Origin of the sequence: Microbacterium sp. Cr-K32 (genome assembly GCF_000708345.1) — a bacterium.
In the GTDB taxonomy this organism is placed as follows: domain Bacteria; phylum Actinomycetota; class Actinomycetes; order Actinomycetales; family Microbacteriaceae; genus Microbacterium; species Microbacterium maritypicum_A.
Genome location: NZ_JARD01000018.1, coordinates 222,966 through 276,892, shown reverse-complemented (window position 1 = coordinate 276,892; position 53,927 = coordinate 222,966). Strand labels below are relative to the sequence as shown.

At 65.3% G+C, this 53,927-nt stretch carries 61 protein-coding genes, 3 tRNA genes and 1 pseudogene (1 of these 65 only partly in view); 20 read left to right on the top strand and 45 right to left on the bottom strand.

The annotated features are described in order from the left end of the window. Positions 1-204: 204 nt before the first annotated feature. The 12 genes from GZ64_RS0109765 to GZ64_RS19860 all read right to left on the bottom strand — a co-directional run bounded on the left by GZ64_RS0109765 (position 205) and on the right by GZ64_RS19860 (position 10,510). Positions 205-867, bottom strand: a complete 663-nt coding sequence (locus GZ64_RS0109765) for a copper resistance CopC family protein (RefSeq protein ID WP_051667920.1) — start codon at positions 865-867, stop codon at positions 205-207. Next, the gene (locus GZ64_RS0109760; protein ID WP_136025419.1) at positions 864-2,690 is read right to left on the bottom strand and encodes a cytochrome c oxidase assembly protein; all 1,827 of its coding nucleotides are present in this window, start codon (positions 2,688-2,690) and stop codon (positions 864-866) included. Before GZ64_RS0109760 ends, GZ64_RS0109765 begins: the two co-directional genes overlap by 4 nt. Positions 2,691-2,764: 74 nt before the next feature. Beyond that, positions 2,765-3,268 (bottom strand): DUF3515 family protein, encoded by a 504-nt coding sequence (locus tag GZ64_RS0109755; protein WP_036331304.1) that lies wholly within the window; start codon positions 3,266-3,268, stop codon positions 2,765-2,767. Then, positions 3,265-4,788, bottom strand: coding sequence for an apolipoprotein N-acyltransferase (gene lnt, locus GZ64_RS0109750; protein WP_051667918.1), 1,524 nt, complete (start codon positions 4,786-4,788; stop codon positions 3,265-3,267). The genes GZ64_RS0109755 and lnt overlap by 4 nt, the downstream gene beginning before the upstream one ends. 70 nt (positions 4,789-4,858) lie before the next feature. Beyond that, positions 4,859-5,809 carry a cytochrome c oxidase assembly protein gene (locus GZ64_RS0109745; protein ID WP_029266234.1) on the bottom strand — a complete coding sequence of 317 codons (951 nt, stop codon included), beginning with the start codon at positions 5,807-5,809 and terminating at the stop codon, positions 4,859-4,861. Positions 5,810-5,834: 25 nt separating this feature from the next. After that, a complete protein-coding gene (locus GZ64_RS0109740; RefSeq protein WP_029266233.1) occupies positions 5,835-6,170 on the bottom strand; it encodes a DUF6804 family protein in 336 nt (111 codons plus the stop codon). Then, entirely contained in the window at positions 6,167-6,703 is a 537-nt protein-coding gene (locus GZ64_RS0109735; protein WP_029266232.1) for a signal peptidase II, read from the bottom strand. The genes GZ64_RS0109740 and GZ64_RS0109735 overlap by 4 nt, the downstream gene beginning before the upstream one ends. Further along, a complete protein-coding gene (locus GZ64_RS0109730; protein ID WP_029266231.1) occupies positions 6,696-7,388 on the bottom strand; it encodes a copper resistance CopC family protein in 693 nt (230 codons plus the stop codon). The genes GZ64_RS0109735 and GZ64_RS0109730 overlap by 8 nt, the downstream gene beginning before the upstream one ends. After that, positions 7,381-8,295, bottom strand: coding sequence for a cation diffusion facilitator family transporter (locus GZ64_RS0109725; RefSeq protein ID WP_029266230.1), 915 nt, complete (start codon positions 8,293-8,295; stop codon positions 7,381-7,383). Before GZ64_RS0109725 ends, GZ64_RS0109730 begins: the two co-directional genes overlap by 8 nt. Positions 8,296-8,305: 10 nt before the next feature. Continuing rightward, positions 8,306-9,295, bottom strand: coding sequence for a flavin-containing monooxygenase (locus tag GZ64_RS0109720; protein WP_029266228.1), 990 nt, complete (start codon positions 9,293-9,295; stop codon positions 8,306-8,308). Next, complete coding sequence (locus GZ64_RS0109715) at positions 9,295-9,960, bottom strand: DsbA family protein (RefSeq protein ID WP_029266226.1); 666 nt, start codon at positions 9,958-9,960, stop codon at positions 9,295-9,297. The genes GZ64_RS0109720 and GZ64_RS0109715 overlap by 1 nt, the downstream gene beginning before the upstream one ends. A gap of 79 nt (positions 9,961-10,039) precedes the next feature. Further along, entirely contained in the window at positions 10,040-10,510 is a 471-nt protein-coding gene (locus GZ64_RS19860) for a hypothetical protein (RefSeq protein WP_136025418.1), read from the bottom strand. 94 nt (positions 10,511-10,604) lie between these two features. Here GZ64_RS19860 and GZ64_RS19075 point away from each other — a divergent pair. The 6 genes and pseudogenes from GZ64_RS19075 (at position 10,605) to GZ64_RS0109685 (ending at position 15,326) form a co-directional block, all read left to right on the top strand. Beyond that, positions 10,605-11,013: pseudogene (locus GZ64_RS19075) on the top strand (arsenate reductase/protein-tyrosine-phosphatase family protein). 251 nt (positions 11,014-11,264) lie between these two features. Further along, positions 11,265-11,702, top strand: a complete 438-nt coding sequence (locus tag GZ64_RS0109705; RefSeq protein ID WP_136025417.1) for a hypothetical protein — start codon at positions 11,265-11,267, stop codon at positions 11,700-11,702. Beyond that, positions 11,702-12,088 (top strand): hypothetical protein, encoded by a 387-nt coding sequence (locus GZ64_RS0109700; RefSeq protein ID WP_029266222.1) that lies wholly within the window; start codon positions 11,702-11,704, stop codon positions 12,086-12,088. The genes GZ64_RS0109705 and GZ64_RS0109700 overlap by 1 nt, the downstream gene beginning before the upstream one ends. Positions 12,089-12,208: 120 nt before the next feature. Beyond that, entirely contained in the window at positions 12,209-12,544 is a 336-nt protein-coding gene (gene cmtR, locus GZ64_RS0109695; RefSeq protein ID WP_029266220.1) for a Cd(II)/Pb(II)-sensing metalloregulatory transcriptional regulator CmtR, read from the top strand. After that, the gene (locus GZ64_RS0109690; RefSeq protein ID WP_231479865.1) at positions 12,541-14,625 is read left to right on the top strand and encodes a heavy metal translocating P-type ATPase; all 2,085 of its coding nucleotides are present in this window, start codon (positions 12,541-12,543) and stop codon (positions 14,623-14,625) included. The genes cmtR and GZ64_RS0109690 overlap by 4 nt, the downstream gene beginning before the upstream one ends. Before the next feature lie 44 nt (positions 14,626-14,669). Then, entirely contained in the window at positions 14,670-15,326 is a 657-nt protein-coding gene (locus tag GZ64_RS0109685; RefSeq protein ID WP_029266216.1) for a DsbA family protein, read from the top strand. Positions 15,327-15,372: 46 nt separating this feature from the next. On the opposite strand, the gene GZ64_RS0109680 is transcribed toward GZ64_RS0109685, so the two are convergent. From GZ64_RS0109680 to GZ64_RS0109615, 12 genes are all read right to left on the bottom strand, one after another. After that, entirely contained in the window at positions 15,373-15,777 is a 405-nt protein-coding gene (locus GZ64_RS0109680) for an arsenate reductase ArsC (protein WP_029266214.1), read from the bottom strand. A 21-nt stretch (positions 15,778-15,798) separates the two neighbouring features. Then, positions 15,799-16,797 (bottom strand): metalloregulator ArsR/SmtB family transcription factor, encoded by a 999-nt coding sequence (locus GZ64_RS0109675; protein ID WP_029266212.1) that lies wholly within the window; start codon positions 16,795-16,797, stop codon positions 15,799-15,801. After that, positions 16,794-17,891, bottom strand: a complete 1,098-nt coding sequence (arsB, locus tag GZ64_RS0109670; RefSeq protein ID WP_029266210.1) for an ACR3 family arsenite efflux transporter — start codon at positions 17,889-17,891, stop codon at positions 16,794-16,796. The genes GZ64_RS0109675 and arsB overlap by 4 nt, the downstream gene beginning before the upstream one ends. After that, positions 17,888-18,214, bottom strand: coding sequence for a thioredoxin (gene trxA, locus GZ64_RS0109665; protein ID WP_029266209.1), 327 nt, complete (start codon positions 18,212-18,214; stop codon positions 17,888-17,890). The genes arsB and trxA overlap by 4 nt, the downstream gene beginning before the upstream one ends. Further along, complete coding sequence (trxB, locus tag GZ64_RS0109660; RefSeq protein WP_029266208.1) at positions 18,211-19,188, bottom strand: thioredoxin-disulfide reductase; 978 nt, start codon at positions 19,186-19,188, stop codon at positions 18,211-18,213. Before trxB ends, trxA begins: the two co-directional genes overlap by 4 nt. Positions 19,189-19,492: 304 nt before the next feature. Continuing rightward, on the bottom strand, positions 19,493-19,681 hold the full coding sequence (locus tag GZ64_RS20315) for a hypothetical protein (RefSeq protein ID WP_371511042.1): 189 nt from the start codon (positions 19,679-19,681) through the stop codon (positions 19,493-19,495). Between the two features lie 531 nt (positions 19,682-20,212). Further along, entirely contained in the window at positions 20,213-20,557 is a 345-nt protein-coding gene (locus GZ64_RS0109645) for a metal-sensitive transcriptional regulator (RefSeq protein ID WP_029266204.1), read from the bottom strand. A 23-nt stretch (positions 20,558-20,580) separates the two neighbouring features. Next, positions 20,581-22,824 (bottom strand): heavy metal translocating P-type ATPase, encoded by a 2,244-nt coding sequence (locus GZ64_RS0109640; protein ID WP_371511043.1) that lies wholly within the window; start codon positions 22,822-22,824, stop codon positions 20,581-20,583. Positions 22,825-22,897: 73 nt separating this feature from the next. Further along, positions 22,898-23,152 (bottom strand): YHS domain-containing protein, encoded by a 255-nt coding sequence (locus tag GZ64_RS0109630; protein ID WP_029266198.1) that lies wholly within the window; start codon positions 23,150-23,152, stop codon positions 22,898-22,900. A gap of 21 nt (positions 23,153-23,173) precedes the next feature. Then, a complete protein-coding gene (locus GZ64_RS0109625; protein WP_029266196.1) occupies positions 23,174-25,495 on the bottom strand; it encodes a heavy metal translocating P-type ATPase in 2,322 nt (773 codons plus the stop codon). A 45-nt stretch (positions 25,496-25,540) separates the two neighbouring features. Further along, positions 25,541-26,491 (bottom strand): hypothetical protein, encoded by a 951-nt coding sequence (locus GZ64_RS0109620; RefSeq protein WP_029266194.1) that lies wholly within the window; start codon positions 26,489-26,491, stop codon positions 25,541-25,543. Next, entirely contained in the window at positions 26,488-26,700 is a 213-nt protein-coding gene (locus GZ64_RS0109615; protein WP_029266192.1) for a heavy-metal-associated domain-containing protein, read from the bottom strand. Before GZ64_RS0109615 ends, GZ64_RS0109620 begins: the two co-directional genes overlap by 4 nt. Positions 26,701-26,825: 125 nt before the next feature. On the opposite strand from GZ64_RS0109615, the gene GZ64_RS0109610 reads away from it, so the two are divergent. From GZ64_RS0109610 to GZ64_RS0109575, 5 genes are all read left to right on the top strand, one after another. After that, the gene (locus GZ64_RS0109610) at positions 26,826-27,965 is read left to right on the top strand and encodes an FAD-dependent oxidoreductase (RefSeq protein WP_168441063.1); all 1,140 of its coding nucleotides are present in this window, start codon (positions 26,826-26,828) and stop codon (positions 27,963-27,965) included. A gap of 70 nt (positions 27,966-28,035) precedes the next feature. Beyond that, on the top strand, positions 28,036-28,482 hold the full coding sequence (locus tag GZ64_RS0109605) for a DUF6153 family protein (RefSeq protein ID WP_029266188.1): 447 nt from the start codon (positions 28,036-28,038) through the stop codon (positions 28,480-28,482). 94 nt (positions 28,483-28,576) lie between these two features. Continuing rightward, on the top strand, positions 28,577-29,185 hold the full coding sequence (locus GZ64_RS0109600; protein WP_029266186.1) for a DUF305 domain-containing protein: 609 nt from the start codon (positions 28,577-28,579) through the stop codon (positions 29,183-29,185). Positions 29,186-29,330: 145 nt separating this feature from the next. Then, complete coding sequence (locus GZ64_RS0109595) at positions 29,331-30,170, top strand: F510_1955 family glycosylhydrolase (RefSeq protein ID WP_029266184.1); 840 nt, start codon at positions 29,331-29,333, stop codon at positions 30,168-30,170. Between the two features lie 1,004 nt (positions 30,171-31,174). Continuing rightward, positions 31,175-31,615 carry a VOC family protein gene (locus GZ64_RS0109575; RefSeq protein ID WP_036331298.1) on the top strand — a complete coding sequence of 147 codons (441 nt, stop codon included), beginning with the start codon at positions 31,175-31,177 and terminating at the stop codon, positions 31,613-31,615. Here GZ64_RS0109575 and lspA read toward each other — a convergent pair whose 3' ends face one another. The 3 genes from lspA to GZ64_RS0109560 form a co-directional block, all read right to left on the bottom strand. After that, entirely contained in the window at positions 31,616-32,134 is a 519-nt protein-coding gene (gene lspA / locus GZ64_RS0109570; RefSeq protein ID WP_081859717.1) for a signal peptidase II, read from the bottom strand. It abuts the gene before it with no gap. Between the two features lie 109 nt (positions 32,135-32,243). After that, a complete protein-coding gene (locus GZ64_RS0109565) occupies positions 32,244-32,867 on the bottom strand; it encodes a hypothetical protein (RefSeq protein WP_051667916.1) in 624 nt (207 codons plus the stop codon). A gap of 12 nt (positions 32,868-32,879) precedes the next feature. Then, positions 32,880-34,748 carry an alkyl/aryl-sulfatase gene (locus tag GZ64_RS0109560; protein WP_036331343.1) on the bottom strand — a complete coding sequence of 623 codons (1,869 nt, stop codon included), beginning with the start codon at positions 34,746-34,748 and terminating at the stop codon, positions 32,880-32,882. A gap of 266 nt (positions 34,749-35,014) precedes the next feature. Here GZ64_RS0109560 and GZ64_RS0109555 point away from each other — a divergent pair, with 266 nt between their 5' ends. The 3 genes from GZ64_RS0109555 (at position 35,015) to GZ64_RS19070 (ending at position 36,883) form a co-directional block, all read left to right on the top strand. Then, a complete protein-coding gene (locus GZ64_RS0109555; RefSeq protein WP_029266173.1) occupies positions 35,015-35,656 on the top strand; it encodes a uracil-DNA glycosylase in 642 nt (213 codons plus the stop codon). A gap of 148 nt (positions 35,657-35,804) precedes the next feature. Beyond that, positions 35,805-36,293: a hypothetical protein gene (locus tag GZ64_RS0109550; RefSeq protein ID WP_029266170.1), complete on the top strand. Its 489-nt coding sequence runs from the start codon at positions 35,805-35,807 to the stop codon at positions 36,291-36,293. Between the two features lie 227 nt (positions 36,294-36,520). Beyond that, positions 36,521-36,883, top strand: a complete 363-nt coding sequence (locus GZ64_RS19070) for a DUF3224 domain-containing protein (RefSeq protein ID WP_102208381.1) — start codon at positions 36,521-36,523, stop codon at positions 36,881-36,883. A 57-nt stretch (positions 36,884-36,940) separates the two neighbouring features. Here GZ64_RS19070 and GZ64_RS19460 read toward each other — a convergent pair whose 3' ends face one another. The 5 genes from GZ64_RS19460 to GZ64_RS0109520 form a co-directional block, all read right to left on the bottom strand. Beyond that, the gene (locus GZ64_RS19460) at positions 36,941-38,080 is read right to left on the bottom strand and encodes a hypothetical protein (RefSeq protein ID WP_051667915.1); all 1,140 of its coding nucleotides are present in this window, start codon (positions 38,078-38,080) and stop codon (positions 36,941-36,943) included. Then, positions 38,062-38,667: a GIY-YIG nuclease family protein gene (locus tag GZ64_RS0109535; RefSeq protein WP_029266166.1), complete on the bottom strand. Its 606-nt coding sequence runs from the start codon at positions 38,665-38,667 to the stop codon at positions 38,062-38,064. Before GZ64_RS0109535 ends, GZ64_RS19460 begins: the two co-directional genes overlap by 19 nt. Then, entirely contained in the window at positions 38,664-38,861 is a 198-nt protein-coding gene (locus tag GZ64_RS0109530) for a hypothetical protein (protein WP_071327683.1), read from the bottom strand. Before GZ64_RS0109530 ends, GZ64_RS0109535 begins: the two co-directional genes overlap by 4 nt. A 79-nt stretch (positions 38,862-38,940) precedes the next feature. Next, a complete protein-coding gene (locus GZ64_RS0109525) occupies positions 38,941-39,591 on the bottom strand; it encodes a hypothetical protein (RefSeq protein WP_029266162.1) in 651 nt (216 codons plus the stop codon). Continuing rightward, entirely contained in the window at positions 39,588-39,833 is a 246-nt protein-coding gene (locus GZ64_RS0109520) for a hypothetical protein (protein WP_029266161.1), read from the bottom strand. Before GZ64_RS0109520 ends, GZ64_RS0109525 begins: the two co-directional genes overlap by 4 nt. 150 nt (positions 39,834-39,983) lie before the next feature. Between GZ64_RS0109520 and GZ64_RS0109515 the strand changes: the two genes are divergently transcribed. Next, complete coding sequence (locus tag GZ64_RS0109515) at positions 39,984-40,331, top strand: histone-like nucleoid-structuring protein Lsr2 (protein ID WP_029266159.1); 348 nt, start codon at positions 39,984-39,986, stop codon at positions 40,329-40,331. Between the two features lie 413 nt (positions 40,332-40,744). Here the strand turns inward: GZ64_RS0109515 and GZ64_RS0109505 are convergent, their stop codons facing one another. Then, positions 40,745-41,026, bottom strand: a complete 282-nt coding sequence (locus GZ64_RS0109505) for a hypothetical protein (protein WP_029266155.1) — start codon at positions 41,024-41,026, stop codon at positions 40,745-40,747. 29 nt (positions 41,027-41,055) lie between these two features. Here GZ64_RS0109505 and GZ64_RS19850 point away from each other — a divergent pair, with 29 nt between their 5' ends. Continuing rightward, the gene (locus GZ64_RS19850) at positions 41,056-41,199 is read left to right on the top strand and encodes a hypothetical protein (RefSeq protein ID WP_156040315.1); all 144 of its coding nucleotides are present in this window, start codon (positions 41,056-41,058) and stop codon (positions 41,197-41,199) included. A 5-nt stretch (positions 41,200-41,204) separates the two neighbouring features. Here the strand turns inward: GZ64_RS19850 and GZ64_RS0109495 are convergent, their stop codons facing one another. The 9 genes from GZ64_RS0109495 to GZ64_RS0109455 form a co-directional block, all read right to left on the bottom strand. After that, positions 41,205-41,504: a hypothetical protein gene (locus tag GZ64_RS0109495; protein WP_029266153.1), complete on the bottom strand. Its 300-nt coding sequence runs from the start codon at positions 41,502-41,504 to the stop codon at positions 41,205-41,207. Positions 41,505-41,524: 20 nt separating this feature from the next. Beyond that, entirely contained in the window at positions 41,525-42,235 is a 711-nt protein-coding gene (locus tag GZ64_RS0109490) for a hypothetical protein (protein WP_051667914.1), read from the bottom strand. Beyond that, positions 42,232-42,942, bottom strand: a complete 711-nt coding sequence (locus GZ64_RS19455) for a hypothetical protein (RefSeq protein WP_102207978.1) — start codon at positions 42,940-42,942, stop codon at positions 42,232-42,234. Before GZ64_RS19455 ends, GZ64_RS0109490 begins: the two co-directional genes overlap by 4 nt. Positions 42,943-43,513: 571 nt before the next feature. Then, positions 43,514-44,380, bottom strand: a complete 867-nt coding sequence (locus GZ64_RS19450; protein ID WP_051667912.1) for a metallophosphoesterase family protein — start codon at positions 44,378-44,380, stop codon at positions 43,514-43,516. 286 nt (positions 44,381-44,666) lie between these two features. Further along, a complete protein-coding gene (locus GZ64_RS0109475; protein WP_029266145.1) occupies positions 44,667-46,073 on the bottom strand; it encodes a relaxase/mobilization nuclease domain-containing protein in 1,407 nt (468 codons plus the stop codon). A 2-nt stretch (positions 46,074-46,075) separates the two neighbouring features. After that, a complete protein-coding gene (gene mobC, locus GZ64_RS0109470) occupies positions 46,076-46,594 on the bottom strand; it encodes a plasmid mobilization relaxosome protein MobC (RefSeq protein ID WP_029266142.1) in 519 nt (172 codons plus the stop codon). A 303-nt stretch (positions 46,595-46,897) separates the two neighbouring features. After that, complete coding sequence (locus tag GZ64_RS0109465; RefSeq protein WP_029266140.1) at positions 46,898-47,314, bottom strand: hypothetical protein; 417 nt, start codon at positions 47,312-47,314, stop codon at positions 46,898-46,900. 39 nt (positions 47,315-47,353) lie between these two features. Next, positions 47,354-49,174 (bottom strand): hypothetical protein, encoded by a 1,821-nt coding sequence (locus GZ64_RS0109460; protein WP_051667911.1) that lies wholly within the window; start codon positions 49,172-49,174, stop codon positions 47,354-47,356. Between the two features lie 464 nt (positions 49,175-49,638). Next, positions 49,639-49,833, bottom strand: a complete 195-nt coding sequence (locus tag GZ64_RS0109455) for a helix-turn-helix transcriptional regulator (RefSeq protein WP_029266136.1) — start codon at positions 49,831-49,833, stop codon at positions 49,639-49,641. A gap of 86 nt (positions 49,834-49,919) precedes the next feature. Between GZ64_RS0109455 and GZ64_RS0109450 the strand changes: the two genes are divergently transcribed. From GZ64_RS0109450 to GZ64_RS0109440, 3 genes are all read left to right on the top strand, one after another. Further along, the gene (locus GZ64_RS0109450; protein WP_081859715.1) at positions 49,920-50,666 is read left to right on the top strand and encodes a helix-turn-helix domain-containing protein; all 747 of its coding nucleotides are present in this window, start codon (positions 49,920-49,922) and stop codon (positions 50,664-50,666) included. A 14-nt stretch (positions 50,667-50,680) separates the two neighbouring features. Then, a complete protein-coding gene (locus tag GZ64_RS0109445; protein WP_062635495.1) occupies positions 50,681-51,811 on the top strand; it encodes a site-specific integrase in 1,131 nt (376 codons plus the stop codon). 90 nt (positions 51,812-51,901) lie between these two features. Continuing rightward, positions 51,902-52,849, top strand: a complete 948-nt coding sequence (locus GZ64_RS0109440) for a hypothetical protein (RefSeq protein ID WP_029266130.1) — start codon at positions 51,902-51,904, stop codon at positions 52,847-52,849. 168 nt (positions 52,850-53,017) lie between these two features. On the opposite strand, the gene GZ64_RS0109435 is transcribed toward GZ64_RS0109440, so the two are convergent. From GZ64_RS0109435 to GZ64_RS0109425, 3 genes are all read right to left on the bottom strand, one after another. Further along, positions 53,018-53,090, bottom strand: a tRNA-Phe gene (locus GZ64_RS0109435). Positions 53,091-53,159: 69 nt separating this feature from the next. After that, positions 53,160-53,233 (bottom strand) — tRNA-Asp (locus tag GZ64_RS0109430). A 29-nt stretch (positions 53,234-53,262) separates the two neighbouring features. Beyond that, positions 53,263-53,335, bottom strand: a tRNA-Glu gene (locus tag GZ64_RS0109425). A 210-nt stretch (positions 53,336-53,545) separates the two neighbouring features. Here GZ64_RS0109425 and GZ64_RS0109420 point away from each other — a divergent pair. Continuing rightward, a protein-coding gene (locus GZ64_RS0109420) for a M23 family metallopeptidase (protein WP_029266128.1) crosses the window boundary here: on the top strand, positions 53,546-53,927 show its 5' end (the start). Its footprint extends 992 nt past the window's final position; only the first 382 of its 1,374 coding nucleotides appear in the window; it begins with the start codon at positions 53,546-53,548; its stop codon lies beyond the right edge, outside the window.

Below are 53,927 nucleotides of genomic sequence, written 5' to 3'. Positions count from 1 at the left end.
CTCGGATGATGCAGCTGCTTCGTTCGCGATGTGGGCGTTCACGCTTTCCCTTCTTTCAGTCGCATGGATAACGTGTTCGCGCGTCCATCGTCTCCTGGGGGGCTGCCGCTTCCGTGGCACCTCGCCACATGTGACTGATTCGCGCTGGGTATGGTCGGCGCGTAACTGCGTCGTCGCTGCGACCCGATGGCCGGGGTCCGTACATCAGTCATGGCGCTGATCCTTCTTTCGGCGCAACTGTCGTGCGACGAGAGCTGTGGCGATGACGCCAACTCCGACCACGCCTACGGCGATGATGAGGGGAATCGCGATGGCTGTGGTTTCGTCCTGGGGTGGGGATGTCGGTGCCGACGACGGCTCTGAGTTTTCCGTTTCACCGCTCGTTGTGGGGGTAGGCGACGGAGTCGACTTACCGGGTTGAGCGCGGGACTCTTCATTTCCGCATGCTGGTTTGTCCCACCCGAATTCGGGGTCCACGCCTGTCGGTGCGTAGGTGAACGTGTAGCTCTCGGAGATGGGGTGCCCATCGCTGGAGACCGCGTTCCAGAGGACGGTGTAGACACCAGGTTTTCCGAGTCTCACCGGAGTGGTGAGGACGTTGCGGTCGATAGTCGAGCACGCGCTCTCGTAGTACAGACCATCGGGGCCTTGGACCTGCGCGAAGCTGGCCTGGCTGAAGTCGATGAGCTCTCCGCTGAAGGTGAGGGCGACGGCGTCGAGCTGTGTCACCGTCTCTTCCGGCGCGGGTACCGCGTCGAGGAGGTTATCGTGCGCCATGGCCGCGGGTGCGGGGGCGACGATGATGCTCAAGGCAATCAGGGTCATGATGCTGCCGGCGAGCCAGGTCGGGCGTCGGGTCGAGGTCACCGCGATGCGTCCTTTCGGGAGGTGTGCGTGGGGAGGGTAACTGAGTTTGTGCGCTGGGGGCGCAGCACCGAGGCTGCGATCAGGGCCGCGAGCAAAGCCGCGATTCCGACGATGATGATTCCTCCGACGCGCTGGTCCTGGAGCGGGGTGGATCCCCAGCTCCGTCCCATGGCGCCGAACCACTCGGCGACGATGAGGTCTGTTCGGGTGATGGTGGCGATGCCGATGAACACCGTCGTCAGAGTCAGAGTGATGAGTGCGGTGAAGGTCCACCGCCGAGATCGCCCGGGAGCGGGCACGGCGCCATTGCGCCGGAAGAGCGAACTGACGAAGAGGCACCCGATAACGAGGAGGTGCGTGATCATCCATTCGCTTCCGAGTTGGTCGTAAAGCGACCATCGGAAGAGGTCCGAGTATGTGATCAGCCACATCGTGGCGGTGAACAGTATGGCGGTGATGATGGGGTTGAGCGCCAGCCGAATTGTTCGGCTGGCGGCAACCCACAGAAGCCATTCGAGAGCTCCGCGGCTGTCGTCGTCCCGAGGATGTATGACGGTGAGTGCGAGCACGAGGGGCGCAGCGGAAACGAGAAGTACCGGTATGACGAGGCCGAGAAGTGCGAAAGAGAGGAAACGCATACTGATCAGAGGTTCGTCGTACACAGCGAGCGGGCCACTGGTGGTCCACACGAGCGCGCCCATCCCGATCACCCAGCCGATGGTGCGCCGCATCGGCCAAGGCTGCCCGAGACGTCTCATGCGCTCCACCCCGGCAAGGTAGAAGAACACCGCGAAACCTCCCACAATCACCCACAGCAGATCAATGCTCCACGCCGTGAACCATCGCTCCGTCGTGAATTCTGGCGGGACTGGGGCGTCGGTGAGGATCTCCGCGGCCGTGGTCTGAGGAATCGTGATCGTGTCCGCGGGTGCGGCTGTTCGGGCAAGGGCCGCGGCGGCGCCGCTTGCGATACCCATGAATGCCAGCTCGACGCACACGAACATCCAGAAGGTGTTGCGGCCCTCGCCCGCTTTTGCGATGAGTCGACCGCGGTAGGCGGCTCCGAGGATGCCCATCACCACCAGCGCGAGGATCTTTGCGAGCAGGATCAGCCCATACGGCGTGACGAGGTCGTCCCATCGTCCGAGGGCAGTGAGCGCCCGGGCATACCCCGATACGGCGACGACGACGAAGGCGATGAGTGCCAACGTCGAGTACCGTCGGAGTATGTCCTCGAGGGTGGACGATGGAAGGCCCGGACGGATCACGATGAGCAATGTGAGCCCGCCGAGCCACACCGCCGCCGAAACGATATGCAGGGTGAGAGACATGACTGCCGCGTCGTGGTTGGCCAGTTCCCCGGAGTGCCCCTGAGTGGACATCGGAATCAGGCTGATGATCGCGAGCATCGTTGTGACGAGCACGGCACCGTAGCCGCGCACCGCGAATGCGAGCACGGTCACGACCGACGCGAAGATGGCGGTGATGAGCCAAGATCTTCCAAGCTCGGTGTCGAGGAGGAAACGGCCCAGTTGTGCGCCGAACTCTGCCTCCAGGCTCACCTTCGGGTTGAACGAGGACAGGAAGGTGAGGAAGGTGACCGTCCCGCTCGCGACGGTAAGAATTGCGGCACCCGCCGAGGCAAGATTGAGCGCGGTGAGGAAGGGCTTCGTGCCGGATGCGAGAGCGAACAGAGCGAACACGAGTGGTCCTACCATTGCAGCGCCAGAGAGGTTGACGAGTAGTTTCGCGACCGGGAGGCCCCAGCGAACCACCGCGCCGGGGTCGCTGGTCAGCCTCGGTGCAGCTCCTCCGCCGATCACCAGCCCGATGACGACGGCGACGATTGCAGAGACGACGAAAATCGTCAGCCCGGCGACGCGGAGAATAGGAGGCGTCACGGTGTCGCTCCCTCCGTCGAAGAGGTTTCTTCGTCAGGGTCTTTCGTGATCGGTTCTGTGCACGCATCGTTCTTCGGAAGCTGCTGAATCGCTCCGGCAAGTGCTTGGAGAACGGCGTCGGCCGACAACGTCGTCGTGTCCACATACACTTGCGCTGCGGGCTCCCGCCCGTAGGTCGTCAACCGTAGATTTGGTGTCTCCGCTTCGTCCACGATCCAATCGACGCCCCCCAAACTCACACATTGCAGCGTGGTGGGAGCCGGTGAGTCCAGCCCGCAGGTGAGCAGCACGCTGGTGGGACTTCCCCATGCGCCAGTGGCTTGCGCGTCCGTCCACACCCGCGCCTGATCACCGATAGAGTCGGGTAGCCGGGCCGTGACCTCCGCGCACAACGGATCGTTCGCTTTCGGAGCCGCCTCGAGATGCACGGTGGGAGCGCACCCGCTGAGCAGAAGCAGCGCGCCGAACGCCGCACCAAGCGAGAGCGATTTTGTCTTCACAGCGTGTTCCCTTCGTGAAAACGGAAATCCTCGCCCGCTCGCTGCTGACGAGTAGCGGTGGTGACGAGCAGCATCAATACGGTTCCCATGCTCAACGCCCACCCGATCCACGGCATAAGAACCACCGCTGGCGTGGTCCCGGTATAGAGGGGCACTTCGGTGACGTTTGCGCCTTGCGTGTTCACCGCGAGCTCTGCAAGTGGGGTCCCATCAGGGCGGATGACCTGGCTCGTGCCGGTCGTCGACACGTTCACGATGCTTCTTCCGGTTTCGATGGCGCGCATACGCGCAATAGCGAGCTGCTGGAGGTTCTCATCTGTGCCTCTGAAGTCGGCGTTGTTCGTCTGGAACACGTACAGTTGTGCGCCCTTCGCCGCGCTGTCCTCAATGACGTTGTCGTAGATGACGTCGAAACAGATCGCCAGACCGACGGGAACACCGCCGACGTTCACGAGGGGCGTGTTTGAGCCAGGCGTGTACTCGCGCTGAATGAGTCCGATGAGGTCAGGAGCGATGGCCTCGTAGAACCAACGGTCCGGGACGTATTCGCCGAAAGGCACGGGGTTGGCTTTGTCGTGGATCTGCTGCGGTCCGGCGCTCGTCCACAGGATCGACGTATTGAAAGTATCGTCGCCGCGCACGGTCGCCGCATTCACCAACACCGGAGCGCCGGCGTCTGCTACGAGTCGGTCAAGCCGGTCGGTGACGTCTGCATCCTGGAAAGGATCCGCGTCGACTGCGCCTTCTGGCCAGACGAGAAGATCCATCCCCCGACCGAGGAGAGGAGCTGTCGCCCCTTCCTGAGCCCGCATGATGTCGCCGGGTGCTTTGGTGTCGAAGTAGCCGCTTGGTCCGTTTCCTTGCACCCATCCGACACGTATGGCACCTGCCTGCGTAGTGGGGAACAGGGGGGCGAGCGCGGTGGCAGTGAGAGCGAGAACTGCGACTGCTCCCGGTCGCCGTCGTCGATGAGCGAGTGCGTCCAAGCTGCTCGCGCAGATGAGGACCGTCAGGAAGGAGAGCCCGGTAGTTCCCACCCAGGAGGCGGCTTCCGCGAACGGGCTTTGAGTAAGGGTGAATCCGATCCGCGCCCAGGGGAACCCCGTGTAAGGGAAAGTTCCCATCACGGTTTCGCGCAGCACCCACACGCCTGCGATGAGCGCAGGCGTGATCATGGAATATCCGCACCGCGAGCGGCTGGTCATCACCCTATATGCGAGCGCAATCAGCATCCCACCGGCACCAAAGAGCAGCGATTCCAGTCCGGCCAACGCCACCCAGGGGATGGGGCCGAGAAATCGTGAGACCCAGACGAGGTGGGTGAAATAGAACGCGGCCCCGTAGACGAGGGCAACCAAGAACGCCGCGGGTAGCGAACGCCCGCGCAGTGTCCACAGGCCGATCGTCACACTCGCAAAGGCCACGGGCCACCAGCCGAGCTCCGGGTACGCAAGATCCAGCGCGGCGCCGGCGATAGCGGACGCGACTATCGCAACGGGCAACGGTACTGCCGTCGACATGGTGCGTGGATCGAACCCGATGTGACGACTACACCTCCTGCGGGAGGCGATTGGGCGCCTCACGACTGCATCAACGTTGAGGGTCATCAGAGTTCAGTTTGCTGAGGTAGGAGTTATACGCGTCGAGCTCTGAGTTCCCATGCAGATCGACGTACCGGTCTGCAGCAGCAGCAGCGGCCGTGTCGCTGCGGAACCAGCGGTGCATCACGTACACCAGCATCAGCACCGTGGGCGCTTCGCCATACGACCAAGCCAGCGCGCCGGCAAGCTGTTGATCTTCGAGGGGGTCGACGCCCAGGGCCTCCGTGGGTGCGACGAACGAACCGACCAGGATCGTGCTGGCCATCATGAGAAACACTCCGAAAAACGCGTGGAGTGCGGCTTCGGCGAACACATCGAGTGCCCGCGCTCCGTGACCCAACCTCACCGGGAGTGGATCCGAAGACAGGATCGGAATGGTGAACAGCACGCCGGCGAGGAGGAACGCCAACTCGAGCATGACGTGGCCGGCAGGCAGGGCGAGGATGACGTCCGCCGAGCCCGCGAGGTAGAGGCCGTAGAAGGCGAACAGGTAGAGGGGAACCGTGCACCACGGGCTGAGCAACCACCTGGCGGCGCGACTCCGAAGACCGGTATGCGCTGCCGTGAGGATCATCCGGCCGGCTCCACGGTGCGGTGTCGCTCGGAGGAGAAGAGTGCCCGGCGAGCCCAGAACCAGCAACGGCGGCACCGTCATCATCAGGGTCAGCTGCTGGAACATGAACACAGAGACAAGGACTTCTCCGTACGCCTCTACCCCAAGGCCAGTGACTGCCGCCAGGAGAACACATCCGAGAAGAAAGCTGACGGTCCGCCAGACGGACCAGCGCCGACCATGCATCCATAGGCGGACCGCTCCGACGAGATAGAGGGCCGCAAGGACTCCGGCGATGACGGGCAACACAGGAATGGTCAGATCCGCCGGCGCGAGCAAGGACTGCAGCGTTGGCGGAGTGTCGGGGATCGCGCCGCTCACAAGCATGGTGTTGACGCGAGGTTCCCGCAGATCATTTCCGGATCACCTTGATCGTCGCCCCCGCCGCCAGGAAGACCACAGCGGCGACGGGCTGAGCTATCTCCCACACGACACCGGAGAAGGGGAAGGGCATCACCGGATTCCAGAGCACAGCCACCGCGACGAAGATCGGTACCCACCACCAATGACGGGCCTGCACGGCGAACCATGCGATGATCAGCCCGAAAATCGACGCAACAAACAGGACGAGTGGCGCCCAGCCCGCCTGGACGAGCAAAGGCGCGAGAAACAGGATGGCGGCAGCGACGAGGCTGGGGGCGAGAGCATTGCGCTGATAGGTGGAGGGAACACGTTGTTTGGGGCTCATGGGCGGGCCATCTCTTCGGCTGGTGCGGGATCTGTGGATTCGGGGCGAGAAGGCGAGGAGTGTCGGCGACTGGCGCGCAGACCCGCGATCACAAGGAACACGGCGCCGATACCCAGGGCGACATCGGCCAGATTTCCGATGAAGAGGTTTCCGTAGGCGAGGAAGTCGGTGACGTGTCCGATTCCGAACGACGGGGGAGAGAAGAGGCGATCGATGAGGTTGCCGATCGCGCCTCCCACGATGAAACCGAAGCCGACTGCTGACCATGCGTTTTGGGTTCGCGTAGCGGCTCCCACGAGCAGAGTGGTCGCGATGACGCCGACGACAGTGATGACCCAGGTCGCATCTTCGCCCAACGAGAAGATCGCCCCCGGGTTGAACGCCAATTGAAGACCGAGCCAATCGCCGACCAGGGGTATGCGCTGATCCTGGCTCAATGAGCTCAGAGCGAGGGCCTTGGTTCCCTGATCGACCAAAGTGACGATCGCGGCGATGATCAACACCACGGCGAACCTTCGTGCCCGGTCACGCATCGTGACCCCCCTCCCCAGCCGCCGTATCTCTAGAAGCCTGGGCACGGTCTTGCTGGTGGCGCCGGCGTCCGGCCAGAATCACTCCGACGACGCCGAACCCGAGAATCACTGCCAGGCCGCCGACGAAGAACACGGGCAGCATCTCGGACTCTGCTCCGCCTGATGGTGTGCCACCGTATGTCTGCCTGGCAGGAGCGGGCTCTGGCTCCTCCGTAGTGTTGTCGGATTCTTCCGGGCTGGGACTGGGATTGGGGCTCGGCGTTGCGGGTGGCGCGGTTTTCGTACTCGGTCCGGGCTGTCCGACGGTGTACGAGAACTGCCCGCTGATCGGATGCCCGTCCCCAGAGACTGTCTTCCAGCGCACTGTGAACAGACCATCGGCGGCTTCCGGGGAGAGATGCTGAGTGATCGATTGACCGCTCACCGTCGGCGAATCGACAGCAACGTCTTCTCCGCCTTCATCAAGGACCTCGATGATCGTCGTGCCGGCCTCGTTGTTGAGGGTTCCCGTGAACATCAGTGAGATCTCATCAGGCGAGCCGCTGATGGTCGAGTCGGCAACGGGGTACGACGAGTCGAAGTTGTCGTCAGCGACAGCGACCGTCGGGGTGGCGACGACGACTGCTCCTGACAACAGCACGGCGGATAAGACAATGGCGGTGCGTCTGGGGAGGTTCTTATGCATGGGTGTCGTGCTCTCCGGGATGCGATTCGGGTTCGATCTGGAAAGTGGAGTGCTCGATGCTGACGGCGAAGTGCTCGCTGACGCACTCCTGAAGAGTTGTCAGCAACGCCGCGGAGGTCTCCATGGTGACGGTGTCGTCGACCACGACGTGGGCACTGAGGGTGGGGAGGTCCGTTGAGACCTGAGTCGCGTGCAGATCATGCACCGCGACCACGTGCGGAAGGGCAAGGATGTGGCGGCGGACATCGTCCAGATCGAGACCCGGGGGTGTCGATTCCAACAGCACACGTCCGGATGCTCGCAACAGGATGAGCGTGCGAGGGATGATGAGCAGGGCGATCAAGATACCGGCGACGGCATCGGCCTGATACCAGCCGAAAGCGGCGATGAGGATCGCGCTGGCGATCACGCCTACGGAGCCGAGGGCGTCGTTGACGACCTCGAGGAATGCGGCGCGCATGTTGAGATTGCGTCCGCGGCCGCTGAACAGGACGAGCATGGATGCGATGTTGGCGACCAGGCCGACGATACCGAAGAACAGCAGGCTTCCTGACGCGATCTCTGGGGGTTCGAAGAGCCGCCGTATACCTTCGACGAGCGCGAAGATGCCGACCCCGAGGAGCAGCGCTGCTTGGGCGAGTGCTCCGAGAACCTCGGTCCTTTGCAGGCCAAAGGTGTACTTGGGGGTGGGAGGGCGATTCATGAGATGCGCCGCGGTGACGGCCATAGCCAACCCGGTGACATCGGTGAGCATGTGCGCCGCATCGACGAGTAGTGCGAGGCTGCCGGTGATGATCGCCCCGATCACCTCGATGACGAAGACCGAGGAGGTGATCGCGAAAGCGATGATCAGACGATTGCGGGGAGTGGCGTCACCCACTCCGTGCGAGTGCCCTGCTTCTGTCATGGTGATCCTTTCAGGGGCGGTCGATGATGTTGGGGGCGACGATGGCAGCATCACTCCATGCCCCCGGAATCGTGTCTGCGCCGGTTCGGGAGTACTTCGGGATGCCGACCGTGAACAGTCCGGGAATATGTGTGTTGGCTTGTGTCCGAGCACCGGTGGGTTCCGGGGCGGGTAGCCACTTGTCGCCGGGTTCGTAGCCGGTAGCGAGGATCATGGAGTGCGGCTGCATCGTCGACTCATCGGCAAATGTCACGACGGCTCCGTCGGCCTCCACGACGGGGGGCGCGTGGCTCACGCCGGCCAGAGCGGTGGGCGCGGGGCCGGAACGAATCGAGTGGTTGCGGCGCAGCCTCGGCCAGATGGACCATCGCGCTGACGGCCGCGGTCGTTCTGTTCGGGTGGATAGAGTGACATCTCGCGAGTGAGCGAGTTCTTCGGCGATCTGTACGCCGCTGAACCCTCCGCCGACCACCAACACGGTCCCCGAAGGGATCTGGCCCGGGTGTAGGTACTGACTGGAATGTAGAACCGTTCCGGGTGCCGACAGATTCTGGCGCCAGGTAGGGACTCGGGGCACTGCCGCAGATCCTGTGGCACAGACAACGTTTCGCGTTTGCACGTCCCCGATGGACGTCGAAAGGTGCAACGTGGATCCGTCTCCGCGGCGTTCCACCTCGAGAGCGCGAACGCCCCAGAGAGGTTTCACGCCGAGCGTCTTCTCTACAGAAGCCAGGTAGTCGCTCATCTCGCGACCGCCTGGATGACGGCGATTGTCCCCGGGAAAGGGGAACCCGGGGAGAGTGCTGTTGCGAGCATCGCTGAGAAGCCTCATCGAGTGCCAACGGGTTGCCCAGCTTCGTTGACCGGTCGGCGCGGAATCGATGATGACGAAGTCTTTCTGTGCCTCCAGCCCATAGGACGACAGCGCGGACGCCATCGCCAATCCAGATTGGCCGGCCCCGACGATAATCGCTCGGCGATGCGATAACGAACGCACCATCACTGCGTCCCGTTCACCGCAGCTTCGATGCCGTCCTCGAGGTCCGTCCACTTCTCCAATACGACCTGCTCCCCGTCGATGAAGAACGTCGGAGTGCTGCTGACGCCGAGTCGCTCGCCCTCATCAACGTCGAACTCCACTCGTTGTGCGGTCGCCGGATCCGCGACCGCTTCATCGAAAGCAGCCATATCCAACCCGAGCTCCACAGCGAAACCCCGGAACAGGTTCGCACGCGACTCCTGAGCCTCACCCCACTGGGCCTGTGTTTGGAACAAGCGGTGGTACATGTCTTCCAGCCGTCCCTGCTGGGCCGCCGCTTCTGCCGCGATCGCAGCGTTCTTCGAGTTGAAGTGGCCAGGCAACGGGAAATACCGGATGACGTAGGTGATCTCCCCATCAAACTTCTCACGAAGGTCCTCGACCAGCGGGTAGAAGGCGCCACACGCCTCGCACTCAAAATCGAGGAACTCGACCACGGTGACCGCTGCGTCGCCGCCATCGTCGAGCACATGTGAATTCTCTCGCACCACCTGAGGGCCGTCGTTGCCTTCTGTCTCGGGCGCGGAGGCCCGATTCTCACTGAGAAGGACGTACACCAGCGCGACGACAAGGAGGACAACGACGAGACCCACCGTGACGAGGATCGCCTTTTGAGACGCTTTCATTTCTCTCCAACCACAACACAGCACAACGAACGTGAACCCCACCGAATGTGAAGCGCCATCGTGAGATGGCTGATCGATGTCAGGTGCGCGACAGAGAGAGTTGCGTGAGGGAAAGAGTTCGTGCAAACGGGCGGTCGGGTGCGGCCCTCATCTCGGGCATGCGCGGAAGTCGCTCGCGATTTCCGTTCGGCACGCGATTTACGAAGGCTCGAGCGACGATGAGGATCAGGAAGGAGCAGACGAGGCCAAACACGCACCCTGTAAGGCCGATCAGTGCGTTCGCGGAGGCGCCGTCTATCAGGAGCCGTTCCGATGAGGCGCCACCAGAACCATGCGTCGACGAGCCAACCGCACCATAGCTCGTAAGCTCGGTTTCCATCGATGCAGTCGAGGTAGCAGTGAGATATGGAGAGGCGTCCGCGTCGCGATGACCACCGGACCATGCTCCGACAATCAAGAGCAGGGCCAACCCAAGGCCTGTAATGATCTTCGTTATCAGGAGCTTGTCAACAGACGCCGCCTGGTTACGAGACCGGCCAGACGTGATCATTTCACGAGGATGTTACCAGCCTCGACAATCAAACCGTACGGGTACGCACCCTCGTGGACGAGGCCTCCTGGACTAGTACCTACTAGGGCCCTCCATGACTGACACCACCACCAAGCGCTCCGTCCTCTTCGTCGGTGTCCACAACGCCGGACGCTCGCAGATGGCGGCCGGATGTCTCCGCGACATCGCAGGCGACCGCGTCGAGGTCCGCTCGGCGGGATCCATGCCCGCCGAGCGGTCCAACCCGACTGCTGACGAGGCGATGGGCGTGCTCGGAATCGACAGCACAGCCGAGCAGCCCAAAAGTGCTGACAACCGAAGCCGTGCAGGCGTCTGACGTCGTCATCAGTATGGGATGCGGCGAGGCCTGTCCGTTCTTTCTTGGCAAGCGCTACGAGGACTGGAAGCTGGACGACCCAGCGCGCCAGGGTATCGACGCCGTCCGTTCGAACTGCGACGACATCCGCGCACGCATCGAACAACTCGAGAGTGAACTCACCTGATCTCGTGGGCGGGATGGCAATCCGGTGGTGCATCGTCAGGAATGTGTCACCGCAAAGCGCGTAGAGAATCCGACGCCGTCCCCGTCCGAGTGACATCTAGCGTCATCTCACCGCGCTTCCGACATTATCGCGGCCGATGCACTCGTTCTCAGTGGGGTGTCCGACTGAACGGACATCCGGACGGGTGCAGCGGGGGGCTCCAGCGCACAAGACGCAGAACCTCTGATGTTTATCTGATGTACTCTGGTCTCATGAGCACCGCGACTTTCACCGATCTCCTCCGTAAGCCGAAGGATGTCCTTGCCCACATCGACGAGGGCCAGGTGCGTATCACTCGTCGGGATGGCGATGACCTGGTGATCCTTCGTGGCCACGACCTCGACACGCTCGAGCTTGGCGTGAAGCTCTCCAGTGAACTGCTCCGCGCTATCGGGCGGAACAGGGGCGATGTCGGCGCTGCGCTGCGGGAGCTCTTCGCGTGGACGAGTGAGTTCGATGAGGGCGAGCTGGCCACTTACGCGAGCGAAATTGAGCGGCTGGTTTACTCCGCCAGCGAGTTGGGCACGTTTGAACGCCTGCTGCGTGCTCAGCACGAGTGGCGGGAGACTGCTGCGGCTTACGCCATGGGTGCGCGGCCGGCTAAGCCGATCGATCTGACGGAGACGTCTGCGCGGGTCGAGCGCCCGTAATGGCGGGAAGGCGGGGATCGTCGGTTCCGCGACCGACAAGGGTCAGCGAGTACGAGATCGTCTTCGGCGACGTCGCGGCGGAGCGCGGGTGGCGCGACCTTCGCGCGACCGCGAAGAACGCCCTCGCGGATGCCTGGGACTACCTGACCGCTCACCCGACGCGGTTCGACAGCTCGCGCTGCTACCAGCTGAAGGGCAACCTATCTACAGCGGTGGTGGGCGGGAGGACCCTGCCCGTCTGGCAGTACAAGGTCACGGACGGCGCGAGGCTTCGCTACGCGGTCGACGCTCCCCAGCCGAAGGGCAAGAAGCCGGGACGGGTGATACTCATCGAGGCATCCCCGTCGCATCCGAACGACACGGACTCGTCGAAGAACTTCCGGTAGGCGCGATCCTGAGTGAAGCTCGGCACGTTCCAGGAGGTGGTGGACAAGGCGCCACGCCTCGATGCAGTGTCCAGTGGAGTCGCCATCGCTATAGTTCAGTGTCCCGTGTATAGTCATCGTGTGCTGACTATTGCTTCTCGTCTTGATGTGATGAACCGGCTGGGTCGGGCGATGGCCGACCCGACGCGTTCGAGGATCCTGCTGTCGCTGCTGGATGCCCCGGGTTATCCGGCCGAGCTCGCCCGTGATCTTGAACTGAGCCGCACGAACGTGTCGAACCATCTCACCTGTCTTCGGGGCTGTGGACTGGTGATCGCGACGCCGGAGGGTCGTCGCACGCGGTACGAGATCGCAGATCCGCACCTGACGGTGGGCCTGCGGCATCTTCTCGACGCGGTTGTGGCGGTCGATGAAGGCGTGCCGTGCGTTGACGAGAAGTGCGAGTGCTGCGCATGAGCGCGGAGTGCTGCGGCGACGACGAGCCGCGGAAGACAGGCACCATCCACCGCGTCGAGTTGTCGCTACCGCAGGGGGGAGACGGCTGCTGCGGCCCAGAGGTCGTGCAGGCGGCGGCGGGCGTATCTGCTCATGATGACGGCGATGCGTGCTGCGGCCCCGCCCTGCCACCAGCCGCCGGCGCCGATCACGAGTTCGAGGTGCGTCCACCGTGGTGGCGGGACATCGCTCTACTGCCGTCGGCGCTGTCCGGTGTGTTCCTACTCGCCGGGTACGCGTTCGAGTGGACGGGCCTGGAGATTGCCGCACTGGTGCTGCAGTGGGCAGCTCTGCTCGCTGGCGCGTACACGTTCGTTCCCGGTGCGATCCGGCGCGTGATCCGTGGCCGGCTCGGTGTCGGTCTGCTGATGACGATCGCTGCTGTCGGCGCCGTCCTGCTCGGGCACGTCGGTGAAGCAGCGACCCTGGCGTTCCTGTTCTCCCTCGCTGAGGCGCTGGAGGACCGAGCGATGGACCGCGCTAAGGAGGGCCTGCGCGCACTGCTGTCACTGATCCCGGAGACGGTGCGCGTCTCACGGCTCAGTGGCGACATCACGGTCCCTGCTGCCGATGTGCGCGAGCTCGACATCCTCGTCGTCGGAGCGGGCGAGCGTGTGGCGACCGACGGTGTCGTCGTCGAGGGACGCTCCAGCCTGGACACATCGGCGATCACCGGGGAGTCCATCCCGGTCGAGGTCGGGCCCGGCGACGTGGTCGCGGCAGGTTCGGTGAACGGGTCGGCGACGTTGCGGATCGAGGCGACCGCGGATGGCCGCGACAACTCCCTCACGCAGATCGTCTCGCTGGTGGAGCAGGCCCACGCCCGCAAGGGCGATCGGGCACGACTAGCGGATCGGATCGCGCGCCCGCTGGTTCCCGTCGTCCTGATCGCCGCGGCGCTCGTCGCGCTGTTCGGCTTCGTCGTCGGTGACCCCTGGACCTGGATCGAGCGGGCACTGGTGGTCCTGGTCGCGGCGTCCCCGTGCGCGCTGGCGATCGCGGTGCCGGTCACCGTGATCAGCGCCATCGGCTCCGCGTCGAAGTTCGGCGTGGTGATCAAGTCCGGGGAGGCGTTCGAGCAGCTCGGCACGATCCGCGCCGTCGCGCTGGACAAGACCGGGACGCTCACCCGCAACGAACCCGCGGTGGTCGACGTCCGACCCGCCGACGGGACCAATCGCGACGACCTGCTCGCCTGGGCTGCCGCCATCGAGGCGACCAGCACGCACCCCTTGGCCGCCGCGATCACCGCGGCATCCCCGAAGGCGCTGTCCGCCATCGATGTCGTGGAAGAAGCCGGCCACGGCATCGCCGGCCGCGTCGACGGCACACTCATCCGCGTCGGGAACGCGCGCTGGCTTGACCCGGCCGTGCTCAGCACCGCCGCCGAAGGGATGGCTGCGGAGGGCATGACCGTGGTCGTCGTCGAAGCCGACGGCGCTGTCGCCGGGCTCATCGGCATCCGTGACGAACTGCGCCCGGAGTCGGCCGAGACCGTGCGGATGCTCCACAGTCAGGGCATCGAGACCGTCATGCTCACCGGCGACAACGAACGCACCGCCCGCGCCATCGCCGCCCAGGCAGGCATCGACGATGTGCGGGCCGAGCAGCTGCCCGCCGACAAGGCCCACGCGATCGAATCCCTGACCACCGTCCGCCCGACGGCCATGGTCGGGGACGGCATCAACGACGCCCCAGCACTAGCGACCGCCACGGTCGGCATCGCCATGGGACTGAAAGGTTCGGCGGCCGCCATTGAGTCCGCCGATGTCGCGTTCACCGGCCACGACCTCCGCCTCATCCCCGGCGCGCTCGCGCACGCGCGCCGCGGGCGACGCATCATGACCGCGAACATCGCCCTGGCCCTCGCCATCATCATCGTGCTCTTCCCGCTGGCGCTGTTCGGCGTTCTCGGTCTGGCCGGTGTCGTCCTGGTACACGAGATCGCCGAGGTCGTCGTCATCCTCAACGGCGTCCGTGCAGCCCGACGCCCCGCTGCTCTCCGAGAGCTAGCGCCGGCACCCGAGCCCGCACGCGCCTGACCAACCCTGCGGTGATATCGCCGTCCGAGCTGGAGCCATCCTTCGTGAAGACCCCCGTCAAAGTCAGCCTCATCACCGGTGCCGTCGTTATCGTCCTCGTGATCGCAGCTCTGGTCGTGGTCATGCTGACCCGGCCCGCTGCTCCCGACCCTTCCGGCTCGGCGGGCGCACTGCCCGGCGCCCGGACTGACTCGCACGTCCTGGACGACGCCGGCCCGGATGCGCCGACGCTGGTGGAGTTTCTCGACTTCGAGTGCGAAGCCTGCGGAGCGTTCTACCCGGTGGTCGAACAGATCCGCGCCGACTATGAGGGCGAGATCAACTACGTCGTGCGGTACTTCCCATTGCCCGGACACTTCAACTCCATGAACGCCGCCCTCGCCGCCGAAGCGGCAGCTCAACAGGGCAAGTTCGAGGAGATGTACGCTCGCCTGTTCGAGACCCAGGCTCAGAGGGGCGAGCAGCAGACCTCTCACACCCAGTTGTTCCGGACGTTCGCCGAAGACCTAGGCCTCGACATGGACTCGTACGACGAAGCAATCGCCGACCCCGCCACCAAGGAAAGAGTCGAAGCAGACCGCAACGACGGCCAGTATCTCAACGTCAGTGGCACGCCGACCTTCTTCCTCGACGGCGAGAAGCTCGAGCTCACCCAGCTCAGGGACCTCACGGATGCCCTCGACGAGGCCGTCGCTCGCTGACACTATCGAGCGTGCGCGAGGCCCGCCTCAGCGGACAGACTTTGAATCAGAGGATTTCGTCGACCAACCTCTCGATGCGTGCCCGGATCTCGTCTCGGATCGGGCGAACAGCCTCGATGCCCTGACCGGCAGGATCGTCGAGCTTCCAATCCTCGTAGCGCTTGCCAGGGAAGAACGGGCAGGCGTCGCCGCATCCCATGGTGATCACGACGTCGGAGGCCTGCACGGCTTCGGTGGTGAGGATCTTGGGCTGCTCGGCGGTGATGTCGATGCCCAGTTCCTTCATCGCTTCCACGGCGATGGGGTTGATCTGGTCGGCCGGCATGGAGCCGGCGGAGCGGACCTCGATGCGGTCGCCGGCGATGTCGCGGAGGAACCCGGCAGCCATCTGGGAGCGGCCGGCGTTGTGCACGCAGACGAAGAGGACGGAGGGCTTGGTGGTGTCGGTCATGAGGGCTCCTGTGGGTGGTGGTCAGTGCGTGAGCTCATCGACGAGGGCGCGGACGCGGTCCTCGATGTCGTCGCGGATGGCTTCGACGCCCTCGCGGGATGCGAGGGCAGGGTCGCCGACGGCCCAGTCGTCGTAGCGGACGCCGGGGATGATCGGGCAGACGTCGCCGCAGCCCATCGTGATCACCACGTCGGCGGCACGGACGGCATCGTCGGTGAGGGGCTTGGGGAAGCGTTCGGCGGCCAGGTCGCCTTCGATCTCGGCGAGGATCGAGCGGACGTGCGGATGGATGACGTCCGCGGGAGCAGATCCTGCCGAGCGGGCGACAACCCTGCCGGCGGCGAGCTTGTTGACAAGCGCGGCAGCGAGCTGCGAACGCCCCGCATTGGCCACGCAGACGAACAACACCTGGGGTACAGCGGAGTCGCGGTCGCGCGTGAGGTCGGCGAGTCGCTGACGTGCGAAGCGTTCGGTGAGCGGGACAAGCGCTCCCGTGACTATTGCCGTGCGGGCGAGTGACGTGTACGACTCACGAACGATGCCCAGCACGGTCTCCGGGGCGAGCTCGGGGACCTCGGCGGCGAGCTCATCGGCGAGGTGGGTGATCCGCGCATCGAACTCGGGGTGGCCGGCGCGGCCTTCGGCGTCGCCGTCTTCGCCGGGCGCCGTCATGGTCGCAGGCGCGAAGGAGTCCAGCAGAGCGGTGACGGCGCCCCGGCGGCTGGGGTTGATGCGGTACCAGACCCAGGTGCCGCGCCGTTCGGAGGTGAGCACGTCGACGCCCTTGAGGACCTTCAGATGGTGCGACACGGTGGGCTGTGAGACGTGTGCGAGCTCGGCGAGATCGCACACGCAGGACTCGCCTCGCGGATCGGAAGCGATCGCGGAGAGCATGCGCAGGCGCAGCGGATCCGACAGAGCCTTTAAGGTCGCGGCGACGGTGGACGCCGCCTCGTGGCCGATGGCGTGGGTAGCGACCGGGCTGCAGCTGTCGACGGCGTCGGTGAGCGTGACGTTCATGAGGTGATCCTTTCGCCGGTGTAGGGATCGGTGTGGAACCAAGCGCGCGCCGCCCAGAGGGAGACGTAGACGAGTCCAACGAGGACGGGCACCTCGATGAGAGGGCCGACGACGCCCGCCAGAGCCTGCCCGGAGGCGGCGCCGAAGGTGCCGATGGCGACGGCGATGGCGAGTTCGAAGTTGTTCCCGGCCGCGGTGAAGGCCAGCGTGGTGGAGCGGGCGTAGTTCAGGCCCAGGCTCTTGCCGAGCAGGAGCCCTGCGAACCACATCAGCCCGAAGTAGACCAGCAGTGGCAGCGCGATCCGCGCGACGTCCAGCGGGTTGGCCAGGACCGCATCGCCCTGCAGCGCGAACAGCAGCACGATGGTGAACAGCAGCCCGTACAGCGCCCAGGGGCCGATCACGGGGAGGAACTTCTCCTCGTACCAGGCGCGGCCGCGACGCTTCTCGCCGATCCAGCGGGAAGCGAAGCCGGCGACGAGTGGCACGCCGAGGAAGACCAGCACGTTCAGGGCGATCTGCCAGACCGAGATCTCCAACCCCTGAGTGTCCAGACCCAGCCAGCCGGGCAGGACGGTGAGGTAGAACCAGCCCAGCAGTGAGAAGGCGACCACCTGGAAGACAGAGTTGATCGCGACGAGTACGGCGGTCGCTTCCCGATCGCCGCAGGCGAGGTCGTTCCAGATGACGACCATCGCGATGCAGCGGGCGAGACCGACGATGATCAGCCCCGTGCGGTACTCGGGCAGATCTGGCAGGAAGATCCAGGCGAGGGCGAACATGACCGCAGGGCCGACGAGCCAGTTCAGCACCAGCGAAGACACGAGGAGCTTCTTGTCGCCGGTGACGGCCGCGATCTTGTCGTAGCGGACCTTCGCGAGCACCGGGTACATCATCACCAGCAGCCCGAGCCCGATGGGCACCGAGATGCCGCCGACCTCGAGGTGGCCGAGCAGGTCCGACAGAGCGGGGACGAATCGGCCGAGGAGAAGTCCTGCGACCATGGCGAGCCCGATCCACAGTGGCAGCCACTTGTCGAGGGTGGACAGACGCCGGACGGCGGCGGGAGCGGAAGCTGCGGTTGCGGTGGTCATGCGAGCAGCGCCTCGATCTTCTCGGCGATGACGGGCTTCGGGTGCGCGCCGATGAGGATGTCCGTGCCGGTGCCGTCGCGGAAGAAGCCGAGGGTGGGGATCGACGTGACGCCAGCGGCGGTCACGGTCTCGGGATTCCGATCCGCATCGACCTTGACGATCTTCACTCGTCCATCGTACTCGGCGGCGAGCTGCTCAAGAAGCGGAGCGACCTGGCGGCACGGACCGCACCAGGTGGCCCAGATGTCGACGACGACAGGGATGTCGGAGTCGAGAACTTCGTCCTCGAACGTGGCGTCGGTGACGGCGGTGAGCGTGCTCATGCGAAGACCTCCTCGGCCTCGATCGGAGCGGCCGGGTCGTTCTCGAGGTTCGAGAGGTAGTGCTGGGCGTCCTGAGCGGCGGCGCAGCCGGTGCCGGCGGCGGTGATCGCCTGCCGGTAGGTGTGATCGACCAGATCGCCGGCCGCGAACACCCCGGGGATGTTCGTGCGGGTGGAAGGATGATCCACTCGGACGAACCCGCCTGCGTCGGTGACGACCTGTCCTGTGACCAACTCCGAGCGGGGGTCGTGGCCGATCGCGACGAAGACACCGGTCGCCGCCAGCTCGCGCTCGGTGCCGGTGACGGTGTCACGGAGGGTGACGGATTCGAGCTTCTCGTCGCCGTTCAGCCGGGCGATCTCGCTGTTCCATGCCACCTCGATCTTCGGGTGGTCAAGCACGCGCTGCGCCATGATCTTCGAAGCGCGGACCTCGCCGCGACGGTGCACGACGGTCACCTTGCATGCGAAACGGGTGAGAAACAGGGCCTCCTCCATCGCGGAGTCCCCGCCGCCGACGACGACGATCTCCTGCTCGCGGAAGAAGAACCCATCGCAGGTGGCGCACCAGGACACGCCTCGGCCGGTGAGTCGCTCCTCATCCGGCAACCCGAGCTTGCGATAGGCGGAGCCCATGGTGAGGATCACCGCACGCGCACGGAACGTCTCACCCGCGCCAGTCACGATGGCCTTGATCGGTCCGTCGAGGTCGACGCTGACTGCGTCGTCGAGGAGGATGCGGGCGCCGAACCGCTCGGCCTGCTGACGCATCGACTCCATCAACTCCGGTCCGTTGACGGCGTCGACGAACCCAGGGAAGTTCTCCACCTCGGTCGTCGTCATCAGCGCACCACCGGTGGTCACCGAACCGGCGATAACGACCGGGGCGAGGTTTGCCCGGGCCGCGTAGATCGCGGCGGTGAAGCCTGCGGGGCCCGATCCGATGATGACCAGCTCAATCTGTTGATTCGACATGAATCTATATTGACATTCTTCAAAGTAAGGCGCAATCGGCGGCGAGACAGTTCACGGACACTGCACCTGGATGCCAAGAAGCGACCTCCCAATCGGGAAGTCGCCCTCTCGTGGGTCGGTCAGACTGCGCCGACGGGCCTTGCGCCGATCTGCGCAGTACGGATGGCGTGCCGCAGCAGCTGGCACCCTCGGCGTCGAAGCCGCCGGCACCGCCGCAGACCCCGGTGTCGGGAAGGACGAGCTCGTTGCGCTCCGCAGCCTCGTGATCTCCGGCAAGGTGAGCTGCGACGCTGCGGACCTGCTCCTAGCCCGTGAGCGCCAGGAAGGTGGGGGCGCGGCCATAAGACTTCGCACCGACGATGAACAGGTCCTTCTCGGGCTGCGCGAGCTGGCGTGCGCCGGTGGCTCCGACGGAGCCGCAGGAGTGGATGTTCGGGTCGATCTCCGAGGCGATGCTGGCCACGGCGTCGAGCACTGGCGAGGATACGGCCATCGCAGCCGTCCTGGTCGACCGTGTGCACAACGAATGGCTGGCCCTTGCGGCCGCTGTCTACGTCTTTGTCGCGCCCCTGCCGCGCGATTCCCGTCACCGTTGTGCCGTAGAGGACGCGGTCACCCAGCACATCGACGAGTGGGGTGAGGTACTCACTCACCCACTCCGCCCCCGTCGGGTAGCCGTTTGCCGGCGCCGTCCCGGTCGGCTCGAGCAGGCGACGCGCTGCAGTGTCGGTGAGCTCCGGCCAGCCTGAGAAGAGGCGTGCATGACCCCACTCGGACACGGCAGCACCAGCGGAGGAGCCACGCTCGACGACCACGTCATCGACGCCACGTTCGGTTAGATGGGCGGCTGCAGCCGGATGGCCAGCCCAAGCCCGTCATCGATCACGATGGCATCCTCGATCAGTTGCTCGATTCTCAGCGTCAGGACGGCGCCTTTGACTACAGGCGCGCAAAGTCCTGAGCGTCCACTCGCCCAGAGCTATCCGAGGAGCATCGAAGGCATCCGCGGGGCCGCCTCGCTGGCTTAGCGGACGAGGCGTGCGATGGCCTGGGATGCTTCAGTGATCTTGGCCTCGGCAATGTCTCCGCCTGCACGTGCGGCGTCGGTGACGCAGTGGCGGAGATGGTCTTCGAGAAGACCGACAGCAACGCCCTGGAGTGAGCTCGTCAGCGCTGAGATCTGGGTGAGGATGTCGATGCAGTACTTCTCCTCGTCGACCATGCGGTGGATGCCGCGGGCTTGTCCTTCGATCCGTTTGAGACGGGCGAGATAGCGGGCTTTGTCGGTGATGTAGCCGTGTTCGCCGTGTTCGCCGTGTTCGCAGGCGGTGTCGGACTCGACCTGGTCGGTCTCGATGGTGTCGGTCATCGTGGTCTCCGGTTCTGGATTGGTTATCGGTTGAGGATCGCGCGGGCCGTGGTTTCCGGGCGAAGGTCGAGTCGCCGCAGGAGCTGCGCGTTGAGGGCAACCACGATGGTGGACAGGGACATCAGGATCGCCCCGACCGACATCGGCAGCACGAACCCGATGGGGGCGAGGACGCCGGCGGCGAGGGGTACGGAGATCAGGTTGTAGCCGGCGGCCCACCAGAGGTTCTGCTTCATCTTCCGGTATGCGGCGCGGGACAGTTCGATGACGGAGAGCACCGAGCGGGGGTCGTCGCTGGCGAGGATGACTCCGGCAGAGGCGATGGCAACGTCCGTGCCGGCGCCGATCGCGAGCCCGACATCGGCCTGGGCGAGGGCGGGGGCGTCATTGACGCCGTCACCGACCATCGCGACCTTGCGTCCCTCGTTCTGGAGCTCCTGCACCTTCGCGGCCTTGTCCTCCGGTCGGACGCCGGCGAAGACACGGTCGATGCCGAGGTCCTCGGCCACGGTGTGCGCGACGGCTTCGGCATCGCCGGTGATCATCACGACCTGCACACCCAGCGCGTGCAGTGCATCGACGGCTTCGCGCGATTCCGACCGCACCTCATCGGCGAGCTTGAGAGCGCCGATCACACGGCCGTCCTGAACCACGTGGAGGATGATCGCACCGTCATTGCGCCACCGCTCGGCAACGGGCAGCTCCTGCGCATCTTCCTCGGTGAGCAGGTGCGGTCCCCCCACCCGTACAACGGTCCCGTCGACGGTCGCGGTGACGCCGACTGCGGGAGAGGAGGTGAAGTCCGAGCTGCGGGGCACGTCGAGGTGACGGTCGGCGGCGGCGCGGACGATGGCCTTGGCGAGCGGGTGTTCACTGTCGGCCTCCGCGGCGGCGGCCAGGGCGAGCACCCGGTCGGTGTCGTTGCCTTCGACGACTGAGACCTCGGAGACGGTCGGTTCGCCCTTGGTGAGGGTGCCTGTCTTGTCGAACAGCACGGTGTCGACGGTGCGCATGCTCTCCAGCGCGAGCCTGTCCTTCACGAGTACGCCACCGCGTGCGGCGCGTTCGGTGGCGATGGAGACGACCAAGGGGATTGCGAGACCGAGTGCGTGGGGGCAAGCGATGACGAGCACCGTGATGGTGCGGATGACGGCATCATCGGGAAGCCCAACGAGCGTCCACACGATCGCCGTGATCACGCCAGCGCCGAGAGCGAACCAGAACAGCCAGCCTGCCGCCGTGTCGGCAAGGCGCTGCGCGCGCGAGGACGAGCTCTGTGCTTCGGTGACCAGGCGTTGGATGCCGGCGAGAGTGGTGTCGTCACCGGTGGCGGTAATCTCCACGCGCAGCCCGGAGTCGGTCGCCACAGTTCCGGCCGTGACCTGGTCATCGATACCGCGCGTCACGGTGCGGGACTCGCCGGTGACCATTGACTCGTCCATCGACGCGCGACCGTCGACGATGCGACCGTCGGCGGGGACGCTGCCCCCGGGGCGAACGATGACGACATCACCGACGACGAGTTCGGCAGGCGAGACCGTCACGACCTGGTCACCTTCGACGCGTTCTGCTTCGTCGGGCAGGAGCGCGGCCAGGGAGTCGAGAGCGGACGTGGTCTGCGCGAGGGACCGCATCTCGATCCAGTGCCCGAGCAGCATGATCACGATGAGGAGCGCGAGCTCCCACCAGAAGTCGAGCTCGTGGTGCAGCAGGCCGAGGCTCGCACCCCAAGAGGCGATGAACGCAACGGTGATGGCGAGTCCGATGAGGAGCATCATCCCGGGCTTGCGGTCGCGGATTTCGCTGACAGCACCGACGAGGAACGGCTTTCCACCCCAGATGTACATCACTGTTCCCAGTACCGGGGACACCCAGGCCAGGCCGGGAATGTCGGGGAGGGTGTAGCCGAGGATCATCGCGAACATGCCCGACAGCGCGACGGTGGGGACGGCGAGGATCAGCATGATCCAGAACAGGCGACGGAACTGTCCGACGTGGTCGCCATGCCCCGCATGACCCCCGTGTCCACCGTGAGCGTCGTGTCCACCATGTGCGTCATGGCCGGCATGCTCGCCGTGACCCTGGTGGCCCATCGGCGCGCCGCTTCCGTGCGGTGCAGTATCGGGACCGTCGTGGTGCACGGCGGTGTCGTGGTGAGGGGTGTGGACGGGGGGGTCTTCTGTGGCCGCGGCGGGGACCGATGGGGTGTGCCCGTGCGCTGCGTGTTCGTGGGTGTGATCAGCGTCGTCGCTGTGTGGCTGGCTCATGAGGCTATCCTCCTCGGAAACGATGAAGCTGTGCGGGGCGATCCGTGTGCCGCCCCGCACAGGTGAAGCGATGTCAGGCTGCGGTCACGTACTTGGCGGGGTCAGCGTCGAACAGGGGGCCGCAGGCGGCGCAGCAGAAGTAATAGCGGGTGCCCTCGTAGTCGCGGTAGAGGCCAGCGGCTTCAGCGTCCGCTTTCACGACGGTGCTGCCGACCATCACGGGGCATTCGGCGAGCTGTTCGGCGGACGGCGCGAGGAGGTCCTTGCGTCCGTCGGCTGGGACAGAGCCGTGGCTGTTGTGGCTGCAGCAGGATCCGGAATCAGACATGTGTGTTCCTCTTTCGTGATTTCAGTGGGTTCCGACGGTTGCGTTCCGCGTCGCATGATCACGCGGTGCGGGCGCGGCGGTCGGGGATGGGTCCGCCGCCTGGCTGCGGAACGTGCGCAGGCGGAGGCTGTTGCCGACGACGAAGACGCTGGAGAACGCCATCGCGGCGCCGGCGAGCATGGGATTGAGCAGACCGAGGGCTGCCAGCGGGATGGCGGCGACGTTGTAGGCGAAGGCCCAGAACAGGTTGCCCTTGATCGTGCCGAGCGTCTTCCGAGACAGACGGATCGCGTCGGCCGCGCTGCGCAGATCGCCGCGGACGAGCGTGATGTCGCTGGCCTCGATCGCCACATCGGTGCCCGTGCCCATGGCCAACCCCAGGTCTGCCTGGGCGAGCGCGGCCGCATCGTTGACGCCGTCTCCGACCATCGCCACGACCTTGCCCTCGCGCTGCAGCCTGGTGACCACGTCGACCTTGTCTTTCGGGAGCACTTCGGCGATGACCTCATCGATGCCGACCTCAGACGCGATCTGCTCGGCCACGGCACGGTTATCTCCGGTGAGGAGCACCGGTGTCAGTCCCAGCGCCTTCAGCTGCCTGATGGCTTCGGTGCTGGTCGGCTTGATGGTGTCCGCGACGATGAGCACACCGCGTGCTTCCCCGTCCCACCCCACGGCGACCGCGGTCTTGCCCTGACGCTCTGCTTCGCTCTTCGCGGCGGCGAGATTCTCGGGAAGGCGCTGGGACCAGTCCTCGAGAAGCGACTCGCGGCCGACAAGGACGGCGTGCCCGTCGACGATGCCCTGCACTCCCTTGCCCTCGATGTTCGCGAAACCCTCGGGTGTCGGAAGCGTGCCGACCTCTTGGACTGCGGCTTTGGCGATGGCCTGCGCGATGGGATGCTCGGAGGCGTCCTCCACCGCACCCGCCAGGCGCAGCAGCTCGCCGCGGTCGACGCCGTCAGCGGTGAACACGCCGGTGAGCGTCATCCGCCCTGTGGTCACCGTCCCGGTCTTATCCAGAACGACGGTGTCCACCCGTCGCGTCGACTCGAGAACTTCCGGACCCTTGATGAGGATGCCCATCTGCGCGCCGCGGCCCGTGCCCACCAGCAGTGCGGTGGGCGTGGCAAGGCCCAGGGCGCACGGGCAGGCGATGATCAGCACCGCGACCGCGGCGGTGAACGCCGCCGCGGCAGGGAATCCCGCGCCGAGCCAAGCGCCCAGCGTGGCGATGGCGATCGCGATGACAATGGGCACGAAGATACCCGACACCCGGTCGGCGAGGCGCTGCACCTCGGCCTTGCCCGATTGGGCGTCCTCGACGAGCTTCGCCATCTGCGCCAACTGGGTGTCCGACCCGACCCTCGTCGCCCGGATGACGAGCCGGCCACCGGCATTGACCGTCGCCCCCGTGACGGAGTCTCCTTCGCCGACCTCGACCGGCACGGATTCACCGGTGAGCATGGACGCGTCGACCGCGGAGGTGCCGGAGACGATCACACCATCGGTGGCGATCTTCTCGCCGGGCCGTACGACGAACTCGTCGCCCTCTCGCAGGTCCGCGATGGGAATGCGGGTCTCGGCGCCGGCGCGAAGCACAGCAACATCCTTCGCTCCCAGCTCCAACAGCGCGCGCAGGGCGGCGCCCGCCTGCCGTTTCGCCTTCTTCTCGAAGTAGCGTCCGGCGAGGATGAACATCGTCACCGCGGCACCCACTTCGAGGTAGATGTTCGCCGCCCCGTCCGACGGTGCCACGGTGAGCTCGAACGGGTGGGTCATCCCGGGGACGCCGGCCGTGCCGAAGAACAGCGCGTAGAGCGACCACAGTAAGGCGGCTATCGTCCCCATCGAGATGAGCGTGTCCATGGTCGCCGCACCGTGCCGGAGATTCGTCCACGCTGCCTTGTGGAAAGGCCAGGCCGCCCAAACGATGACGGGGCCGGCCAGGGCGAGTGAGAGCCACTGCCAGTAAGTGAACTGCAATGCGGGGATCATCGACATCGCAATCACAGGAAGGGTCAGCACGATGGAAGCGATCAAACGGTTCCGCAGGCTCACCAGCTCCCTATCCGGAGCGTCCTCACCGTCGACTACCGCGGACGGCTCCGGTGAGGGAAGGGCGGCCGTGTAGCCGGTCTTCTCCACCTCGGCGATCAGCAGCGCCGGGTCGAACCCGTTCGGTGCGGTGACCTTCGCCTTCTCCGTCGCATAGTTCACGGTGGCGGTGACACCGTCCAGCTTGTTGAGCTTCTTCTCGATGCGCATCGCGCACGACGCGCAGGTCATCCCGCCGATCTCCAGCTCCACGCTGGACGCGGCTGCTGACTGCGTATCCGTCATGATGTCTCCTCGATCCTTCTTGCAACTCGATGCGCACTGAGCGGGTCAGTGCCCGTCGTGCTCGGCGTCGTCTTCGGTGTCCGCCTGGTCGCCGGTGGCGGGGGTCGCCTCGAGTACGAACTGTGCGGTGTGGACCTGTCCGTCGACCTGGAAGTCCAGGTACAGCAGGTAGCGGCCGGTGGTGGGTGTCTCGGCGGTGAATTCCACCTCGGGGCCGGCCAGATCGCCCGGCTGTGGTTCCTCGCCGCGCGCGTGCACATGCAGATACGCCAGGTCGCCATCGCGCAGGGCAACGAGGTGGCCGAACGCACCGAGGTACGGCTCCAGCACCGTGACGGGTTCCCCGTCCCGAGAGACCTTGACAGTCAGTTCGCTTCCAGTTCCGGCGACCAGGTCGCCGCTGACGGTCACGTCGAAGCCGTCGACCGTGTCGCTTGTCTTGACGGCGACCTCGGGCTCCGGTGTCAGCTGCCCCGCCACATCGACGGTGCGGGAGAGCGTGGCGCTCACCCCCTCAGAGGTGAAGTCCGCATACAGCCGGTACGTTCCCGCGGTATCCCAGGACCATGGCAGCGACCAGACCCCGGTCCTCGGGTCGAGTTCGGGGTGCACGTGACGGTATTCACGCCCGTCGTTGCGGACCACGATCAGGTGCAACTGCTTATCGTGGGCCTCGTCGAAATCGGTGATCGGGACACCTGAGGGATCGCGGATGTCGAAGGAGAGTTCACCGTCCGTCTCGACGTTCGCCGGCGCCTGTACGGGGCTCATTGTGAATCCCGATGCCGCGCTCATCACTCCACTCACCCCCATCTCCTGATCGTCTTTCGTGCCAGCAGCATCCTCGGGCGCTTGCGCGTCATGCGAGGAATGCCCGGCGTCCGCCCATGCGGTCACCGTGCTGTCGGGCACGAGTGCGCCCGCGGCGGCGAAGGCGGCGCCGAAGACAACGACAAGGCCCGCGCCGTAGAGGCCGAGGCGGCCCGGGGCGTTCATGAGAGTCGGACCGCCTCGTACCCGGCCTCATCGACGGCCGCGAGCACGGCCGCGTCATCCACTGCGGAACTCGTCGTGACGAGAAGCCGGCCGGTCTGCGCACTCACTTCGATGTTCTCGACGCCGGGGACCTGGCTGACCTCGCCGCGAACAGCGACCTCGCAGTGGCCGCAGCTCATCCCGCTCACCTGGTACTCGCTCGTGCTCATGATGGCTTCCTTCCCTCGATTCGGAATACCCCGGTAGGGTACTGGTATGCCTAACCATATACCCACCCAGGGTATTCCGGTCAAGGGGGTGAAGGGAGCTTCTCATGGATAAGACCAGCTCGGATGTGCTCATCGTCGGCGCGGGCGCCGCGGGTCATTCTGCGGCGGTCACGTTGCGGCGCAGCGGTTTCGACGGGTCGATCCGGATCGTGCATGCGGAGCCGTTCGCCCCGTACAACCGCACGCTGGTGACCAAGGGCATCCTTCGTGGCCTGCTCACCCCGGAGCAATCCGCGCTGCCTGCCTTGGACTCGATCGATGTCGAGACGATCCCCGGCAGCGCTGTCGGGATGGAAGAGCGGGGCATCTTGCTGCACGATGGCAGACGGCTGATATTCGCAACGGCTGTCGTGGCGACCGGCGCCGCCCCGCGTCCCCTGCAGGCGACAGGCGTCAGCGAGGGGGTCTTCACGCTGCACAGCGCGTCCGACGCGCTACGCATCCGAGGGCATGCGGGTCCGACGTTCGAAAGGCGGGTTGTCACTGTCCTCGGTGCCGGGCTGGTCGGAGCAGAAGCAGCAAGCTACCTTGTGAGCGCTGGTGCCAGAGTGCATCTCGTCGCGCGCTCCGAAATCCCCTTGGCGCACAGCCTCGGGTTGCCGATCGCCACCCGGCTCCGCGATCTGCACGCTGCGCACACGGAGTTCCATCCAGGCCGGACAGTGCGCTCCATCTCGGCTTCCGGAAGCGGGGGTGACGTACTCCTCGATGATGGGACATCTGTATCGTCAGACGTGATCGTCCTCGCCCACGGAACAGTTCCGGCTGTCTCATGGATCCGCTCAGACGGTGCCGCGATCGAGGTCGATGACCGGCTCCGTGCCAGGACGATCCCGGCAGTGTATGCGGCCGGTGGGGTCGCCGCTCATGTCGGTCCCGACGGTTCGCTCTATCGTATGGATCATTGGGATGATGCGGTGGCACAAGGGGCTCACGCCGCCCGAGCGCTGCTTCATGATCTGCACGGCGGGGACGATCCTGGCCCGTACCGGCACGTTTCCGGGTTCACGGTGAATGTGCACGGCGTCACGCTGAGTGGAGCGGGCGTCGTCTTGCCGCAGGCGACCGCGGAAACGACGTCATCGGCCGGCGGCGGCCTCGTCTCGACCTTCAGGACCGCCGACGGCAAGAGGGCGGGTGCTGTCGGGTGGTCAGCGGCAAGGGAAATCCTGGCGGTCAAGCACGAGCTGGCAGGCGGCTTCTGAGTGTGCACAGGATCGATGTCGGGCACACAGGCGGCGGTGCTAGCGTCGTGAGGAACAGGAAGGATCGAGGATGCAGGTGACGGTTCGCGCCACAAGCCCGCAGTTGTCGCTGCGCACCCTGCTGATGCTCGGCACCGCGGCCGTCCTGATCATCGTCGGCCTCCTGGGCATGCACACCTTCACCGCGGAACCTGCCGGGCACGGCTCCTCGGGCGTCGCCCATTCCGCATCGACAGTCGCTCACGTTCCGGACGCCACGGCGAGCCTCGACGACGGTGGTGCCGCTGCCTGCGACGGGCCGTGCCACGTGACCACCGGACAAGGGCAGGGTCACGACGACATGGTCACCGCCTGCGTACTCGCGTTGCTGGCCGGCCTTCTGCTCCTCGTCCCACCGACGTTTGCCCGACGCTCCGGCATCTCCCTTCGCGAGGTGACCAGCTGGTTGCGGTGGGAAGCGACCGATGCCCTCCCTCGTGGCCCCTCGTTGACGGTTCTTTCGATCAGTCGAACTTGAGTATTCGCACGCCGACCCAACTGTGGGCGGCCCTGCGGCGCCCGTTGGCGCCGCCGCTTCAGCGAACTCTCATACGACTTACGAAGGAACGACCATGAACAAGAAGATCCCCCTCGCACTCAGCACCGGCGCTCTCACCCTCGCCCTGGTACTGACCGGCTGCGCCGACACCGGCACCGCGCCGTCCGGTACCAGCAGCTCACCGTCCGCGTCGACGTCCTCGTCGGCCTCAACCGAGGCTGACGAGATGTTCGTCACGATGATGATCCCTCATCATGAGCAGGCCATCGAGATGTCGGACATTCTGCTGGCCAAGGACGGCGCGGACCCGCGGGTGGTCGAGCTCGCCGAACAGATCAAGGCGGCGCAGGGCCCGGAGATCGACAAGATGCTCGGGTGGCTCGAGGACTGGGGTGTGGAGTACGACCCCGATTCGATGGGCGGCATGGACCACGGCTCCATGGGCGGCGACGACAGCATGATGTCCGAAGAGGACATGACCATGTTGGAAGACGCCGACGCGACCGAGGCCAGCCGTTTGTTCCTCGAGCAGATGATCGTGCACCACGAAGGCGCCGTCGACATGGCACAGACGGCGCTTGACGACGCGCAGAACCCGGACGTCCTCGAGCTCGCGCAACAGGTGATCGATGACCAGACGGCGGAGATCGCCACGATGAAGGACCTCCTCGGAGAACTGTAGAACCACGCGGGGCGGGCCGATTCCCGAACGACCCGCCCTGCGTTTCCCGCGCGATCGCCCCGCGCGAAGACCGACCCCGCGGCGCGCTCCCTGCTGCCCGCGTCACAAGCCTGGCCACCCTCCTGGCCGCTACCCGGAAACCATCATGAAACGATCATTTCTTCTCGCCGCCGCAACCATCCCCGTGCTGACGCTCGTCATTACGGGCTGTACTGCCGCGCAGTCCGACGAGCCCGATGCGACACCCCGCATCGACCACATCCACGGCATCGCCGAAGACCCCCGCGGTGACGATCTGCTCGTCGCCACGCACAACGGCATCTTCACCGTCACACCGGACGGGAACGTCTCCGGACCCGTCGGCGGCCATGACTTCGATGCCATGGGATTCACTGTCACCGGCGACACCCTGTTCGCCTCCGGACACCCCGGAGAGCAAACCCCGGCCGAGCTGGGATCCCCGAACCTCGGCATCATCCGTAGCGATGACTATGGCCTCAACTGGTCGCCCATCGCCCTGAACGGAACAACCGACTTCCACGTCCTCACCGCCAGCCCCGACGGAACCCTGTACGGCATCGCTTCCAGCCAAATCGACCTGCTCTCCAGCACCGACAACGGAACGAACTGGACCACCCATGCCCCTCTAGCGGCAGCCGACCTCGCCGCCACAGAGTCCGGGCTCTATGCCGCCACCGAAGAAGGACTGCTCGTCAGCACCGACGGTGGCGACACCTTCACCCCCGTCCCCGAATCACCCCTGCTCTACGCCCTCGTAGCACGCACAGACGGCACACTCGTCGGCGCCGGCACCGACGGGGTCCTCTGGGCCCAAGATCAGAACGGGACGTGGCAGCAGCTGGGGCCACTCGACGGAGCCGTTCAAGCCCTCAGCACCATCGATGACCGCATCATCCTCGTCGATGACCGAGGCATCGTTGGTGTCACTGTCGACGGCTTCACCGTCCTCAGCCCGGCCCGGTAACCGCAGCCCACTCACGAATCCACCATGAACGAACACAAGAATCCGTTCCGGAACTTCGTCTTCTTCATCACCGCGGCAACGATCGCCGTCGTCCTCCTCGCCTTCGCCACCTACCTCGCGATTGGAGCGATCCTCTGATGTCGCCGGACGCACGATTCGATCCGCTCCGCCTGTCCGCGCTCAGCCATCGTTCCGCACCGAGCAGGCCGCCACCTCGCCCGTCGCGTGCGTACCGACTGCACCGCCGACTTGTGCGGTTAGGGATTGTGCTCCTGGCAGCCGGACCCGCGCTCGTCCTGATCCATCTGAGCACCGATACACAATACGGAAGCCACAATGGCACTTGGTGGACGTACACGGTGGCGAGCTACGACGTCGCCATCATCACCACGATCATCGGGGTAGCACTGGTCTGGCGATCGCCGCCGGCCTCCGATGAACGGCGTGAATGACTGGCCGAATCGCGGCGTCAAGAGACAGGGACATCCCAACGTCTCATGACCTTGTCGATCTCGACGAGGCCGGCGAAGCGGGCAACGTCGCGTCCACCCATGACGCGGTTCCGAGCGAGCTTCGCCGGGAACTGCTTCAGGGGAGGGATCTCGGTCTCGTGTTGCGGCGAGGGTCTGGCGTTGAGCCTGGACGGTCGCCGCTAGCGCACGCCGGAACGGAGCCACTGATCGTGTAGCAGTTGGCTCATCGCCACGCGTGGTGTCAGGTCACCGTGTCGAGCTCCACGCCGTAGTCATCGGCGTTCTGCGTTATCGGCACGAATATCGAATCATCCCCGGCGTACTCAGCGAGCTCCGGCGGGCAATCGAGATCGCCGATCGAGAGCGCACGTTCAGGTGGCAAGAGATGGGCTTGTTCGAAGCCCTTGCCCGAGGGTCGACGATTCGGTAGCCGTCAGCGAGACTGGCGGAGATCGAGGCCGAGGGCAGACTCGGACCGCAGATCATCGGCCCCTCGATTGCGGGGCATCCAGCTCAAGAAGGGCGGTATCCATGACCGACGCATCCACTCCCCCAAGCGACACCGTCAACGATCTGACCAACCCACCCGTGCCGCCGGGAGCCTTGTTGCTGGAGCTCGTGCCGGTTCCGGTCACCGACATCGAACGAGCAAAGACCTTCTACCGAGACCAGCTCGGCTTTCGGCTCGACGTCGACATCAACCCAGAGCCCGGCGTCCGCATCGTCCAGCTCACGCCACCGGGTTCGGCATGCTCGATCACCCTGGCCGAGGGCCTGCCCACGCTCGACATGCCTCCGGGGACCCTGCGAGGGCTGCACCTGGTGGTCGCCGACATCGAGGCATCTCGTGCCGAACTGGTCGAGCGCGGCGTCGAGATCAGCGAGGTCGAGGACCTCGGCGGAGTGTTCTACGCCTTCTTCGCCGACCCCGACGGCAACACCTGGTGCCTGCAGCACATGCCCTGGCGATAGCTACGACGCCGGCGAGGGCGCCGGGGTCGGTTTGATGCGGCGGGTCGGCACACGCAGGAGGACGAGCGCGACAAGGTAGATGCCGCCGACGACGATCGCGATGTCGGCGACGTTGCCGATGAACAGATCGAAGTAGCCGATGAAGTCGATGACGCCACCGCGTGCCAGGCGGTCAGCGGCATGACTGATCGCACCGCCGAGGACCAGGCCCAGCCCGATTGCCCACCAGAGCGATCCCACCCGCCACAGGTAGACCGTGATGGCGACCGCGGCGGCAGCGGCGAGGAGTCCGAGCAGCCAGGTGAAGTCGGTGCCGAGGGAGAACGCGGCGCCACGGTTGACGGTGAGTTGGAACTCGAGAACCGGTGGCAGGACGTCCTTCGATTCTCCGCCCGAGAGCGCAGAGGCGGCCCAGATCTTGGTCCATTGGTCGACGGCGACGACGACCGCTGCGATGGCCAGCCCGGCGAGGAAGGACCAGCGCACTCCCGAGCGTCGGTTCGTGGTCGGTGACGTCACTGTGCAGTTCCCTCTTCGTGCGATAGCTCGTGCCGGGCCGGTTTTCGGTTACCGGCTTCACCAGACTATTCGCTGGGCTATGGCCGAGAGGTCAGGGCTTCGACGCCAGTCACACTTTCACGGGGAACGTCGCCAAGATGACCACACCGATGACAGCGAGAGTCAGGCCCAGAATGAAGAAGGTGCGCCGGCGCCATTCGGCGCGCTGGTTCTGGGACAGCGCCGCGAAGAACAGCACGAGCGCGAAGAGCACGGTGAGCAGAGCGTAGTTGTCTCCGCGCTGGTTGTTCACGAGTGCTTCGTCGAACTTGGCGTCCGCGCGCGCGTGCAGGTCTTCCGCTTCCTCGGTCCCCGGCGGAATGTACTCCTCCCTGGCGAGGGGCCCCTGGGATACGCGCCCCTCCGCCGTCCAGGCGTCGAACGCGATCCGGAACTCGTCCGTGAAGCGTTCCTCGATGAAGGTGACGAGTTCCTGGTCGTCGTCTGCGGTGGCGAGCACCCATTCGGTGTAGATGGTCAGATCGTATTGGCGCGCCGCTTGGGCCCTGCTTTCGGCGGAGGCGGCCTGGACACGTGCGCTGGACGCTTGGCTGAAGGCGATAGACATCTCACCGCCCCATTTCGACGCCTCGAATCCGCACCATGCGGTGATGACCGCGGTTATGGACAGCAGCACCACCGTGGCCACCTCCAACCACCGGCCGGGATGAGTGACTTTCTCGGTGGCGTCCATGCGCGCCGTCTTTTAGGGCAGCACGATCTCGAATGCCGGGTCTCCGGGGGTCAGTACGCCGAGCAACTGCTTCAGGACGCCGAGGTCGCCGCGCACGTCCAGGCCCTCGGCGTCGAGGTCTCCGCCGGCGAGGCGGATGAGCCGCTCCTTGGTGAGGGTGAGATGCAGTGCGGCATCTGTGGCGGGTTCGCGCTCGACGTAGACGAGCACGCCGTTGCGGAGCGTGACGTGGAACGAGCGGTCGAGATCACTGAGTGTGATGTCGAATCCGAGGTCGAGGTCCCAGGCGCGCGGGCCGTCGACGGTGATCGCGACGGCATCGAACAGCTGTTCCGGGGTGAGCTGCGCTCGGATGGCTGGGGCGTTGGTCACGGTCGGGGTACCGAAGTTTCCCTCGCGCAGTTCGGTCGCCCCGGAGAGGAAGAAGTTGCGCCAGGTGCCGTTCTCAGCGCCGTAGCCGAGCTGCTCGAGGGTGTCGGCGTAGAGCGCCTTCGCTTCCGCATTGTTCTCCTCGGTGAAGACCGCGTGGTCGAGCAGTGTGGCCGCCCAGCGGAAGTCTCCCGAGTCGAAGGCGGCGCGGGCGAGCTCGAGGACCCGGTCGATGCCTCCGATCGCGTCGACGTAGCGCTTCGCCTGCTCCTTCGGCGCGTGCGGCCAGAGCCGAGCCGGGTTCCCGTCGAACCAGCCCATGTACCGCTGGTAGATGGCCTTTACGTTGTGGCTGACCGAGCCGTAGTAGCCGCGGGCGTGCCAGGCGTTCTCGAGCGCGGGCGGCAGCTGGATCGCCTCGGCGATCTCGGCGCCCTGCATGCCCTGGTTCAGCATCCGCAGCGTCTGGTCGTGCAGGTACCCGTACAGGTCCCGCTGCAGACCGAGGAACTCACGGATCTCCGCGTTGCCCCAGGTCGGCCAGTGGTGCGAGGTGAACACGACTTCGGCGTCGTCGCCGTAACGCTCGATGGCCTCGGTGAGGTACTGCGACCACACGTGCGGATCCCGCACGACCGCGCCCCGCAGGGTGAGCAGGTTGTGCAGCGTGTGCGTGGCGTTCTCCGCCATGCACAGCGCCCGGTACTTCGGGAAGTAGAAGTGCATCTCGCTGGGCGCCTCGGTGCCCGGCGCCATCTGGAATTCGATCTCCAGCCCGTCGACGGTGTGGGTCTGCCCCGTCTCGGTGATCTCCAGCGTCGGCGCGAGCAGGGTCGCCTCCCCGGTCGACGTCGTCTGTCCGAGACCGGCGCCGACTGCCCCCTGCGGGCCGCGTGCGAGTGCCGCGCCGTACATGTACCCGGCGCGCCGGCCCATCGCGGTGCCCGCGTAGACGTTCTCTGCCACCGCGTGCTCGACCATGCCCGCGGGGACGATGATCTCGACCCCCGCGTCGACGTCGGCCTGTGAGACGATGCCCTGCACGCCGCCGAAGTGGTCGATGTGAGAGTGGGTGTGGATGACAGCGGTGATCTTGCGGTCACCGCGGTGACGCCGGTAGAGCGCCATCGCCGCGGCTGCGGTCTCCTTCGAGATCAGCGGGTCGATCACGATCACGCCGGTGTCGCCCTCGACGAATGACATCACCGACAGGTCGAGCCCGCGGATCTGGTACAGGCCGGGCACGACCTCGAACAGGCCGTGCTTGGCGACCAGCGTGCTCTGGCGCCACAGGCTCGGGTTCACCGTCTCCGGAGCATCACCCTGCAAGAAGTCATAGGTGGACGCGTCCCAGATGATATCGCCGGCGGCGTTGCGGATCGCAGGCTCGTCTAGCGTGCCGATGAATCCTCGCTCGGCCGCCGCGAGATCCCGCTCATCGTCGAACGGGAGCCGTGCCTGCAGCTCTGCCTGCTGTTGCCGGATGGTCTCTGATGCGTCGCGCTGACCCATGATGGTGCTCCCGTCTCCGAAGAACAGTTCACGACGAGTCTTGCGGTCACGAAAGACGGTGACAACCACCTTTCGTCTGAACCTTGTGCCGGCCGCTGTCACGCGGCATCCTGAGGTATCGGATCACCGCGGGCCCCCGCGGGTGTCCGGTTCTGGGGACGAGGCTGGGGAGGCCTCACGCGGGATGCCTCATGGGTGGCGACTCCCTCGGTCGCACGTGCGGCATCCCGCACACCCGGACGGACGCTGGCTGATACCGTCGGCGCATGCCCCGACGTATGGCGGACCCTGAGTTTCGACAGCAGCAGTGGGACGATCGCTATGCGCTGCACATCGCGCCGGTCAACGAGTACGTCGACGAACTGCGTGAGGTCGGCCGCGGGTGGGCGCCGTACGTCGCGCCCCTTCATGGTGGAGTCGAAGCGCGGGTGCTGAGCATTCTTCGCGATCCAGGGCCCGCGACGCAGGACGGCAAGGGTTCGGGCTTCATCTGCGTCGAGAACAACGACGGCAGCGCCGAGCTTCAGGCGGTCCTGCTCGAGCAAGCAGCGCTATCTCCGTACGAGCTGCTGCCGTGGAATGCGTACCCCTGGTACATCAACCGCGCCCCGAAGGCGGCTGAGCTGGATGCCGGCGTCCAGACGATCCTGCACCTGCTGGAACTCGCGCCGAGGCTGAAGGTCGTGCTACTCCAGGGTGGTGATGCGGATCACGCCTGGCGCCGGTTGCTTAGGCAGTCCCCTGAGATCGAGCGTGAGCGGGGTCTCACCGTCGTTCGGACGTTTCACCCTTCGCCGCAGGCTCTCTTCGTGCGGGATCTCGAGGAGAGAGCTGCACGCGTAAAGCGACGAGCCGACGCGTTCGTCGAGGTGGCAGGTCTGCTCGAGCCCGTGCGATCGACGCCATGACGGGCACGGGGAGCTCGCCACGCGAGCGCTGATGACCGTCCGGTAACGATGGTCATCAGCGCCTTTCGCGTCTCGCACTGAGAACCGAAGGTGTCAGTAGGCGCTGATACGGTCAGCGTCGACATCAACCTGCTCGGAGAGGCATCCCTTGAACATCACAGCACCCAAGCTCGGCGCGACCATCGCACTTCTGGCACTCCTCGGCATCAGCGCCGTGGGGTGCGCATCTCCCGAACCGTCCAGCTCGTCGTCTGGCGGCGAGTCCTCCTCGTCCGAGACCGAGCAGGTCCAGGAGGAGGAAGCTCCGGAGCCGGTGAGTCTGGAGGGCTCCTGGAAGCAGAACAACTCCAACTCCGAGGACGCGTGGCAGGAGGCCACGATCACCGGTGACACGATCGAGGTCCACTGGGTCGCCGACGGCGGTGACACGAAGTCGCTGTACTGGGCCGGCACCGTCGAGGTCCCGGCAGAGGGCGACTCGTTCACCTTCGATTCGGCGAACGACACGTCCAAGACCGAGTCCTCGATCATGGCATCGAGCGACGCGACCAAGACGTTCACGTACGAGAACGACGAGCTCAGCTACGAGGTCACCGCGATGGGCACCACGATGACCGTGCGCCTCAGCCGCGAGTAAGCACTTCGCTCACTAGTCGGCACAGCCCCCACGCTCTCGGAGCGAATGGGGGCTGTTCTGTTGCAGTTGGTGGCTCGTTCCAGGCGAGTCCCGACGGACACATGGTGTCGCGAATCTTCAAGCACGCTGGTTCTCGCGCCCCGTAACGTCGAAGCCATGACAGGAAGAGGACACCGTTGAGCGCGTTGATGGGCGAAGAGATCAGGACCGCGGAGGTCAGTGGCGACATGAGGACGGCAAGAGGAACGTTCGAGGTGTCGCTCGAGCCCGCGGAGCACGATCAGGCGGGCATCCGCCGAATGGTCATCACCAAGACATGGCGGGGTGACCTTGCCGGGCAGGGGGCCGGGACGATGCTCGCAGCTGGCGATCCGGCAACCGGAAAGGCGGGCTATGTCGCCGTGGAAACCGTTGACGGCGAGCTCGACGGGTTGCGCGGAGGCTTCGCGTTCCAGCAGTTCGGAACGATGACGGCACCCGACCAACAGCTGCGCTACGAGATCGTGCCCGGCTCGGGAACCGCGGACCTGGCAGGAATCACCGGAACGCTCGACCTCGAGATCATCGACGGGAACACCGCTACCTGTTGACCTACGCGCTGAGCTGACAGCACGGGTGAAGCGCAAGCGGCTCGCCTGTTGAAGGTCTCAGGCCTGACTGAGATTGCTCGCGGCTTCAGTCTGCTGGTCAGGCGCGGCGGCGTCGAAGACGCGCGTTCTGATGACCTGGTCGACGCCGACGAGGCCGGCGAGCTTCACTACATCGCGGCCGCCCATGATGCGGTTCAACATGAACTGCGGCGGGAAGAGGTCCAGCAGCGGGTTCTCACCGTCGAACGACCGCGAGGTCCTGGCGGCGAAGATGCGCGTGGTGTCGAGAGCTCTGAAGCTGTCGATCGAGAGGATGGACGTTCGGGGATCGGGCCAGATCAACCGGTCCAGAGGCTTCGCACCGGTCCAGTGCTGCTTGATGCGCTTCATCACTCCGACCGAGGCGTTCGTCGCGCCGACATACGCCTGGCGGTACTCGTCGAGCACCATGACGTAGAGGCCGGGCACCCCATCCCACTTCGTGAGATCGGTGACCTCGGTCATGCCCGGTTGGCTGGTGATTGCCGCCTGCAGCGCGGCATCGAACTCGGCAGTGTCGAGGGAGGCGAAGTGCGCCATGTTGAGGTCGTAGTTCGCCAGTGCCAGCTCCTGGAGGAACGAGCACCATGCGTCTGTGTAGATGCGGTGGTCGGGGTCCTCGTATCTGTCGTCGATCGCGTCCCAGAGATACGGGTCCTCCTCGCGGTACCAGCGTTGCAGGGAGGAGCGCTTGTTGATCCGGGCGTAGGTCTCGCGCGACATGCGGAGGCCGAGCTCGCGGCTGCCGCGGACCTTGAGTCCGAAGTGCACGGCGCTTTCGACCGGACTGGTGCCTGCTCGGCGACCACGCTGCGACGAGACGGCGACCCCCCAGATCTTCCGGGCTGGTCGCGGATGCCACCGGTGCCAGAAGAGCACGTGACCGGAGTCGACGAGCATCTGCTGGGACGCGTTCGCGTCGGCGCCGATGTCGACGTTGAAGATCCGCGCAGGGTCGAACTCGAGATGCTCGCCCTCGGGGATGATGCTCTGCTGGTTCAGCTCCCACGGATCAGCATCGAGCACTAGGTAGCCGGAGTCAGTCAGCTCTCGTCGCAGCTGTGCAGCGTGCTCGGTCGACGGCGCCCAGACGAGTGTCTCGCGCGGAGTAGCGGTGATCTCGAGTTCCACGATGGCGTTCAGCCCTCGGGGCGCCACGCGGCGGCCTCGGCGGCCATCGCGGCTCGAGCAGCCGAGAGCCGGGGGAGCCTGCCGGGGTTCTTGTCCAAGTTGATCGGTGGTGTGAGGCGCACGATGACGCTGGTCTCGACGTCGCCGAGCGGGACCCGCATGTCCGCTGGCGCCGGCCAGACAGAGAGCTGGAGGCGCGCGTGCATCCACTCGTTGAGGCGTGCGTCGCCGCCGTCGGCAAGGGCGTAGTTCGCGAAGCGCTCCGGCTTCGCGAGGTTGCGCGGGACCGCATGCAGATCGAGGAAGTCGCGCAGGAGGGCGGCGAACGACCGCCGGACCGTGGACCCGCCGGTGCGGGGCTTGGACTTCGGGTTCGTGGCGAAGTGACCGTTCAGGTCGCGCGAGACCAGGCTCTCCTCGGCCTTGCCGACGTACAGGGGATGATCCGGAGCCGGCTCAAGCTGGAGATCCCGCCAGGCCTGCTCGTCGCCGTAGATGGCGTACAGTCCGGGACGGGCGGGGACGAGTTGCGCGGCCTCCATGATCGCCCAGCGCTCTCCGGTGAGCGCGGCGACGGCAGGATTGGTGAGGTCGTGCAGGGAGTCAGCGCTCACGCCGAGGTCCTGCCGAAGTGCGCACGAACCTCGTCGGCCTGCTCGGGGGTCAGCTCCCAGCGCTGGTTCTTCAAGTGGTCGGGGTAGCGCTCGCGCAGATAGCGGCGCACAGTGATGCCGGGCCGATCACCGTCGTTGTGACCGAGTTCGCGGCCGAGCTCGGCGGGGGTGATGACGTCGTGCGATGCGCTCATGAGGTCATCATGCACGATGCCCTCGTTGACCGCATTCCCACGGATTGTCCTCGAAGGTCGGCAGTGTCCCGGGTTGTTCTCAGTGCTGCAGGCCATCTTCTCGCTGAGGTGCGGAGGAGCCAGCAAGACCATACCGATCGAGGTGCACACCGCGAAGCTCGGGGAAGGCATCGGAGACGCGCTTCGGTGGCGCGGGAGTCCGCGGCACCTTCGGGGCGGGGGTGTGCTGAGCCGCACTCTGCAAGCTGGACCGAACCATGTGCGAGGTGAACTGTCGCGGCCGCATCATCAGCCGGCCGTTCCATGCGGGACCGAGATCGATGAGGTGATGGTCGGAGGAGACGATCACGTCCGCGTCGACGGCGGGGTCCTTCGCGAGGGCGAGGATGTTATTGTCCTCGTGATTCCCGATGGCATAGTCGCGGACGACCGGGTCCACGATCGCGCCTCCGGAGTCGTCGCAGGCCTCGGCGACGAACTCGATGTACTTGGCCGTGGTTCGTTCAGACTGCCCGGAGGCGATCATCAGGCGGTGGACGTTCCGCAGGATGTGCGGCGAGGTGAACAAACGCACCTGCTGATCGAACGCGAGCGAGAGAGCGTCGGATGCCGCCGAAGGGGAGGGGAGCTTGTCGGGGAGCAGCATTCCGGTGCCGCTACGGATGTGGTCGAGGTAGACGTTGATGTCGTAGACGACCGCGATCCGAGGGCGCTCCCGCTGGCTGTTCATGAGGTTCCCAAGTCCTCGATGAGCTTGAGCGTTTCCTCGGTCGTGTAGACCTTGCCGCCGCGCTCTTCGAGCATCTCGGCGTGCAGATCGTTCATCTGCTGGACGCGGAGCTTCTTCTTGAACTCCTTCATGGCGACGCGCAGGAATTCGCTGCGGTTGCCGCCGCCGAACGCATCGGCGAGCTCCTGGAGCAAAGGGACGTCCGTCTCTTCGACGGCGAAACTGATCGGTCGTGCAGCCATTCGAGGCCTCCAAGCGTGTTAGTAATGCATTAGTAATGGTACGTCGAGAGGTCGACATCGACAAGAGTGGTCTCGAATCCCGCACGCAGTTCGCGGGATATCGGCCACCATTGCGATTCGGCTTAGATGCTGGCTGATATGTTCGGCGGCATGGCCCGCAAAATCGTGCATCAGCTCGTCGACGACATCGACGGAGAAGTCCTGGAAGTCGGATCCGGCGAGGCGGTGACCTTCTCCCTGAACGGCACCGCGTACGAGATCGATCTGTCCGAGAAGAACGCAGCAGCGTTGCGAGAGGCCTTTGAGCCGTGGATCGCGGCAGCCCGCCGGGTGTCCGCCGGCGGTACTCGCGGAGGCCGTGGGCGCCGGAACTCGCAGGGCGCCGCCAAGCGCGACCTCTCGGCAATCCGCGCGTGGGCGAAGGAGAACGGTCACCAGGTCTCCGACCGCGGCCGCGTCCCCGACGCGGTGCAGCAGGCGTACGACGCCGCGCACTGAGGCCGCCGTGGGAGAGGCGCGCGGGTTCGAGCAGGGGACGAACTGGAAGGCGAAGAACGCCGCGAGTATCCGTCTGCGCGTCGGCGACGGAAAGAAGCACCCGGTTCGTTCCTCTGATGGCGCCCCGCGGCTTACGTCTGAGGAGCAGCGGCGAGCGGACGTCCTGCGTGAGCAGGAGCGTGAACGCATCGCGAAAGAGCGCCAGGCGCGCGCGGGGCGCGCACGTGGGCAACGGCGTGAGGCCGGGCTCGACGCACGCCATGCTGAGCGCGATCACACACCAAAGGGGTGGGTGCCGGCGAACCGGCGAGGGTACGTCGATCCGCTCTCGCAGGCAGCTGATCCACGGCCGACGGCGCCGCTCAAGAAGAAGAAGTTCCGTCGCGGCCGCCGCGAGCTACAGTAGCTGAATCTCAGCGGTACTGACGAGCCTGCGCCGCGAGAATCGCTTCGCGCATCACGTCGCCGAGTTCGGCGACGATGATCTCGATGCCGGCGTCGCGGATGGAAGCCGTCAGCCACGCGCCCGGGCGATGCAGGTAGCTGGCCGCCGCCTCGTCAGCCACGGCGAGGATGAGCCGGGTCGCACCGAGCTTCTGACCGGCCCAGGCGAGTTTGAACGCGTCGGTGGCGAGCTTGCGGGGCTGCGCACCCTTGAGTGCGCCGATACGGGCGTAGGCCTCCACGAGGACCATGCGGTCTGGGGTCGCCCGTCGATCTCCATGTGGGCGTCATCGATCGCGATCCGAGCGGGAGTGAGCGCGACGCCCAGCTGCTCGGCGACGGCCGCGACGATCGCGCGCTCCGCCATGCGCTGCTCCGCCATGCGCTGCTCGGCCGAGTCGGAGGCGTGCGGGGTGGCGGATGACGGACTCATTCCGCGGCCACCAGGTCCGCGCACCCGATGGCGAACTTCGACGTATAGTCGACATGGCCACAGGCACTGCTTTCTGCAGCCTGGAGCTGGTCGCTCGAGACGGGCGCTTTGCCTGCAGCGGCGTGGAGAGCGTTCACTGCTGCGAGCATCTGCTCGCGTTCATAGAGAACCCATCCGAGCTCCGTGTTGCCGTCCTCGAGCTGGACAAATTCCTGGCGCCGATAGCGCGTCTGCTGAGCACGCGTGAGCGTAGTGCGAAGGTATTCGAGGTCTTGAGACCAGGTACGGGCGGTCATGACACCCTCCTTTCGGGTCTCTACGCCAAGCCGAGGCCTAGGGTCTTCGCGAACGACTCGAGCGTCACGGTGAGTCCAGGCGAGCTGAGTTCGATGTCCGCGGTCGGGCTCACCGGCAGGGCGTCTTCGGCGCGCTCCCACAGCGCCGCGGCGCGAGCCTCGGGGAGCTGCGGACGCTGCGCGATGGTGCGGGGGCGGTAGAAGACGCCGTCGACGTCGGGATATGCCTGGTGGATGGCGCGGGCCCACGGCCGGGACAGCGACCGATCGCCAGTGTTGATCTGATCGTTCCCGCCGACGTCCGTGACCCAGGTGCTGTCGATAAGGTCGAGGAGTGTGATCTCGCGGGTGGTCGCGAACAGCACGAACCGAGGCTGCGTGCCCCCGGTCCCTCCCGCTCCGACGCCACCGCGTTCGATGACGCCTCGGTCGCTGAAGCACTCTGATAGGCAAACGAGCAGGAGGCTCTGAACTGCCGTCTCCGGTGGAACCGTGATCTGGGGCGTGACGTAGGTCACGGCGTGGTTCGGATGGTGACCCACGGGATCGGGGTGGTGATCGAATCGGCTCCCCGTGGGCCCGAAGTGGCGGAGCTCGTGCCACCGGGCAGGGTGAGCGCCGCCGGCGTCGTAGATGCGTCCGAAGATCGTGCCGGCCGGCAGCGTACGGACAGCGCTCGGGGGGAGAGGATGCGGGAACTTCGATGCGTCGGGGGCAGGAAGCGCGCTCATCGGATCGAGAACGCCTGCTCGGCCAGCGCCGCGACAGGTTCTGCGGGCTTGCCGGCTGCGAGCCACTGGGCAGGAGTCAGCTCGCCGTCTCCCAGGTCGGGGTGAGCGTGAGTGAGGAAGTACTCCACGGCCACGGGGTTCGCCCCTTCGGGCAGCGCTCGGCTCACCGTTCCCCAGCCCGGGAGCTCACCGTGGTCGGTGAACTGGAACGTCGGGAACCGCAGGCCGCGGCCGGGGCCCGGGATCGCGAAGAGAGTCCCCTCGCCGTGGCGCTGGCGCACTCGGCCTTCGGTCACGTCGAGCAGTTCTGCGACGCGCTTAGTCGGCAGCGCCTCAGCGAGGATGTCCTGCTGGCGGAGGGCCGTGAGCACGCTGGGGCGCTCTTCGACAGGCAGCGCGTTCTCCGGCTCAACGAGCGAGCCGGCTGCGCGCAGTGCGTCCAGCTCAGCCTCCGTCAGCGACGAGTGCCCAGGCTCTTCCTCGAGCCGGAGCGCCTTGTTCACGCCCTGCAGGATGCTGATGAGGTGAGCGCGCCGACCGCTGGAGCCCAGCACGTTCAGCTCGTGCGCGAGCTCCTCGGCCTCGTGGTCCGTGAATTCCACAGGACCGACGATCTTGATGGTGATCTCGCGACCTTCGTCCGACCGAGTCGCCGTGAGGTATGCGCGTCGATCGCTGCGGAGGGGGTGTGCGGTTGCGTTCGACATCATCGGATCCTAACGGTCATTAGCGAGTATAGCTTGCGTAAGCGGCGGGGGGTCACTGTTGATGCAGAACCTCAGCGATCAGGTCGACATCGTCGTAGTCGGCGCGGCCGGGGCAGGCGCCCGTGACCTAGCTATCGACGTCCCGCGTCGATGTGTTCAGAGCGACGTGACCACGTAGCTGCGTGGGCCGGCGTGCGCGCAACGTGAGCTGCCCCGCGAAATAAACAAAGTAAATACGATTCGGCTCATCGAGTTCAGCATCGAGCCGGGTTCATCATCATCCAGGCCGCTGGCGGTCCAATGACACACTTAGCTCCATCGGCGTCCGCTGAGGTCTCATTCCCGTGATTAGAAGGGCAGAGAGGTCAGATTTGTGCCACGCCCGGAGACGAGTTCTGGGCGGATGAGCACAGGGCTCAGCGGAATGCTCCTACGGAGCTGGGGCGCTCGCTAAGCCCCCAGCAACCGGTTCGGGGCAGCGCGATCTGCGCCTCGAAGTGGAGAGCGCATGAGGCCAGTCGCTTCCGGGCTGCTCGCATCATCCCGCGGAGGGTGACGATCCGCCGGTCCATCAGCTGCGAACGACGGCGCCATCGCCTTGATCAGCGCGGTGCTTGTACCGTCGTCTTCCGCCGCGGATCTCGTTGAGTGGAAGTGGGCTGAACGCGAGGCCCGCGAGGTCGAGCACTCCTGCGTTGCAGGCAAACGTGTCCCGATCGAGACTGACCACGGTCCTGCCGTCCTCGCGCTCAAACTTACCGTAAACGTGCATATGGCCGTGCATGTGCAAGCGGGGGAGCGCAGCATCAGATACACGTTGCACACGCTCTCTCTGTGCAGCAGATACGGCCAACGCCTCGGGAGGAAAATCATGCGGATTGTTCGTGAGCAGCCGCTGCACCTCCGGTACCGCGATCGCTGGAGACTCGTGCGTGAGCATAAGGTCGGCCGGGCCGCCGGCAATCGCGGCGGCTTCCATCGGTTCCGTGATGAGTTCATCCTCGAACCAGTCCTTGCCCGCAGTTCGAAACGCCTTGTCGACGCTGGACGCGCCGCCGAGCGATAGCACCTCGCGTCCCGCGATCTGAAAACGGAACGGCCGGGGGATGAGCCACACGACGTCACTGACCCTGATCGCCATACCGGAGGCGCTTTCCTGCGCCGGGGTGATGTGGTTCCACTCTTCGTGGTTGCCAGGCGTGACCAGCACGCGCTCGATGCCTGTGCGCTTCGCCCAATAATCGACCGGGCCAGTCCCGGGCTGAGCATGCTCGAAACCGTAATCTCCGAGTTGAAGGATGGTGCGCAGCGATGGGTCATGCCGACGCATCGCGGGCAGCAGCGTTTGAATCCATCCAGCATTGCCGTGGAGGTCGCCCACGACCCACACGCGCTCATCCGGCAGGTCGAAGCTGTCGGCTGTCTCATGGATCTGCATCCATCCATCATGCCCGTGAGTGCCGACTCGGACATGGCGTCGACAACTCAACGTGGAGAATGCGAAACGGCCGAGATCAGTGGGCGCCGAGCGACCATATTGTGGTCATGTTCTGGCCACCCCTGCTGCCCAGCGAAATGCCGGTGTCCCGTTAGTGACCACGAACCGGCCTGTAAAGGACCAGCTGAAGCCCGTTTTTCGGACTGCCACTAGCGACTATGTAGTGTGGGCACCGTCGGACCACTATATGGACACGAGGCGGTCACCGGCCACCCACTGCACAGTGCTAGTCGCCGATGCTCCGTTCTTGGTGATCGGGCGCGGAAAGCTCCGCCTCTTCGAAGAGTGCGGGGAACCGCAGTCGCAGCGGGCGAGGCTTGGGGGAGGTCTCCTGATTCTCACCGGTGTTAGCCTGCGGCCGCGCCGATCGCGGTTGCTCGACGTCGTGCGGACGGTAGTCGGGAACCGTGACCTCCGTTTCTGGTTCCTCTGGGTCCGCGATCCGTGGCTGAGTTTCTCGGAGTTCCGACAGTCCCATTGTGCCCGGGACTGCGGGTAGCTCGGTGGGAGCGTGCGCACCGGAATTCTCGTGTTCGCTTGTCATCGCGTCGGCGTTTGACAGGGCTGTAGCCACCAGGCGTTGCGCGGCGCGATTTGCCTCCTGTGTCGCCTCGTCCAGAGCGATCATCATGCGTTTCTTGGGCGACAGTCGGCGTTCAACAGTCGTGTGTTGTGGCACGGACAATGTCACCGCGCTGTTGCGAGCGAAAGCGGTCTCAACAGCGTCCCTCTCGAAGGCCGTGCCGAGTGTGGTGCAGCGGCGTCGATCACTCGGCGTTGGATCGGCTGGGGTTCGGTCCGGATTCTCGCGAAGCATGCCGTACGAAATGCCACGGCCCTTCTTGCCGCGCTGTTCGATCTGAACGCCTCGGGTTCTACCGACTTCGACGAAGCTGTCCCAGTCGACAACGGCTGGATCGGCGAGCGTGTTCTCGATGCTCGCCCTCAGCACGGTGAGACTAAAAGGTTGCTTGTTGCGGGGCGCACCGAACTCATCCGCGAGGTCGCATTCTGTTTCCCAGATGATGTGCCGCTGCCATTCGCGAAGCTCACTGTCCGCGGTCGACCCGGCGCGGCGAAGACCGCTCGGCTCGCCCCGCTCGAAGCGCTCGTTCGCGTCGCTGAAGGCCTGCTTGAGGTCCGCTCGCTGCTCGAAGCCGCGCTGTTCAAGAACACGCTCATGTGCCTCGACAAGGCGTGCGTGCGTGACGACTGAACTGTTGAGACTGCGGCCGGTTTTGGTCTCGATGGAGTTCGCGACGAGGTGGTTGTGCACACAGCCTGTTCGCCCGTCTCGTTGTGTTACAACGAGCACCTGTCGGCCGGGGAACCTCTCTTCTGCGAGTGCTGTCCCGAGCTTCTGAGCCGTCAGCCAGTCGTCTGGCTCTTCGGGGTCCAACTCGTCCTTCGCGAAAGACTGGATGACGTGATACGCCTGGACGAACGCGCCAGGCTTGTCCTTACCCCACTTCTTGCGGACGTCGCGCATCTGCTGCTTCGCGACCGATACCAGCATGCCGCCCACGCCGGACGCCATGACGTACCGCTCGCCATCTTGCTCGGGCTTGTCATCGAGCGCATAGTTGATCAGCGCATCGGCCGACCGCGTCGAGCTCGCCACCACAACAGGCATAACTACACCGTCCCGCGCGGCGGCAGGCCATGGTCCACGAGGCGTGCGATGCGCTTCTCGATATCGTCGGGAACATCGCGTAGCTCAGCCACCGTAAGGAGAGCCTCCGAGACCTCCCCAGCGGTCACCGGGTCGCCGATATTCAGCCGCTTCGCGATCTGATTGAGGTTGCCGCCGATATGCGCGATGTGATTGCGAATCGGACCGAGCTCGTACCCGAGCCGATCGGAGATGTCGGCCAGGCCCCAGTCGGTCACGTTCGGGCCCTGGCGCTCGATAGCCAGCGCCCTCGCTTCCACCTCGGCGGCACCCTCACGGTCAGTAATGAGCAGGCGCAGAGCTTCGGAGAAGGAGACCTCTTCGAGGTCGCGTCCGGAGGACTTGGCCAAAGCTCGCCGCACGTCGTCGACGGCTCGTTCCTCGTCGTCGCTGAACCTCAGTGTGCGGCGCTTCGCAAAGTTGACGACCCTCTTCCTCGGACGACGCGGCGTCGCTTCGCTCGCCTTGCCGGTCCTCGTCATCAGGTCGTCCCCTTCGCTCGGTTCTTTGTGCAGTCTGGGCCTTTGCTTCCCCGCTCCGCGAGGGTGGTCCCAGACTACACAAATAACGGCAAGCAGTTTATCCGTCAGACATATCGCTGCGCTCCTGTCCTTGGATACTCCTTGGTCAGGCCTCCGGCCCGACACCCGGATGAAGGCTCCCGCCTCCACGCACAGGTCGTGGCGCCACCTTCCGAAACGGAGAAACCCCATCAGCGCCTCTTCGAGGGCAGATGGGGTTTCTCTACTCGCCGCGACCGCACGGGGCCGCGGGCGACGCAACGCTCAGGCGGCTGGCTGCTTGACCGCCGTCGGCGTGCTTGAAGTCGTCGCGACCAGGGCCGGAGAAGCCGCCTGCGGCGGTCTCTCAGCTGCCTGAGCAGGAACCTGACGATCACTGCCGACTGGTTGCGTCGTAGGCTGCTCCTCAATTGATAGCAGGACGGTGACAGCCTCGATGAGGCGAGCAGCGCGCTTGGCCTCGTCCTTATCGGACGTGACCTCGTAGCGGCCGTGCTTGCCATCACGAATGATGGGTGGTTCAGGCTGGACGTCGAGAAGCTCGTACAGCTGCTCGACGGCGTCACAGCGTGCGAACGCCGCGACCTTGATCGCGTCGTTCACGTTCTTGTCGTAGGCGTCCTGCTCGGCCTGCAGCGCGGCGATCTGCGCAGCTCGGAGCTGACTACGGGTCCTTCGCATGGTGTTCTCCTAACGGTGCGGTGTAGTGGTCAGCCCCGATCAACGGGGCTCGGTCTTAGGTGGGGCTACGGTCTCCTCGCCCCTACCCGGAGGTGCAAAGGGATCGCTGCCGACGTACTGGTCCAGGTCAGCAACGCTGATACCGAGAGCCGTGAGTTCGTCCGCGAGTCGTGAGGTCAGCGCTCGGGACCGCTGCAACGGCGTGTCCCACTCGGAGCGCCAGCCGGCAGTGCAGCCGGGCGTCCGGCAAGTGATAGGGAAGCCCGAGCTCGCAGCGGATCCGTGGTCGGTGGCGCATGAGGCGGTGGCCCCGTTCGCCATGAACCTAGCGATCCACGCTCGAACGTCTTCAGCGACGAACTCGCGGGTCAGTTTCACGCTCGCAAGATCCGCATCGGAGATGGCGGAATCCGGAGGCACCAGAACCCAAGTCTTGGAACGCTTGGTGGTCGGGTCCGGCTTGATCTCGTCGATCTGCCACCCTGCCTTTCGAAGATCCGGAGCCACTCGCCGGAGCTTGCCACTCATGCCACGAGGCTCGGGCCAATAGCGATCGTCCGAGGGTCTGCGCAAGAGCTCGTGAAGGGCCTTGCCGGTACCCGTCCAGCGACGTTTGATCGTCTCGGTGATCGCCACCAGGAACTGGTCGGTGCTCACGATGTCCTCGGCGACAGAATCTTGCGCCCGCCGGTAACGGCTCAGAGTGTCTGACCCCGTTGCATGATCAAGAGCGGCCAAGATCTCGGCGAAGTCCGCCATCCGAGGCTTGTTGCCGAGTTTCACGACGGGCAGCTGCTGCAAGGTCAGAACAACAAGGTCCAACAATGCACCCACCATCGAGGCGTAGCTCGCGTTCCAAGCGGAGTTCAACTCGCGTTCTGAGCGACGCCTGTCTGCGGGGATCACCTCAAGATCTCCCCAGACGCATCGCTCGGCGAGGTCGCCGTTGAGAACGCCGATATCGATACTGGTGAATCCCAGGACGCCCTGCACCTGCATGATGCGCACGTCGTCGTCGGTGTACAGCGCGCGGTCGACATCAGCTTCACCGGTCACGAATCGGCACAAGCCGTCCGACAACCAACGCGGCATCGACGACATATTGTCGAAGACCACGCCGCGCGAGTGAGCCCCGGCGTGAAGCAGCCGGTCCGCATCGTTCGGTGGGCGCCTCACCGGCGCGGTGGTCGGATCGAACAGGGAGAAGAGCCGTCGTGCACTACTGGTCTTGGCGGTTCCCTGTTCACCGAGCAGAGCCAAGGCCGGGCACGGAAGACCGACAAGGATCGTCGCAGCGACGAGCCAGCCGATGATCAAGCCGCGGTCCGAGGCCGGCAGATTGACGAACTCCCACAATGCGTCGAGGTTTCCGCCGCGCGCAGGGACGGGCAAAGGGGCGGTCACGGCGGTGCGGCGAAACAGCACGGGAAGGTCATCGTCGCCGTCGAGGATCTCCCAGCCGGCTGCCGTCACGCGGATGACCTGCTCACTGCGATCGCCGATGTCGATGAAGATCTCGTCGTCGCTGGGGCGCGCCGTGCGCAGGTGCAGCTTGATGGGCTCGAAACTCTCCTCCGCCTCGTACTCAAGCGCGCTCATCGCCTCAGTCAACGCGTTCTGCGAGGCTGTGCGAGCGGTCCGACGCCGGTACATGCCGCCGAGTTCCTTGCGGACGGAGCGTCTGCTGCCGAGGAGAGGAATCGCTACGTGACCGCCCTTGCGAACACCGAAAGGCTTGCCATCGGTATCGACGTGAAGGTCGTAGTGATCGAGGGCCAACTCAACGAGCTGCTGCGCGGTGGACCGCTTCCCGAGCGCCTCGGGGATATCGCGGTCTTCAGGTACGCTGGTGGTAGTCAAATGCAGGATCTCCTTTCAGATCCGCCATGGGGTCGCCGAGTTGCAGCTCGGTGGCCCTTTTTGTTTCTTCCGTATGGGTAGTGCTCGCTCAGGGTTCGAGCGTGATGTCGATCTTGTGGTTGCGGTCCCTTCGTATCCGCGCCTGCACCCTGCCGTGCGCGTGTTGAGCACCAGCAGGCCGCTTCGGGGGCGAGGCAAGAGCAGGCACGCTCCCGGGAGCCGAGGAAGATCGGTAGTGCGGAAGTCACCCCCGCACTTCTCCTGCGCGGACTGCACCTATTTCGCCTCCGAGGTGCCAATAGAGAAGTGATGGGGTTCCGTCCGCATCTCCGCTCCCGTGCGCGGGTTATCTAGGCGACGGCGGGGCGCGCCACGTGCGGAACACCACGCGGAACGTGTCGGTCCCGACAGTTGCCTCGAAGTTCCGCACGGTTTCCGCGCGCAATGGGTCCGGCGAGGACGCATCACATCGCCGGCTCGAGCTGCTCCTCGATCCAACGGTCGACATCGGCCTGACGCCAGCGAACAGCGGCGCCGATCTTCACGGCCCGGGGGAGCGGCTCACCGAGCGACCGCTTGCGGTAGATAGTCGACACAGACATGCCGGTCTGGGCGGAGAGATCGTGAACGTCGAGGAGGGCGTTCGTCGTCTGTGTCATGCGGAGTCCTTTGATAGCGAGTACCAGAAATTTGTAACTTGTGAGGTACCGTAACACAAGCTACATGATTCTGGTAACTTGTAAGCATGGAATCAATGGCATACGCGGAAGCGGTGGGCGGATTTCTTGCCGCCTACCGGCGGCGGCACGGGATTACCCTTGAGGCGATCGCGACCGTTGGACGCGATTACGGAGCAACGTGGAGCCTGTCTAGCGTCCAGGCGATTGAGCGGGGCAAGGCTGCGCCGACGGTTCCGACGCTTCTCACGCTCGCACTCGCACTTGGAAAGCTCTCTGGTGAGCCGCTTCGACTCGCCGACCTTCTTGGGGCTGCGGAGTTGCTGGAACGGCCGTACGAGCTCCGTGAGGATCAGCCCGTGCGGCGGGAGTGGGTCAACCGCGTACTGTCGGGCGCACCGATCGCGCTCGAGGATGGCGACTATGCGCACGTGGGCGCCGCGCCGATAGGTGGGGATCACGAGTGGGACGAGGAACTCGAGATGGCGGCCCTTGAGCATATGAGGGTGCACGGCAGGAAGTCCGAGTCGTATGACCAGGTGGATGCACAGTGGGGGGCCATGACGGCGGTGCCCGACCGTGACACGCGTCAGAGCGCTCGTCGGCCTAGTGTGAGCCTTGCAGAGTCTCGGGCGGCAAAGAAGCTTGGGATACGCCCACCTCTGCTTCAGCAGTACGCGGCGCGACTCTGGGGCCATTCCCTTGAAGTCGAGGCCCTGCTCCGTGCCGGCGAGGACAGCACGCCGCAGGCGCGTGGGCGCGTCACGCGTGTGCTCATTGACGAACTCCGCGCATCCACCGACGGTGAAGTCTGATGGCCAGACCTCGAATGGCGATCGGAACCTACGGCACCATCCACGTGGCCGAGGTTCAGCCGGGGAAGTGGCGTGCCCGCACGCGGTATCGTTTCGCGGACGGCAAATCCCGCCAGATCGAGAAGCACGCGCCGAGCAAGGCCAAGGCGACGGCCGCGCTGAGGCATGCGCTGACCACGATCGAGGCCGACCGCGGTGGCGAGCTGAAACCGGCAACGCACCTCCGCGCCCTCGGCCAGAGGTTCTTGGAGTCCCGGCGTGAGTTGGGGCGCTCAGAAGGCACGCTGGAGACCTACGGCTATGCAGTCACCGCTCATATCGCGCCCCGGATCGGCGACCTCTCAGTCGCCGAGGCCACACCTGAACGGCTGCAGAAGTTCCTTAACGCCGTTGAGAAGGAAGCCGGCCCGGGGGCAGCAAAGAACTGCCGATCGGCGCTGAGTGGCATGCTCGGCCTAGCGGTGCGGAACGGGGCTTTGTCGCACAACCCCGTGCGTGAGCTCGAGCGCGTCACCCAAAGGAAGAAGAAGGGCAGCACCGCAATCCCGTTGGACGAACTGCCGATGTTTCTCCAGCGCGTCCGTGAGGACGAGAAGCTCAACGAGTGGGACACGGTGGATCTGATCACGTTCATGCTCGCGTCAGGGTGGCGAGTGGCCGAGGTGTGCGCGCTCGAAGCGAGCGCTATCGACTTCGCCGCCGGCACAGCTTCCGTTGTCGCGCAGAATGTGCGTGTGAAGGGGCGGGGAATTGTGCGGCAGGAGTTCGCGAAGACCGACAAGTCCGCGCGTACCACCCACTTGCCGGAAGCGACCATGCTCCTCCTTCACAAGCGGCACGAGAGGCTGCGCGCCGATACCAACCTCATCTTCCCGACTCCGCTGATGCGCCCTCGCGATCCCTCGAACACGCAGCGGGAGCTTCGAGACCGTCGCGACGGCCTGGGGTACCCGGGATTGTCAACGCACGCGTTCCGAAAGTCGGTAGCCACGATTCTTGACAAGGCTGGACTGTCCGCGACAGAGATCGCCGACTACCTCGGACACGAGAACCCGAGCATGACCCAGGACGTGTACATGAACACCATCAAGGGCTCCACCAAAGCTGCAGGCATCATGGGCCAGAAGCTGGACGGGCTGATCTAATCCGGTGCGAGAAGCAGCCCGGGGCGGAGTGAGGAGAGGGCTTCCGCTCTACCCGATCGTAGTGTCCGTGGCTGCGGATACGATCCATCGATGACTGATGAGCAGCCGCCGGCGCCTGATCCTGCGAGCGGGCTGAATCTTGCGGACGAGCTGAACCGTGACTTCTATTCGCATTCACCATCGCAGTACCTGCGAACTCGAATCGCGTTGCTCGTCGCCCTCGGCGACGCCGATGCCGCCTTGCATCCCGCGCTCGTTGGAGGTGTCCGTGCGTGGGGTATGGGCGTCGAGCTAGAGGTGCCACTAGACGACGAAGAGATCGACGGATTCGCTGTGGTCGAGTCGATCTCGATCATGTACCTCGCGGCGGAGGCACTCCTGCGGTTGTACTTCGCGCACGTGGAACCGGAGCCTTGTCCGCCGCTGAAGCTCTCGTCGTTGACGAGCTTCGCGAAGTTCAAGCAGATGGCGGGCGACTTGTTGACCAGCCCTCCGCGCAATGAGCTATTGCGCGAGGTATTCCGCGGCAGGCTCGATGCGCCTGCTGAGGTATCCGCGGAGGCATGGACAGAGGACGCTGACGTCCTTCGATTTCTCTTGACTCGGGCAGCCGCGCTGCTCGCCCGCGAGGCTAACGTGTACAACTCGACGAAGCACGGGCTTGCAGTGCAACCTCGGAAATCCGGGCTGCGCCTCGGTAGCGAGGAGGACCCGAATGGCGTGATCATCGACCACCACGGACCGTCCATCCGGTTCCTCAGCAAGGGTCCTAGCGCCGAAGAGGGGGTGCAACAGTGGCGAGAGACGATCCAGTTCGCGTTCCCTTCCATCAACCTCGCAGTTGCATCCGCTTTCGCCGACGAGATCGACGCGATCCACGCGGTGGCGAAGGCGCGCTTGACTGGTGAACAGGGCTCAGTGACGATTCGTCAGCGAGCGTTGATTGACCACCTTCGTGCCGTGCCCTTCGCTAGCAACTACACGGGGCTTCTATCTCTGGGGATGCATCGAGACTTTGGGGTCAGGATTGGGCGCTAGTTGCGTTCGGGCGACGCTGCTGCCTGAGCCTGATAGTGCGGAGTTTGTGCGGAGTCCACGACTGAAAACCCCAGAGCCTGCCCGGAGGGAGGCAGTCGCTGACGCGGAAAAACCCTGATAAGCGCATAAAAGAACCCCCGCGATGTAGAAGCTACGCGAGGGTTCCAGTGGCTCCGACCGGCATCGATCCGGTGACCTTTCGATTTTCAGTCGAACGCTCTACCAACTGAGCTACAGAGCCGCGCGACCGGCGAACCTGTCGCGTCCTAGACGAAGAGCCCTCTCCGAAGAAAGAGCTCATCGCACGGAGCGACCCTGACGGGACTTGAACCCGCGACCTCCGCCGTGACAGGGCGGCACGCTAACCAACTGCGCTACAGGGCCATACTTGTTTTCAATTATATCGGAAGGTGTGACCCCAACGGGATTCGAACCCGTGCTACCGCCGTGAAAGGGCGGCGTCCTAGGCCGCTAAACGATGGGGCCGAGTCAGTCCCGGGGGACTTCCTTGCCGACGCTCAAGCATAAGGGATGTTTCGGGCAAATCGCGAATCGAGGGCGCGGCGCCGCAACCCGGGCGTGTTCCGGGGGCACGATCGACGTGTCGGGAGTGGACGAAGACGCCGCCATGCCCCCTGGTGCGGATGTGAAGGTTGTTGTTAGTGTGGCAACTGTGAAACCGGCGGAAGGGGCCGTGTGAACGACAAGATCACGCTGGACGCTGCAGTTGCTGCGGCGTCCGAGGACTGCGGCTGCGCGCCCAGCCCGACCGAACGCCGTGCGTTCGGCAAGAACGGCATCAGCCGTCGTGGAGCCCTCGGCATCGGCGCGCTCGGCGTCGTCGCGCTGAGCGCGTTCGGCATCACCAACGGCGTCTCCGCCGCCTATGCCGCCACGTACCCGAGCTGGGACGATGTGCAGCGCGCGAAGAGCAATGAAGCGGCCAAGGCCGCGGAGGTCTCGCGCATCGAGGGACTGATCCAGTCGCTCACGCAGAAGGTGGCCGAGACCCAGGCCGCGGCCAAGGTCGCGTCCCAGGAGTTCTACGACGCGCAGCAGGCTTACTTCGCTGCGGCCA

What these genes read in the sequence shown, in the direction of transcription:
- lnt (WP_051667918.1), bottom strand. Translation starts at nt 4,788, where the DNA reads ATGTCGACGGCAGTACCGTTGCCCGTTGCGATAGTCGCGTCCGCTATC.
- GZ64_RS0109745 (WP_029266234.1), bottom strand. Translation starts at nt 5,809, where the DNA reads ATGCTTGTGAGCGGCGCGATCCCCGACACTCCGCCAACGCTGCAGTCC.
- GZ64_RS0109740 (WP_029266233.1), bottom strand. Translation starts at nt 6,170, where the DNA reads ATGAGCCCCAAACAACGTGTTCCCTCCACCTATCAGCGCAATGCTCTC.
- GZ64_RS0109735 (WP_029266232.1), bottom strand. Translation starts at nt 6,703, where the DNA reads ATGCGTGACCGGGCACGAAGGTTCGCCGTGGTGTTGATCATCGCCGCG.
- GZ64_RS0109730 (WP_029266231.1), bottom strand. Translation starts at nt 7,388, where the DNA reads ATGCATAAGAACCTCCCCAGACGCACCGCCATTGTCTTATCCGCCGTG.
- GZ64_RS0109725 (WP_029266230.1), bottom strand. Translation starts at nt 8,295, where the DNA reads ATGACAGAAGCAGGGCACTCGCACGGAGTGGGTGACGCCACTCCCCGC.
- GZ64_RS0109720 (WP_029266228.1), bottom strand. Translation starts at nt 9,295, where the DNA reads ATGGTGCGTTCGTTATCGCATCGCCGAGCGATTATCGTCGGGGCCGGC.
- GZ64_RS0109715 (WP_029266226.1), bottom strand. Translation starts at nt 9,960, where the DNA reads ATGAAAGCGTCTCAAAAGGCGATCCTCGTCACGGTGGGTCTCGTCGTT.
- GZ64_RS19860 (WP_136025418.1), bottom strand. Translation starts at nt 10,510, where the DNA reads ATGATCACGTCTGGCCGGTCTCGTAACCAGGCGGCGTCTGTTGACAAG.
- GZ64_RS0109705 (WP_136025417.1), top strand. Translation starts at nt 11,265, where the DNA reads ATGAGCACCGCGACTTTCACCGATCTCCTCCGTAAGCCGAAGGATGTC.
- GZ64_RS0109700 (WP_029266222.1), top strand. Translation starts at nt 11,702, where the DNA reads ATGGCGGGAAGGCGGGGATCGTCGGTTCCGCGACCGACAAGGGTCAGC.
- GZ64_RS0109690 (WP_231479865.1), top strand. Translation starts at nt 12,541, where the DNA reads ATGAGCGCGGAGTGCTGCGGCGACGACGAGCCGCGGAAGACAGGCACC.
- GZ64_RS0109680 (WP_029266214.1), bottom strand. Translation starts at nt 15,777, where the DNA reads ATGACCGACACCACCAAGCCCTCCGTCCTCTTCGTCTGCGTGCACAAC.
- GZ64_RS0109675 (WP_029266212.1), bottom strand. Translation starts at nt 16,797, where the DNA reads ATGAACGTCACGCTCACCGACGCCGTCGACAGCTGCAGCCCGGTCGCT.
- arsB (WP_029266210.1), bottom strand. Translation starts at nt 17,891, where the DNA reads ATGACCACCGCAACCGCAGCTTCCGCTCCCGCCGCCGTCCGGCGTCTG.
- trxA (WP_029266209.1), bottom strand. Translation starts at nt 18,214, where the DNA reads ATGAGCACGCTCACCGCCGTCACCGACGCCACGTTCGAGGACGAAGTT.
- trxB (WP_029266208.1), bottom strand. Translation starts at nt 19,188, where the DNA reads ATGTCGAATCAACAGATTGAGCTGGTCATCATCGGATCGGGCCCCGCA.
- GZ64_RS20315 (WP_371511042.1), bottom strand. Translation starts at nt 19,681, where the DNA reads ATGGCCGTATCCTCGCCAGTGCTCGACGCCGTGGCCAGCATCGCCTCG.
- GZ64_RS0109645 (WP_029266204.1), bottom strand. Translation starts at nt 20,557, where the DNA reads ATGACCGACACCATCGAGACCGACCAGGTCGAGTCCGACACCGCCTGC.
- GZ64_RS0109640 (WP_371511043.1), bottom strand. Translation starts at nt 22,824, where the DNA reads ATGAGCCAGCCACACAGCGACGACGCTGATCACACCCACGAACACGCA.
- GZ64_RS0109630 (WP_029266198.1), bottom strand. Translation starts at nt 23,152, where the DNA reads ATGTCTGATTCCGGATCCTGCTGCAGCCACAACAGCCACGGCTCTGTC.
- GZ64_RS0109625 (WP_029266196.1), bottom strand. Translation starts at nt 25,495, where the DNA reads ATGACGGATACGCAGTCAGCAGCCGCGTCCAGCGTGGAGCTGGAGATC.
- GZ64_RS0109620 (WP_029266194.1), bottom strand. Translation starts at nt 26,491, where the DNA reads ATGAACGCCCCGGGCCGCCTCGGCCTCTACGGCGCGGGCCTTGTCGTT.
- GZ64_RS0109615 (WP_029266192.1), bottom strand. Translation starts at nt 26,700, where the DNA reads ATGAGCACGAGCGAGTACCAGGTGAGCGGGATGAGCTGCGGCCACTGC.
- GZ64_RS0109605 (WP_029266188.1), top strand. Translation starts at nt 28,036, where the DNA reads ATGCAGGTGACGGTTCGCGCCACAAGCCCGCAGTTGTCGCTGCGCACC.
- GZ64_RS0109600 (WP_029266186.1), top strand. Translation starts at nt 28,577, where the DNA reads ATGAACAAGAAGATCCCCCTCGCACTCAGCACCGGCGCTCTCACCCTC.
- GZ64_RS0109595 (WP_029266184.1), top strand. Translation starts at nt 29,331, where the DNA reads ATGAAACGATCATTTCTTCTCGCCGCCGCAACCATCCCCGTGCTGACG.
- GZ64_RS0109575 (WP_036331298.1), top strand. Translation starts at nt 31,175, where the DNA reads ATGACCGACGCATCCACTCCCCCAAGCGACACCGTCAACGATCTGACC.
- GZ64_RS0109565 (WP_051667916.1), bottom strand. Translation starts at nt 32,867, where the DNA reads ATGGACGCCACCGAGAAAGTCACTCATCCCGGCCGGTGGTTGGAGGTG.
- GZ64_RS0109560 (WP_036331343.1), bottom strand. Translation starts at nt 34,748, where the DNA reads ATGGGTCAGCGCGACGCATCAGAGACCATCCGGCAACAGCAGGCAGAG.
- GZ64_RS0109555 (WP_029266173.1), top strand. Translation starts at nt 35,015, where the DNA reads ATGCCCCGACGTATGGCGGACCCTGAGTTTCGACAGCAGCAGTGGGAC.
- GZ64_RS19070 (WP_102208381.1), top strand. Translation starts at nt 36,521, where the DNA reads ATGAGGACGGCAAGAGGAACGTTCGAGGTGTCGCTCGAGCCCGCGGAG.
- GZ64_RS0109530 (WP_071327683.1), bottom strand. Translation starts at nt 38,861, where the DNA reads ATGAGCGCATCGCACGACGTCATCACCCCCGCCGAGCTCGGCCGCGAA.
- GZ64_RS0109525 (WP_029266162.1), bottom strand. Translation starts at nt 39,591, where the DNA reads ATGAACAGCCAGCGGGAGCGCCCTCGGATCGCGGTCGTCTACGACATC.
- GZ64_RS0109520 (WP_029266161.1), bottom strand. Translation starts at nt 39,833, where the DNA reads ATGGCTGCACGACCGATCAGTTTCGCCGTCGAAGAGACGGACGTCCCT.
- GZ64_RS0109515 (WP_029266159.1), top strand. Translation starts at nt 39,984, where the DNA reads ATGGCCCGCAAAATCGTGCATCAGCTCGTCGACGACATCGACGGAGAA.
- GZ64_RS0109505 (WP_029266155.1), bottom strand. Translation starts at nt 41,026, where the DNA reads ATGGTCCTCGTGGAGGCCTACGCCCGTATCGGCGCACTCAAGGGTGCG.
- GZ64_RS0109495 (WP_029266153.1), bottom strand. Translation starts at nt 41,504, where the DNA reads ATGACCGCCCGTACCTGGTCTCAAGACCTCGAATACCTTCGCACTACG.
- GZ64_RS0109490 (WP_051667914.1), bottom strand. Translation starts at nt 42,235, where the DNA reads ATGAGCGCGCTTCCTGCCCCCGACGCATCGAAGTTCCCGCATCCTCTC.
- GZ64_RS19455 (WP_102207978.1), bottom strand. Translation starts at nt 42,942, where the DNA reads ATGTCGAACGCAACCGCACACCCCCTCCGCAGCGATCGACGCGCATAC.
- GZ64_RS19450 (WP_051667912.1), bottom strand. Translation starts at nt 44,380, where the DNA reads ATGCAGATCCATGAGACAGCCGACAGCTTCGACCTGCCGGATGAGCGC.
- GZ64_RS0109475 (WP_029266145.1), bottom strand. Translation starts at nt 46,073, where the DNA reads ATGCCTGTTGTGGTGGCGAGCTCGACGCGGTCGGCCGATGCGCTGATC.
- mobC (WP_029266142.1), bottom strand. Translation starts at nt 46,594, where the DNA reads ATGACGAGGACCGGCAAGGCGAGCGAAGCGACGCCGCGTCGTCCGAGG.
- GZ64_RS0109465 (WP_029266140.1), bottom strand. Translation starts at nt 47,314, where the DNA reads ATGCGAAGGACCCGTAGTCAGCTCCGAGCTGCGCAGATCGCCGCGCTG.
- GZ64_RS0109455 (WP_029266136.1), bottom strand. Translation starts at nt 49,833, where the DNA reads ATGACACAGACGACGAACGCCCTCCTCGACGTTCACGATCTCTCCGCC.
- GZ64_RS0109450 (WP_081859715.1), top strand. Translation starts at nt 49,920, where the DNA reads ATGGAATCAATGGCATACGCGGAAGCGGTGGGCGGATTTCTTGCCGCC.
- GZ64_RS0109445 (WP_062635495.1), top strand. Translation starts at nt 50,681, where the DNA reads ATGGCGATCGGAACCTACGGCACCATCCACGTGGCCGAGGTTCAGCCG.
- GZ64_RS0109440 (WP_029266130.1), top strand. Translation starts at nt 51,902, where the DNA reads ATGACTGATGAGCAGCCGCCGGCGCCTGATCCTGCGAGCGGGCTGAAT.